Origin of the sequence: Sphingopyxis sp. (genome assembly GCF_051861155.1) — a bacterium.
Taxonomy (GTDB): domain Bacteria; phylum Pseudomonadota; class Alphaproteobacteria; order Sphingomonadales; family Sphingomonadaceae; genus Sphingopyxis.
The window spans coordinates 284,975-340,613 of sequence record NZ_JBHYDE010000004.1 but is presented as its reverse complement, the minus strand read 5'-3'; the positions used below and the strand labels follow the sequence as shown (position 1 = coordinate 340,613).

Annotated in this window: 60 protein-coding genes (2 of these 60 cut by a window edge); 34 read left to right on the top strand and 26 right to left on the bottom strand. The window is 65.3% G+C overall.

Annotated elements, in window-relative coordinates; all coding sequences use genetic code 11:
• Positions 1-86 carry the final stretch of a YnfA family protein gene (locus ACTIFP_RS09795; RefSeq protein ID WP_439568527.1) on the top strand. Its footprint begins 238 nt before the window's first position, so 86 of the gene's 324 nt are visible here — the last part of the coding sequence; its start codon lies beyond the left edge, outside the window; the stop codon is at positions 84-86.
• Between the two features lie 125 nt (positions 87-211).
• Here the strand turns inward: ACTIFP_RS09795 and ACTIFP_RS09790 are convergent, their stop codons facing one another.
• Complete coding sequence (locus ACTIFP_RS09790; RefSeq protein WP_439568526.1) at positions 212-931, bottom strand: arylesterase; 720 nt, start codon at positions 929-931, stop codon at positions 212-214.
• Positions 932-982: 51 nt separating this feature from the next.
• Between ACTIFP_RS09790 and ACTIFP_RS09785 the strand changes: the two genes are divergently transcribed.
• Positions 983-1,654, top strand: coding sequence for an ABC transporter ATP-binding protein (locus ACTIFP_RS09785; RefSeq protein WP_439568525.1), 672 nt, complete (start codon positions 983-985; stop codon positions 1,652-1,654).
• 118 nt (positions 1,655-1,772) lie between these two features.
• Positions 1,773-4,274 (top strand): ABC transporter permease, encoded by a 2,502-nt coding sequence (locus ACTIFP_RS09780; protein WP_439568524.1) that lies wholly within the window; start codon positions 1,773-1,775, stop codon positions 4,272-4,274.
• Between the two features lie 240 nt (positions 4,275-4,514).
• Here ACTIFP_RS09780 and ACTIFP_RS09775 read toward each other — a convergent pair whose 3' ends face one another.
• From ACTIFP_RS09775 to thrS, 3 genes are read right to left on the bottom strand one after another with little or no spacing between them, the layout of a single operon-like run.
• Positions 4,515-5,276 carry a TSUP family transporter gene (locus tag ACTIFP_RS09775; protein WP_439568523.1) on the bottom strand — a complete coding sequence of 254 codons (762 nt, stop codon included), beginning with the start codon at positions 5,274-5,276 and terminating at the stop codon, positions 4,515-4,517.
• The gene (locus ACTIFP_RS09770) at positions 5,273-6,139 is read right to left on the bottom strand and encodes a metallophosphoesterase (protein WP_439568522.1); all 867 of its coding nucleotides are present in this window, start codon (positions 6,137-6,139) and stop codon (positions 5,273-5,275) included. The genes ACTIFP_RS09775 and ACTIFP_RS09770 overlap by 4 nt, the downstream gene beginning before the upstream one ends.
• Positions 6,136-8,136, bottom strand: coding sequence for a threonine--tRNA ligase (gene thrS, locus ACTIFP_RS09765; RefSeq protein WP_439568521.1), 2,001 nt, complete (start codon positions 8,134-8,136; stop codon positions 6,136-6,138). The genes ACTIFP_RS09770 and thrS overlap by 4 nt, the downstream gene beginning before the upstream one ends.
• 148 nt (positions 8,137-8,284) lie before the next feature.
• Between thrS and ACTIFP_RS09760 the strand changes: the two genes are divergently transcribed.
• The 10 genes from ACTIFP_RS09760 to ACTIFP_RS09715 all read left to right on the top strand — a co-directional run bounded on the left by ACTIFP_RS09760 (position 8,285) and on the right by ACTIFP_RS09715 (position 13,665).
• Positions 8,285-8,713: a MerC domain-containing protein gene (locus tag ACTIFP_RS09760; RefSeq protein WP_439568520.1), complete on the top strand. Its 429-nt coding sequence runs from the start codon at positions 8,285-8,287 to the stop codon at positions 8,711-8,713.
• A 91-nt stretch (positions 8,714-8,804) separates the two neighbouring features.
• The gene (locus ACTIFP_RS09755) at positions 8,805-9,221 is read left to right on the top strand and encodes a hypothetical protein (RefSeq protein ID WP_439568519.1); all 417 of its coding nucleotides are present in this window, start codon (positions 8,805-8,807) and stop codon (positions 9,219-9,221) included.
• Positions 9,218-9,409 carry a helix-turn-helix transcriptional regulator gene (locus ACTIFP_RS09750; protein ID WP_439568518.1) on the top strand — a complete coding sequence of 64 codons (192 nt, stop codon included), beginning with the start codon at positions 9,218-9,220 and terminating at the stop codon, positions 9,407-9,409. The genes ACTIFP_RS09755 and ACTIFP_RS09750 overlap by 4 nt, the downstream gene beginning before the upstream one ends.
• Before the next feature lie 5 nt (positions 9,410-9,414).
• Positions 9,415-10,341: an alpha/beta fold hydrolase gene (locus ACTIFP_RS09745; RefSeq protein WP_439568517.1), complete on the top strand. Its 927-nt coding sequence runs from the start codon at positions 9,415-9,417 to the stop codon at positions 10,339-10,341.
• 76 nt (positions 10,342-10,417) lie between these two features.
• A complete protein-coding gene (locus tag ACTIFP_RS09740) occupies positions 10,418-10,672 on the top strand; it encodes a DUF6356 family protein (RefSeq protein WP_439568516.1) in 255 nt (84 codons plus the stop codon).
• Positions 10,669-11,436: an alpha/beta fold hydrolase gene (locus ACTIFP_RS09735; RefSeq protein ID WP_439568572.1), complete on the top strand. Its 768-nt coding sequence runs from the start codon at positions 10,669-10,671 to the stop codon at positions 11,434-11,436. The genes ACTIFP_RS09740 and ACTIFP_RS09735 overlap by 4 nt, the downstream gene beginning before the upstream one ends.
• A gap of 9 nt (positions 11,437-11,445) precedes the next feature.
• Positions 11,446-11,883: an acyl-CoA thioesterase gene (locus ACTIFP_RS09730; RefSeq protein ID WP_439568515.1), complete on the top strand. Its 438-nt coding sequence runs from the start codon at positions 11,446-11,448 to the stop codon at positions 11,881-11,883.
• A 9-nt stretch (positions 11,884-11,892) separates the two neighbouring features.
• A complete protein-coding gene (locus tag ACTIFP_RS09725; protein ID WP_439568514.1) occupies positions 11,893-12,330 on the top strand; it encodes a VOC family protein in 438 nt (145 codons plus the stop codon).
• 83 nt (positions 12,331-12,413) lie between these two features.
• Positions 12,414-13,154 carry a hydroxyacylglutathione hydrolase gene (gene gloB / locus ACTIFP_RS09720; RefSeq protein ID WP_439568513.1) on the top strand — a complete coding sequence of 247 codons (741 nt, stop codon included), beginning with the start codon at positions 12,414-12,416 and terminating at the stop codon, positions 13,152-13,154.
• A 64-nt stretch (positions 13,155-13,218) separates the two neighbouring features.
• Positions 13,219-13,665, top strand: a complete 447-nt coding sequence (locus tag ACTIFP_RS09715) for a hypothetical protein (RefSeq protein WP_439568512.1) — start codon at positions 13,219-13,221, stop codon at positions 13,663-13,665.
• A 247-nt stretch (positions 13,666-13,912) separates the two neighbouring features.
• Here the strand turns inward: ACTIFP_RS09715 and ACTIFP_RS09710 are convergent, their stop codons facing one another.
• From ACTIFP_RS09710 to ACTIFP_RS09700, 3 genes are read right to left on the bottom strand one after another with little or no spacing between them, the layout of a single operon-like run.
• The gene (locus ACTIFP_RS09710) at positions 13,913-15,742 is read right to left on the bottom strand and encodes an AMP-dependent synthetase/ligase (protein WP_439568511.1); all 1,830 of its coding nucleotides are present in this window, start codon (positions 15,740-15,742) and stop codon (positions 13,913-13,915) included.
• Between the two features lie 49 nt (positions 15,743-15,791).
• Positions 15,792-17,483 carry a gamma-glutamyltransferase gene (ggt, locus tag ACTIFP_RS09705; protein WP_439568510.1) on the bottom strand — a complete coding sequence of 564 codons (1,692 nt, stop codon included), beginning with the start codon at positions 17,481-17,483 and terminating at the stop codon, positions 15,792-15,794.
• A 41-nt stretch (positions 17,484-17,524) separates the two neighbouring features.
• The gene (locus ACTIFP_RS09700) at positions 17,525-18,595 is read right to left on the bottom strand and encodes a quinone-dependent dihydroorotate dehydrogenase (RefSeq protein WP_439568509.1); all 1,071 of its coding nucleotides are present in this window, start codon (positions 18,593-18,595) and stop codon (positions 17,525-17,527) included.
• Between the two features lie 94 nt (positions 18,596-18,689).
• On the opposite strand from ACTIFP_RS09700, the gene ACTIFP_RS09695 reads away from it, so the two are divergent.
• From ACTIFP_RS09695 to mddA, 13 genes are all read left to right on the top strand, one after another.
• Positions 18,690-20,510 carry a DUF885 domain-containing protein gene (locus tag ACTIFP_RS09695; protein WP_439568508.1) on the top strand — a complete coding sequence of 607 codons (1,821 nt, stop codon included), beginning with the start codon at positions 18,690-18,692 and terminating at the stop codon, positions 20,508-20,510.
• Positions 20,511-20,613: 103 nt separating this feature from the next.
• Entirely contained in the window at positions 20,614-21,501 is an 888-nt protein-coding gene (locus ACTIFP_RS09690; RefSeq protein WP_439568507.1) for a helix-turn-helix domain-containing protein, read from the top strand.
• 465 nt (positions 21,502-21,966) lie between these two features.
• A complete protein-coding gene (locus ACTIFP_RS09685; RefSeq protein WP_439568506.1) occupies positions 21,967-22,458 on the top strand; it encodes an SUF system Fe-S cluster assembly regulator in 492 nt (163 codons plus the stop codon).
• Between the two features lie 4 nt (positions 22,459-22,462).
• A complete protein-coding gene (sufB, locus tag ACTIFP_RS09680; RefSeq protein WP_439568505.1) occupies positions 22,463-23,950 on the top strand; it encodes a Fe-S cluster assembly protein SufB in 1,488 nt (495 codons plus the stop codon).
• Positions 23,951-23,994: 44 nt separating this feature from the next.
• The gene (locus ACTIFP_RS09675) at positions 23,995-24,732 is read left to right on the top strand and encodes a hypothetical protein (RefSeq protein WP_439568504.1); all 738 of its coding nucleotides are present in this window, start codon (positions 23,995-23,997) and stop codon (positions 24,730-24,732) included.
• Between the two features lie 244 nt (positions 24,733-24,976).
• Positions 24,977-25,240, top strand: a complete 264-nt coding sequence (locus ACTIFP_RS09670; protein WP_137752467.1) for a hypothetical protein — start codon at positions 24,977-24,979, stop codon at positions 25,238-25,240.
• A gap of 107 nt (positions 25,241-25,347) precedes the next feature.
• Positions 25,348-26,091, top strand: coding sequence for a Fe-S cluster assembly ATPase SufC (gene sufC, locus ACTIFP_RS09665; protein WP_439568503.1), 744 nt, complete (start codon positions 25,348-25,350; stop codon positions 26,089-26,091).
• Positions 26,088-26,426, top strand: a complete 339-nt coding sequence (locus ACTIFP_RS09660) for a hypothetical protein (RefSeq protein ID WP_439568502.1) — start codon at positions 26,088-26,090, stop codon at positions 26,424-26,426. The genes sufC and ACTIFP_RS09660 overlap by 4 nt, the downstream gene beginning before the upstream one ends.
• A complete protein-coding gene (locus tag ACTIFP_RS09655; RefSeq protein WP_439568501.1) occupies positions 26,423-27,151 on the top strand; it encodes a SufD family Fe-S cluster assembly protein in 729 nt (242 codons plus the stop codon). Before ACTIFP_RS09660 ends, ACTIFP_RS09655 begins: the two co-directional genes overlap by 4 nt.
• An 89-nt stretch (positions 27,152-27,240) precedes the next feature.
• Positions 27,241-28,386 carry an aminotransferase class V-fold PLP-dependent enzyme gene (locus tag ACTIFP_RS09650; protein WP_439568571.1) on the top strand — a complete coding sequence of 382 codons (1,146 nt, stop codon included), beginning with the start codon at positions 27,241-27,243 and terminating at the stop codon, positions 28,384-28,386.
• Positions 28,383-28,865 (top strand): SUF system Fe-S cluster assembly protein, encoded by a 483-nt coding sequence (locus ACTIFP_RS09645; protein WP_439568500.1) that lies wholly within the window; start codon positions 28,383-28,385, stop codon positions 28,863-28,865. The genes ACTIFP_RS09650 and ACTIFP_RS09645 overlap by 4 nt, the downstream gene beginning before the upstream one ends.
• Complete coding sequence (locus tag ACTIFP_RS09640) at positions 28,865-29,236, top strand: HesB/IscA family protein (protein WP_439568499.1); 372 nt, start codon at positions 28,865-28,867, stop codon at positions 29,234-29,236. The genes ACTIFP_RS09645 and ACTIFP_RS09640 overlap by 1 nt, the downstream gene beginning before the upstream one ends.
• A gap of 53 nt (positions 29,237-29,289) precedes the next feature.
• Entirely contained in the window at positions 29,290-30,039 is a 750-nt protein-coding gene (gene mddA, locus ACTIFP_RS09635) for a methanethiol S-methyltransferase (RefSeq protein WP_439568498.1), read from the top strand.
• On the opposite strand, the gene ACTIFP_RS09630 is transcribed toward mddA, so the two are convergent.
• From ACTIFP_RS09630 to ACTIFP_RS09620, 3 genes are all read right to left on the bottom strand, one after another.
• Positions 30,036-30,752, bottom strand: coding sequence for an extensin-like domain-containing protein (locus ACTIFP_RS09630; protein WP_439568497.1), 717 nt, complete (start codon positions 30,750-30,752; stop codon positions 30,036-30,038). The genes mddA and ACTIFP_RS09630 overlap by 4 nt on opposite strands.
• Before the next feature lie 52 nt (positions 30,753-30,804).
• Complete coding sequence (locus ACTIFP_RS09625; RefSeq protein WP_439568496.1) at positions 30,805-32,190, bottom strand: cation:proton antiporter; 1,386 nt, start codon at positions 32,188-32,190, stop codon at positions 30,805-30,807.
• 160 nt (positions 32,191-32,350) lie between these two features.
• A complete protein-coding gene (locus ACTIFP_RS09620) occupies positions 32,351-33,745 on the bottom strand; it encodes a cytochrome P450 (RefSeq protein ID WP_439568495.1) in 1,395 nt (464 codons plus the stop codon).
• 172 nt (positions 33,746-33,917) lie between these two features.
• On the opposite strand from ACTIFP_RS09620, the gene ACTIFP_RS09615 reads away from it, so the two are divergent.
• Positions 33,918-34,922: a hypothetical protein gene (locus ACTIFP_RS09615; protein ID WP_439568494.1), complete on the top strand. Its 1,005-nt coding sequence runs from the start codon at positions 33,918-33,920 to the stop codon at positions 34,920-34,922.
• On the opposite strand, the gene ACTIFP_RS09610 is transcribed toward ACTIFP_RS09615, so the two are convergent.
• The 8 genes from ACTIFP_RS09610 to ACTIFP_RS09575 all read right to left on the bottom strand — a co-directional run bounded on the left by ACTIFP_RS09610 (position 34,919) and on the right by ACTIFP_RS09575 (position 43,999).
• A complete protein-coding gene (locus tag ACTIFP_RS09610; RefSeq protein ID WP_439568493.1) occupies positions 34,919-36,256 on the bottom strand; it encodes a dicarboxylate/amino acid:cation symporter in 1,338 nt (445 codons plus the stop codon). The two genes, ACTIFP_RS09615 and ACTIFP_RS09610, sit on opposite strands and share 4 nt — an antisense overlap.
• A gap of 47 nt (positions 36,257-36,303) precedes the next feature.
• Positions 36,304-37,656 carry a dicarboxylate/amino acid:cation symporter gene (locus ACTIFP_RS09605; RefSeq protein ID WP_439568492.1) on the bottom strand — a complete coding sequence of 451 codons (1,353 nt, stop codon included), beginning with the start codon at positions 37,654-37,656 and terminating at the stop codon, positions 36,304-36,306.
• A 101-nt stretch (positions 37,657-37,757) separates the two neighbouring features.
• Positions 37,758-39,536 (bottom strand): SLC13 family permease, encoded by a 1,779-nt coding sequence (locus ACTIFP_RS09600; protein WP_439568491.1) that lies wholly within the window; start codon positions 39,534-39,536, stop codon positions 37,758-37,760.
• Positions 39,537-39,546: 10 nt separating this feature from the next.
• Positions 39,547-40,623, bottom strand: coding sequence for a chorismate synthase (aroC, locus tag ACTIFP_RS09595; protein WP_439568490.1), 1,077 nt, complete (start codon positions 40,621-40,623; stop codon positions 39,547-39,549).
• Positions 40,624-40,627: 4 nt separating this feature from the next.
• Positions 40,628-41,158, bottom strand: a complete 531-nt coding sequence (locus tag ACTIFP_RS09590) for a GNAT family N-acetyltransferase (protein ID WP_439568489.1) — start codon at positions 41,156-41,158, stop codon at positions 40,628-40,630.
• Positions 41,151-41,978 carry an enoyl-ACP reductase FabI gene (gene fabI, locus ACTIFP_RS09585; protein ID WP_439568488.1) on the bottom strand — a complete coding sequence of 276 codons (828 nt, stop codon included), beginning with the start codon at positions 41,976-41,978 and terminating at the stop codon, positions 41,151-41,153. Before fabI ends, ACTIFP_RS09590 begins: the two co-directional genes overlap by 8 nt.
• Complete coding sequence (locus ACTIFP_RS09580; protein ID WP_439568487.1) at positions 41,975-43,060, bottom strand: YihY/virulence factor BrkB family protein; 1,086 nt, start codon at positions 43,058-43,060, stop codon at positions 41,975-41,977. The genes fabI and ACTIFP_RS09580 overlap by 4 nt, the downstream gene beginning before the upstream one ends.
• Positions 43,061-43,063: 3 nt before the next feature.
• Positions 43,064-43,999 carry a DnaJ C-terminal domain-containing protein gene (locus ACTIFP_RS09575; RefSeq protein WP_439568486.1) on the bottom strand — a complete coding sequence of 312 codons (936 nt, stop codon included), beginning with the start codon at positions 43,997-43,999 and terminating at the stop codon, positions 43,064-43,066.
• A gap of 125 nt (positions 44,000-44,124) precedes the next feature.
• Between ACTIFP_RS09575 and pdxH the strand changes: the two genes are divergently transcribed.
• Complete coding sequence (gene pdxH / locus ACTIFP_RS09570; protein WP_439568485.1) at positions 44,125-44,703, top strand: pyridoxamine 5'-phosphate oxidase; 579 nt, start codon at positions 44,125-44,127, stop codon at positions 44,701-44,703.
• Positions 44,700-45,521, top strand: coding sequence for a PhzF family phenazine biosynthesis protein (locus tag ACTIFP_RS09565; protein ID WP_439568484.1), 822 nt, complete (start codon positions 44,700-44,702; stop codon positions 45,519-45,521). Before pdxH ends, ACTIFP_RS09565 begins: the two co-directional genes overlap by 4 nt.
• A 312-nt stretch (positions 45,522-45,833) precedes the next feature.
• Here ACTIFP_RS09565 and ACTIFP_RS09560 read toward each other — a convergent pair whose 3' ends face one another.
• On the bottom strand, positions 45,834-46,991 hold the full coding sequence (locus tag ACTIFP_RS09560; RefSeq protein WP_439568483.1) for a serine hydrolase domain-containing protein: 1,158 nt from the start codon (positions 46,989-46,991) through the stop codon (positions 45,834-45,836).
• Between ACTIFP_RS09560 and ACTIFP_RS09555 the strand changes: the two genes are divergently transcribed.
• The gene (locus tag ACTIFP_RS09555; RefSeq protein ID WP_439568482.1) at positions 46,990-47,421 is read left to right on the top strand and encodes a hypothetical protein; all 432 of its coding nucleotides are present in this window, start codon (positions 46,990-46,992) and stop codon (positions 47,419-47,421) included. The genes ACTIFP_RS09560 and ACTIFP_RS09555 overlap by 2 nt on opposite strands.
• Before the next feature lie 10 nt (positions 47,422-47,431).
• On the opposite strand, the gene ACTIFP_RS09550 is transcribed toward ACTIFP_RS09555, so the two are convergent.
• From ACTIFP_RS09550 to ACTIFP_RS09530, 5 genes are all read right to left on the bottom strand, one after another.
• Entirely contained in the window at positions 47,432-48,214 is a 783-nt protein-coding gene (locus ACTIFP_RS09550; RefSeq protein WP_439568481.1) for a helix-turn-helix domain-containing protein, read from the bottom strand.
• 227 nt (positions 48,215-48,441) lie between these two features.
• Positions 48,442-49,365, bottom strand: coding sequence for an alpha/beta fold hydrolase (locus ACTIFP_RS09545; protein WP_439568480.1), 924 nt, complete (start codon positions 49,363-49,365; stop codon positions 48,442-48,444).
• A 281-nt stretch (positions 49,366-49,646) separates the two neighbouring features.
• A complete protein-coding gene (locus tag ACTIFP_RS09540) occupies positions 49,647-50,528 on the bottom strand; it encodes a pirin family protein (RefSeq protein WP_439568479.1) in 882 nt (293 codons plus the stop codon).
• Between the two features lie 3 nt (positions 50,529-50,531).
• A complete protein-coding gene (locus tag ACTIFP_RS09535) occupies positions 50,532-50,906 on the bottom strand; it encodes a cupin domain-containing protein (RefSeq protein WP_439568478.1) in 375 nt (124 codons plus the stop codon).
• A complete protein-coding gene (locus ACTIFP_RS09530) occupies positions 50,903-51,193 on the bottom strand; it encodes a BolA family protein (protein ID WP_249340204.1) in 291 nt (96 codons plus the stop codon). Before ACTIFP_RS09530 ends, ACTIFP_RS09535 begins: the two co-directional genes overlap by 4 nt.
• Positions 51,194-51,245: 52 nt before the next feature.
• Here ACTIFP_RS09530 and ACTIFP_RS09525 point away from each other — a divergent pair, with 52 nt between their 5' ends.
• The 4 genes from ACTIFP_RS09525 to ACTIFP_RS09510 all read left to right on the top strand — a co-directional run bounded on the left by ACTIFP_RS09525 (position 51,246) and on the right by ACTIFP_RS09510 (position 54,563).
• Positions 51,246-51,839 carry a J domain-containing protein gene (locus ACTIFP_RS09525; RefSeq protein ID WP_439568477.1) on the top strand — a complete coding sequence of 198 codons (594 nt, stop codon included), beginning with the start codon at positions 51,246-51,248 and terminating at the stop codon, positions 51,837-51,839.
• A 12-nt stretch (positions 51,840-51,851) separates the two neighbouring features.
• Complete coding sequence (locus tag ACTIFP_RS09520; RefSeq protein WP_439568476.1) at positions 51,852-52,289, top strand: ester cyclase; 438 nt, start codon at positions 51,852-51,854, stop codon at positions 52,287-52,289.
• A gap of 97 nt (positions 52,290-52,386) precedes the next feature.
• Positions 52,387-53,376 carry a cobaltochelatase subunit CobS gene (gene cobS, locus ACTIFP_RS09515; protein WP_439568475.1) on the top strand — a complete coding sequence of 330 codons (990 nt, stop codon included), beginning with the start codon at positions 52,387-52,389 and terminating at the stop codon, positions 53,374-53,376.
• Positions 53,373-54,563, top strand: coding sequence for an alpha/beta hydrolase (locus tag ACTIFP_RS09510; protein ID WP_439568474.1), 1,191 nt, complete (start codon positions 53,373-53,375; stop codon positions 54,561-54,563). The genes cobS and ACTIFP_RS09510 overlap by 4 nt, the downstream gene beginning before the upstream one ends.
• Here the strand turns inward: ACTIFP_RS09510 and ACTIFP_RS09505 are convergent.
• Positions 54,560-54,691 (bottom strand): hypothetical protein, encoded by a 132-nt coding sequence (locus ACTIFP_RS09505; RefSeq protein WP_439568473.1) that lies wholly within the window; start codon positions 54,689-54,691, stop codon positions 54,560-54,562. The genes ACTIFP_RS09510 and ACTIFP_RS09505 overlap by 4 nt on opposite strands.
• A protein-coding gene (locus ACTIFP_RS09500; RefSeq protein ID WP_439568472.1) for an MFS transporter crosses the window boundary here: on the bottom strand, positions 54,688-55,639 show its 3' portion. It continues 242 nt past the right edge of the window; only the last 952 of its 1,194 coding nucleotides appear in the window; its start codon lies off the right edge, out of view — the gene reads right to left on this strand; it ends in the stop codon at positions 54,688-54,690. The genes ACTIFP_RS09505 and ACTIFP_RS09500 overlap by 4 nt, the downstream gene beginning before the upstream one ends.

Here is a 55,639-nt window from a genome sequence, read left to right as displayed (position 1 = left end):
CCAAGCCCGATCGTTGGGATCTGATCGGCGCCGCGGTGTGCCTGGGCGGCGCGGCGATCATCCTGTTTGGGCCGCGCGGGAGTTAACAAACAAGCTTTTTTGCCGTTTGTGCTGAGCTTGTCGAAGCACCGTTCTTCTGTCTTTCCGGCGAAGCAAAAGAAGGGGGCCCTTCGACAAGCTCAGGGCGAACGGGTCTGGAAAATACGACGCGCTACCCCGCGTCGGGCAGCGCCTCCTCCACCAGCGGCGCCAGCGCTTCCGCGACCACCGCCACCCCTTTCGCATTGGGGTGCATATTGTCACCGAGCATCAGCGCTTTTTCGGTGACGACATTGTCGAGGATGAAGGGATAAAAGCTCACCCCATATTTGCCCGCGAGCTCGGGATAGATCGGGTTGAATTTCTTCGCATAATCGCTGCCCAGGTTCGGCGCCGCCATCATCCCCGTCAGCAGCACCGGAATCTCACGCTTTTTCAGCTCGGCCAGCATGGCGTCGAGATTGGCACGGGTCTGGTCGGGACCGATACCGCGCAGCATATCGTTGCCGCCGAGCCCGAGGATCACCAGCGCGGGTTTGGCCTTTGCATTGTCGAGGACATAGGTCAGCCGCTGGCGCCCCGCCGCGGTCGTGTCGCCCGACACCCCGGCGTTCTGCACCCGCGCCACCACGCCATCGGCGGTCAGTGCCGCCTGCAATTGCGGCGACAGCCCTTCCTTTGGCCCCAGCTGATACCCCGCATAGAGGCTGTCGCCGAATGCGATGACGAGCGGCGCGTCGGCGGGAATCACGGGGGCGGTTTTCACCGCGACCTTGTCGTTGGTCGAAGCCGACGGGTTTTCCGCCGATCCGCACGCGGCGAGCGGTTGGCAAAGCGCCAGCGCGCAACCATATATGGCGTAAGCGCGCCATCCGGCCGTTCTCTTTTCCAAAAGGCTCTCTCCTTGCCCGACACTCGACCCCAACCGGTCCTGGCGCCCGATGTGGCGATCGCCGCTCATAATGTGACGCTGACGCTCGGCAGCGACAAGGCCCCCGTCGAAATTTTGCGCGGCGTCGATCTGGAGGTACCCGCGGGCGCCTCGGTCGCGCTGCTGGGGCCGTCGGGATCGGGCAAAAGCTCGCTAATGGCGGTGCTCGCCGGGCTGGAGCGCGCCAATGGCGGCAGCATCCGCGTCGCCGGGCTCGATTTCACGACGATGGACGAGGACGAGCTGGCGCGCGCGCGGCGCGGCCGCATCGGCATCGTGCTTCAGGCCTTCCACCTGCTGCCGACGATGACGGCGCTGGAGAATGTCGCAGTGCCGCTGGAGCTGGCGGGGATCGCCGATCCGTTCGGGCGCGCCGCCGCCGAACTCGAAGCCGTCGGGCTCGGCCATCGCCTGACCCATTATCCGGCGCAGCTTTCGGGCGGCGAGCAGCAGCGCGTTGCGATCGCGCGCGCGATGGCGAGCGAACCCGCGATCATCTTTGCCGACGAGCCGACCGGCAACCTCGACACCACGACCGGCCATGCGATCATCGACCTGATCTTTGCGCGGCGCGCGGCGCTGGGCGCGACGCTGCTCATCATCACCCACGACCCCGAACTGGCCGAGCATTGCGACCGGGTTGTCGTGATGCACGACGGGCGGATTGAGGAATGGGCAGCGTGATGCCGCCCCCCAAGACCGTTCGTGTCGAGCGAAGTCGAAACACGCCTCGTCGTAGCGCTCGCCTGCCGGGTGTCTCGACTGCGCTCGACACAAACGGGATAAGGGAGTCCTTGATCTGATGCTCCCCCTAGCCTCCCTCTGGCGGATCGCGCGCCGCGACTTGGCGACGCGCATCCGCGGCCTGCGCCTGCTCGCGGTCTGCCTGTTCCTCGGCGTCGCGACGCTTGCCGCGATCGGCAGCCTGACCAGCGGCATCACGTCCGAACTCGAAGTGCGCGGGCAGACGATCCTGGGCGGCGACATCGAATTCGGCATCCCGCAGCGGCAGGCGACGGCCGAAGAAATGGCCGGGTTCCGCCGCGTCGGCACACCATCAGCAACGGTGCGGATGCGCGCGATGGCCAATGCGCCGGGCGGCGATGCCTTGCTGTCCGAACTGAAGGCGGTCGACGGCGCCTATCCGCTCTACGGCACGATGCGGCTCGACAGCGGCGCGCGCCGCGGCCCGCCGCCTGCGGGCAGCATCTGGATCGGCCAGGATCTCGCCTCGCGGCTCGACCTGAAGGTCGGCGGCGGCGTCAAATTCGGCGAAACGACGTTCCGGATCGACGGTATCATCGCCGAAGAGCCCGATCGGCTGGGCGAAGGTTTCACCCTCGGTCCCGTCGCGATCATCGGGCTGTCCGACCTGCCCGCGACCCAGCTGATCCAGCCGGGCAGCCTGTACGAAAGCAAATATCGCGTCCGCCTGCCCGCCAGCGCCAACGCGCAAGCGATCGGCAAGGCGCTGACCGCCGAATTCCCCGAAGCGGGCTGGGACATCACCGACAGCAGCAACGGTGCGCCGGGGACGCGGCGCTTCATCGAACGCATGGGGCAGTTCCTGTCGCTCGTCGGCCTCGCCGCGCTGGTCATTGCGGGGATCGGCGTCGGCAATGGCGTGGCAAGTTATCTGGCGGGCAAGCGCCCCGGCCTCGCGACGCTGAAAGTGCTCGGCGCCGATAGCGCAACGGTGCTGCGCATCTATGGTTTGCAGATCCTCGCGGTCGCTGCGGTTTCGATCCTCGCCGGGCTGATCGTCGGCGCGCTGGCGCCGGTTGCGATCGGCGCGATCGCGGGCGATGTCTTGCCGGTTCGCCCCGGTTTCGCGCTCTATCCCCTGCCGCTCGCGGTCAGCGCCGCCTATGGCCTGCTCATCGCCATCGCCTTTGCGTTGCCCCCGCTCGCGGCGACCAAACATATCCCGGCAGCGGGATTGTATCGCGCCACCGTCGACAAGGGCGGACGGATTGACCGTCCCGCGTTGATCGCGGTGGCGGCGGCGCTCAGCGCCATCGTGGCGCTGGCGGTCGGCACCGCGCGCGAGCCGTTGTTCGCGCTGGGCTTTATCGGCGCGGCGATCGGCCTGCTGCTGATCCTCGTCGGGCTCGGCTGGCTGGTGCGCCGCACCGCGAGCCGCCTGCCCCGCCCGCGCCGCCCGCTGTTCCGACTGGCGCTCGCCAATCTGCACCGCCCGGGCGCCGCGACCGGCGCGCTGGTTGTGGCGCTGGGGCTGGGGCTGACGCTGTTCGTCACCCTCGCGGCGATCCAGACCAGCATCACCAACGAAATTTCGCGCACCGTGCCGCAGCGCGCGCCGAGCTTTTTCGTGCTCGATGTGCCGCGCGACGGCGCCGGGCAGTTCCGGTCGATGGTGACCAAGGCCGCACCCGACGCGCAGATCAACATGATCCCGGCGCTGCGCGGCAGCGTTACCGAATTTCGCGGCCAGCGCGTCGACGAGCTCGCCGAATTGCCCGAGGGCGCATGGGTGCTGCGCGGCGACCGCGGGCTGACGTACAGCGCGGTGCCGCCGAGCGGCAGCGAGCTGGTCGGCGGCAGTTGGTGGGCGGCCGATTACAAGGGACCGCCGCTGGTCAGCGTCGAACAGGAGGTTGCCACCTCGCTCAGCCTCAAGATCGGCGACACGTTGTCGGTCAATGTGCTGGGGGTCGAGGTGCAGGCAAAGGTCGCGTCCTTCCGCACCGTGCAATGGGACAATTTCGGGCTGAATTATGTGCTCGTGTTCTCGCCCGGCACCTTTGACGCGGCGCCGCACAATATGGTCGCGACGGTGGCGGTCGATCCGCAAGCAGAAACCGAATTGGCGCGCAGCATCCCGCGCGCCTTCCCCTCGGCATCGCTGATCGCGGTGCGCGATGTCGTGTCGCAGGTTACGACGCTGCTGACCCAGATGAGCCAGGCGATCGCCGCGGCGGCGAGCATCGCGATCCTGGCCGGCATCGCGGTGCTGATCGGCGCGATCGCCGCCAGCCGCGAGCGGCGAGTGTATGACAGCGTGATCCTGAAGCTGCTCGGCGCGTCGCGGAGCCAGATTTTGGGGGCGCAGGCGATGGAATATGCGGTGCTGGCCGCGGTGCTGGCGCTGCTGGCGCTCGGGCTGGGCCTGATCGCGGCGCGCTATGTCGTGGTCAGCCTGTTCGATTTCACCTTTGCTCCTGATCCGCTGATCGTCGGCGTAACGCTGATCGGCGGCGCTGGCCTGTCGTTCCTGATCGGCATCGCGGGCAGCTGGCCGCTGCTGTCGGCCAAACCGGCGCAGGCGCTGCGGAGTTTGTAGGTTTGTCGATCAACCGGGTGCGGCGAGGAGCCCGCTCGGGAATAGCGAGTTCGCACGAAGACACCAAGACACGAAGATGACGCTGGGGCCGACAGGCCTATTTCGGCGTGACCGGCGCAGCCCGTCGCAACATTGGAAAGTGACAGCCGCTTCGCGACAAACACGATCTCTTCGTGTCTTTGTGCCTTTGTGCCTTTGTGCGAACCGCTCTCTTTCGGACCTTGCGCCAAAAAGCCGCCGTCAGTTCAGGATCCGTACCACCGCCGACACCGCGGCCAGCCCCAGCACGACCGCGACCATCGCCTGCCACACATGCGGCGCGACGCGGCCGAAGTGGCGACCGCCGATCCGGTTGCCGACCCACATCGGCGCAAAGAGCAGCAGCGAGAGGATCAGCAACCGCGAGGTGGCGATCCCCACCCACAGCGCCGCGAGCGTGCCCGCTATCGCGGTCGCGAAGAAAATCAGCATCATCGACGCGCGCGCGACGCTGGGCGGGAGCGAGCGGCGCAGATAAAAGGGCACGACCGGCGGGCCAGGCATCGCGGCAAAGCCGGTGAGGACGCCCGACGCGATCCCGGTGCCGCCGATCGCGGCGCGGCCGGGCCGGTGCCCCTCGGGCTGTTTGGGCAGCAGCACCGCGACGAAGGCGCCGACCGCGATCAGGGTGATCAGCAACCGCGCCACGTCTGGCGTCGCCAGATCGAGCGCGATCATGCCGATCGGGGTTGTCGCCATCGCGATCAGCGCGATCGGCACCGCGGTCGACCGGTCGGCATCGGCCACAATGACCTTCAGCCCGACCGGCCCGATCAGCAGTTGCAGCAGGATACCTAGCACCACCGCCTCGCCGGGGGTGATGATCAGGCCGAGCAAGGGCACGAGGATGATCGCCATGCCGAACCCGGTGAGCCCGCGCACATAAGCCGCGCCAAAGGTCATCGCCGCGGCCCCCGCGAGCGTCAGCGGCGCGATGCCGACCAGGCTTTGCAGGTCGGTCATTTGGCCGGTGCCCGTGGTCCCAGCGTCACCAGCCACGCATCGGGCGGGGTGTTGTAACGCAAGGGCAGCAGGCTGGTCCCCAACCCCGCCCCGACGAACACACGCTGACCCTTGTCGGTCATGTCGCCGCACGCGAAGCGGTCGCCGTAGCGCGAGACATAGGTGAGCGCGCCGACGAAGGGGAAGCGGATCTGGCCGCAATGGGTGTGGCCGGCAAAGATCGCGGCGACGGGGCGCTGCACAGCGGGGACGATGTCGGGGCTGTGCGACAGGATCAGCGGGACGCCGGGGCCGAGACGGTCCATGGCCGCCAGCGTCGCCGAAACATCGTCGTGCCCCGAATAATCGTCATCGACCCCGCCGACCACTAGCGGGCCGAGCTTGACCGCCTCATTCTGCAGCACGCGGAGGCCGCGCTTTTCCAGTTCGCTGCGCAGCGCGTCGGCTTTGAACCAATGATCGTGATTGCCCGGCGCGACCACCACCCCCAACGGCGCGCGCAGCTTGCCCAGCGGCGCGACGACCTCGGCGGCGGTGTAGATATGCGTCGCGCTGCGCTTTTCGCTGACCAGATCGCCCGCGATCAGGACCAGGTCGGGGCGCAATCGATTGAGCTGCGCGACAATGCGCGTCAGCCGTCCGGGCGGCATGTCGGGGCCGGCAACATGGATGTCCGACAGCAACAGCAATTTCAGCGGCGGCTGCCCCGCCGGCCAGTCGGCGACCGCGACCGTCGCGGTGCGGACCACCGGATCGCGCGTCGCGTTCCAATAGCCTTTGGCGAGTAGCGCCGCGCCGAGCAGCGCCAGCAGCAACAGCCAGCGCAGCCACCGGCGCGGGCGACGTTCGGACGCGGCGATCAACGGCGCAGGTCGGGGGGCGTCGCTTCACCCTGAAGCAGCGCGATCGCCTCGGCGAGCGGCATGATGCGCTGGCCTTCCTGCCCGAGGGTGCGGATCGCGACCGTGCCTTCGTCGGCCTCGCGCTTGCCGACGACGAGCAGGTGCGGAACCTTGGCGAGGCTGTGTTCGCGGACCTTGTAGTTGATCTTTTCGTTGCGCAGGTCGCTTTCGACGCGCACCCCCACAGCCGCCAGCTGCGCCGTGACGTCCTTCGCATAGTCATCGGCGTCGGACACGATCGTCGCGACCACCGCCTGCACCGGCGCCAGCCACACCGGCAATTTGCCCGCGAAATGCTCGATCAAAATGCCGATGAAGCGTTCGTAGCTGCCAAAGATCGCGCGGTGCAGCATCACCGGGCGGTGGCGCTCGCCATCCTCGGCAATATACGACGCGTCGAGGCGATCGGGCAGCACGCGGTCGGACTGGATGGTCCCGACCTGCCACGTCCGGCCGATCGCGTCGGTCAGATGCCATTCGAGCTTGGGCGCATAAAAAGCACCCTCGCCCGGCAGTTCTTCCCAGCCATAGTCGGGGGTGTTCAGCCCTGCGGCGGCGACCGCGGCGCGCAACTCGGTTTCGGCCATGTCCCACATCGCTTCGGTCCCGAACCGCTTTTCGGGGCGGAGCGCGAGCTTGATCGAATAGGTGAAGCCGAATTCCTTGTAGATGCGGTCGGCAAGCGCGCAGAAAGCCTGCACTTCGCTGACGATCTGGTCTTCGCGGCAGAAAATATGCGCGTCGTCCTGGGTAAACTGGCGCACCCGCATCAGCCCGTGCAGCGCGCCATGCGGTTCGTTGCGGTGACAACAGCCATTTTCATAAAGTCGGAGCGGCAGGTCGCGGTACGACTTCATCCCCTGGCGGAAAATCAGCACATGCGCCGGGCAGTTCATCGGCTTGAGCGCCATCCACTCGGCGTCATCCGACACGATCGGGCCTTCATCCTCGACGTTCGGCACCTCGTCGGGGATCACGAACATATTCTCGCGATATTTGCCCCAATGGCCCGACTGCTCCCACTGGCGCGCGTCCATCACCTGCGGCGTCTTGACCTCGCGGTACCCCGCGCCGTCGATCGCGCGGCGCATATAGGCCTCGAGCTCGCGCCAGATCATATAGCCCTTGGGGTGCCAGAACACCGAACCATGCGCCTCGGACTGAAGGTGGAACAGGTCCATCTCCTGCCCCAGCTTGCGGTGGTCGCGCTTTGCGGCTTCCTCGAGCCGCACCAGATGTTCGGCGAGCTGCTTCTTGTTGAGCCAGCCGGTGCCGTAGATGCGGCTGAGCTGGGCATTTTTCTGATCGCCGCGCCAATAGGCGCCCGACACGCGCGTCAGCTTGAACGCAGCGGGGTCGAGCTTGCCCGTCGAGGCGAGGTGCGGGCCGCGGCACATATCCATCCAGCCGTCACCGCTGCGATAGACAGTCAGTTCCTCGTTCGCCGACAGCTCGGCGGCCCACTCGGCCTTGAACGTCTCGCCATCGGCCTGCCATTTGGCGATCAGCCGATCGCGCTCCCACACTTCGCGCGTCAGCGGCAGGTCGGCAGCTATAATCCGCCGCATCTCTTCCTCGATCAGCGGCAGTTCCTCGTCGCGAAACGGGCCATGTTCCGCGGTCGGCGCAAAGTCGTAATAGAAGCCGTCGCCGGTCGACGGGCCGAAGGTGATCTGCGTTCCCGGGAACAGGTTTTGCACCGCTTCGGCGAGGACGTGCGCATAATCGTGGCGCGCCAGCTCAAGCGCATCGGCCTCGTCGCGGCTCGTCACCAGCGCCAGGTTGGTGTCTTCCTCCAGCGGGCGCATGATGTCGCGCAGCTCGCCGTCGATTTTCGCGGCGAGCGCGGCCTTGGCGAGGCCGGGTCCGATGTCGGCGGCGATCTGCGCCGGGGTAGTCCCGCGTACGACGTCCCGGGCAGAGCCATCGGGAAGGGTGACGCGGATCATCTGGGACATCGAAACTATAGCCTTTCTGGGCAAAATTGCCGGGTTCCTTTGCCAGCATGAACCCCCAGCGGCAAGGGGCGGATTCACAATCGGACTTGCAATGATACATTGTATCACTATCTCGCCGCACAACCCCTCCCGCGAAAGTTTCCTGATCATGTGCATCCCCGCCGCGCGCCCGCGCCTTGCCGACCTGATGGGTATCGGCCTGTCGCTGACGTGCCTCGTCCATTGCCTGGCGCTGCCGCTGCTGATCCTGTTCGCGCCCGCGCTCAGCCGCTGGGTCGCTGCGCCGGAATGGATGCACACCGCTATCTTGTTGCTGGCGCTGCCCGCAGCGGTGGCGGCGATGCTGGCCGGATGGCGGCGTCATACACGGGTCGTACCAGCCGCGGCCGCAGCGGCGGGGCTTGGTCTGCTTGCGGCGGCCTTGGCGGCACATGAGGGATGGATTGCCGTCGCCGACCGCGAGATCGCGGACCGGCTGCTGACCTCGGTCGGCGCGCTCACCCTGGCGCTGGCGCATCTGCTGAACTGGCGCTGGGGCCATCGCGCCATGACAGGGGCGAAAGGGCAAACTGACTAGCGACATTGTCACTATGCAAAGCGTCCTTGACACTATCATATCCCGCAAGTAAAGTGTCCTTGTCAATTTATGGAGGCTCCTTGACATGGCGATGTACAAAAGTCCTGCGACCCGTCGCTACATGATCCGCATGGCGGTGCTGATGAGCGTCTATCTGATCGCATTGTTCGCCGCGGTGCGGATTTTTCGCCATACCGACATTGCCGGTGTCCCTGCCTATGCGCTGGCGATCGCGCCCGCGCTGCCGATCATCGGCGTGTTCTGGGCGGTGATGCGGTTTCTGATCGAGGAGCCCGACGAATTCATCCGCATGTTGCTCGTCCGCCAATGTCTGGTTGCGACGGGGTTTTGCCTGACCGTGATGACGATCTGGGAGTTTTTACAGAATTTCGATCTCTTGCCGCCGGGCAACGGTGGGTTCGGGGCCGCATTTTTCTGGTTCGCCGGGCTGGGCATCGGCGCGATCTATAACAAGGTTACGATGGGGACGATCGGCAACTGTGCATGAAGAACCGCCTGAAAGTCCTGCGCGCCGAGCGTGACTGGAGCCAGGGCGACCTGGCCGAACGATTGCAGGTATCGCGCCAGTCGGTCAACGCCATCGAGACGGGCAAATACGACCCCTCGCTCCCCCTCGCCTTTCGCATCGCCGACTTGTTCGGCCTGTCGATCGAAGAAATATTCCACCGAGATTGAACGCCATGAAACGACGCACTTCCTTTGCCGCCTTCTTCATTCTGTTGGTCGGCCTGATCGTGAGCCGCGCCGACGCCGCCGAGCCCTGCCCAGCCGGGCTGGCCGAGGGCAAACGCATCACCGTGCTGGTCGAGGGCGATGGCCCTGACGTCGTGCTGATCCCCGGCCTGTCGACTTCGCGCGCGGTGTGGGACGCCACCGCCAAGCGGCTGCAAGCCAGCTATCGGCTGCACCGCGTCCAGATCCGCGGCTTTGGCGACGCTGCCGGGGTCAATGCCGAAGGGCCGGTGCTCGAACCGATAATGCGCGAAGTTGCCGATTATATCGACGATTGCATCACCGATCGGGGCCGCGCGGCGCCCGCGATCATCGGCCATTCGATGGGCGGGCTGACCGGATTGATGATCGCGGCGCGCGCGCCGGGCGAGGTCGGCCGGCTGATGATCGTCGATGCGCTGCCCTTTATCGGCACCCTGTTCAATACCGCGGCGAGCGTGGAGAGCATGCGGCCGCAAGCCGAGCAAATGGCGGCGATGATGCGCGCGCAACATGGCCAGCCCGCACCGACCGCGCCGGTGAGCGATCCCGGCCCGGTCAGCATGGTCGGCGGCATGTCCAACCAGCCCGCCGGGCGCACCGCGATCCTTGGCTGGATGCGAACCGCCGATGCGCGGGTGACGGCGCAGGTGTTGCACGACGTGATGACCACCGACATGCGCGGCGAACTGGCCGCGGTGACCGCGCCGGTAACTTTGCTCTATGCACAGGACGACAGCCTGATGACGGGCGAGCGCGCCAAGGCCGCGTTCGAGCCGCAATATGTCGGGGTGCCGAAATTCAGCGCGCAGATGGTGGCTGGCAGCCGCCACTTCATCATGCTCGACCAGCCCGAAACCTTTGCCAAGGCGGTCGACGACTTCCTTGCCGATTGAGCGTCCAACCGCCCCCTGCCCTTGCGAGCCGATCGATCGCTCGCTAGGGCAGCGGCAGCCGGAAGGGAGCCACCTCATGTTCAAGCGCCTGTTCGTCGACCATCCCAAGGCCGTCGATGAAAATTACATCGAGCATTTCGGGGTCGCGTCGAAATTCGGGGTGACGATGATCTATGGCGGTCTGTGCGCGCTGGTCCATGCCGTCGTTCCGGGCTGGTGCATCACCACCGGCAGCGACACGATCAAGCGGCTCAACCATATCATGGTCGAGCAGCGGCGCGCAAAGGGGCAGGCCGTGATGCAGATGAGCACGATCGACTGGGTCATCTGACCCCGGTGGACACTGGTCCCGACTATCTCGACCGATCCGGCCGGCCGCGCCTGGCCTATCGCCATACGCCGGGCGCAGGGCCGACGATCGTCTTCCTGCCCGGCTATATGTCCGACATGGCGGGCGGCAAGGCGACCGCATTGTTCGACTGGGCGGCGGCCGAGGGCCATGCCTGCCTGCTGCTCGACTATGCCGGTTGCGGACTGTCGGACGGGCTGTTCGCTGAGCAGGATTTGCTCGACTGGCGCGGCGATGTGCTCGACCTGATCGACGCGAAGGCCGACGGACCGGTCGTCATCGTCGGTTCGTCGCTGGGCGGCTGGCTGATGCTGCTGACCGCGCTGGCGCTGGTTCAGCGTGACGGGCCCGGCCGCGTCGCGGGGCTGGTCGGCATCGCCGCGGCACCCGATTTCACCGACTGGGGGTTCAGCGACGCCGAAAAGGCGATCATCCTGGCCGAGGGCGAGCTGCGCGAGGAAACCCCGTACAGCGACCAGCCTTATGTGACGACGCGCGGCTTTTTCCAGTCGGGCGAGGCGAACCGGTTGCTCGGCGGACCTATCCCGCTCGCCTGCCCCGTGCGATTGCTGCACGGCGAGCAGGATGGCGATGTGCCGCCCGACATCAGCCTGCGCCTGTCCGCCGCGCTCGTCAGCGAGGATGTGCAGGTCACGCTGGTCAAGGGCGGCGATCACCGCCTGTCGCGCGATACCGACATCGCGCTGCTCATCGATACCGTCGCGCGGCTCGCGACAGCAAATTAAAGGATCATCATGGCCCGCAGCGACTTTCGTTTCCACCTCGTCAAGCGCGTCCGCTATGCCGAAATCGACGCCCAGGCGGTGGTGTTCAACAGCCGATACCTCGAATATTTCGACATCGGGATCACCGAATATTGGCGTGCCGCGGGGGTCTATGACCGCTGGCCCGGCCACACGAGCCCCGAATTTCACGTCGCGCGCGCCGAGGTCGATTACAAGGTACCGATCCTGCTCGACGAGGAGGTCGACATTTGCGTGCGCTGCTCGCGCGTCGGGCGCAGTTCGATGACTTTTTTGTTCGAACTGCACGGTGCGGGCAAAGACGATCTGCGTGCAACCGGGCTGGAGGTCAGCGTCCATGTCGCCGAATCGCAGGGCGCGCCGACGCCGGTGCCCGATGAATTCGTAAATCTGTTCGAAGCGTTTGAAGGACGCAGCCTTCGCGCGTAGAACCGCTTCATGGCCAAATATCTCCACACCATGATCCGCGTCACCGATCCCGACGCGACCGTCGCCTTTTTCCAGCTGATCGGGCTGGAAGAAACCCGCCGTTTCGACAGCGAGCAAGGGCGCTTTACGCTGATCTTCCTAGCCTGTCCGGGCCAGGATGGCGTGGCCGAGGTCGAGCTGACCTATAATTGGCCGCCCGCCGACGGCAGCGCGCCCGAGCAATATGCGGGCGGCCGCAATTTCGGCCATCTCGCGTACCGCGTCGATGATATTTACGCGACGTGCCAGCGGCTGATGGACGCCGGGGTGACGATCAACCGCCCGCCGCGCGACGGCCATATGGCGTTTGTCCGCTCGCCCGACGGCATTTCGGTCGAATTGTTGCAGGAAGGCCATTTGCCGCCACAGGAACCCTGGGCATCGATGCCCAATGTCGGCAGCTGGTGACGCAGCCGCGCTAGCGTGCCATCAAGGCCCCGGCTCGCCTTCTCCGTCATAAGGGCGACAGACGGGCGAGAAAGGAGATCATCGTGGCCGCACTCGACATCGTCCGCATCCCGGTCCTGAGCGACAATTATGTCTGGCTGGTCCATGACCCCGCGAGCAAAGCGACGATGGTCGTCGATCCCGCGGTCGCCGATCCCGTCCTCGCCGCCGCCGCGGAACGCGGCTGGACCATCACCGACATCTGGAACACGCACTGGCACCCCGATCATACAGGCGGCAATGCGGCGATCAAGGAGGCTGCCAAAGCGTGGGGGGGCTGCACGATTACCGGCCCCGCCGCCGAATATGCGCGCATCCCGACGCTGGATGTTCAGGTCGCGGGTGGCGACACCGTGCGCCTCGGCGACCATGTCGCCAGCGTGTGGGACGTCCCCGCGCACACCGCGGGCCATATCGCCTATCATTTCGCCGATGACGCCGCGATCTTCGTCGGCGACACGATGTTCGCGATGGGCTGCGGCCGCCTGTTCGAAGGGACCGCCGAACAGATGTTCGCCAACATGCAGAAACTTGGCACGCTCGACGATGCCACGCGCGTCTATTGCGCGCACGAATATACGCTGTCGAACGCGCGCTTTGCGGTGACGGTCGACCCCGACAATCAGGCGCTCGCGGCGCGGCTCGCCGCGGTCGAGGCGGCACGCGCCGCGGGCGAGGCGACGGTACCGACAAGCATCGGCGAGGAGCGCGCGACCAATCCCTTTTTGCGCGCCCCAAGCGCCGCCGAACTTGGGCGCATCCGTGCACTGAAGGATGCGGTCTGATGCCGCCGCTTCAGCGCGCGTTCATGTCCCAGCAATATAGTCAGCAATCTCAAGGAGCAATGTCATGGCGAAGCTGAACCTGACGGGCGCCGCGCTGCTGATGGCAGCGGCGCCGCTGTTCGCCAGTTGCGCCCCCGCGGGCACTGCCGAACCGGGGGCCGCGGCGCTGACCCCGAAGCAGGCCGAGCGGCTCGACAAACAGCTGGCCGGCAAGGTTCCGGGCGCGCCCATCCGCTGCCTGCCCAATTACCGCAGCAACGACACGATCCGCGTGTCGGACAATATCCTGCTGTACCGGTCGGGCGGCAATCTGGTGTATCGCAACGACCTGAAAAACAGTTGCCCCGGCCTCGCCCGCGACAGCGACATCATGGTCGTCCGCCAGTTCGGATCGTCGACGTGCAGCGGCGACTTTTTCCATCTAGTCGATCGGTCGAGCGGCATCCGCGGCCCGACCTGTGTTTTTGGTGAATTCGTCCCCTATCGCAAACCGGCGGGGGATGCTGGCTGAACCAGCGGTTCAGTCGCAGGCGGGGACCGGTTTGCGCCGAGCTCTTCGGGTCGCACCCCCGCCTGCTTTTAAGACCTTCCCCCTTGATGGGGGAAGGATACGCAGCCTTATCGCGGGCGATTAGGCGGAGTTGGATTGGGGTGATGGTGCGTCCTTGCACCGTTATCGAAGGCCGAGAGCGCACCCCCACCGCTGCGCCCCGGACTTGATCCGGGGCTCGCTGCCTCCCCCATCAAGGGGGAGGCTCTCAGCCCTTGTAAAGCGCCGCAATCTTGTCGGCATATACCTCGCGCAGCACATGGCGGCGGATCTTCATCGACGGCGTCATCTGTTCATTCTCGATCGTAAAGGCTTCGTCGGCGAAGTCGAATTTGCGCACCTTTTCGATCACCGACAGCTGGCCGTTGACGCGGTCGACCGCGGCGCGCAGCGCGGCGCGGAATTTTTCATGTTCGCGTAGCCGGCACAGATCTTTGGGCAGCCCCTCTGCCTCGGCCCATTCGGCCATCCATTCGGGGTCGGGGACCAGCAGGCCGACGAGGTGCGGGCGCTTGTCGCCATAGACCATCGCCTGCAAAATCTCGGGCTGGAGCGTCAGCATCCCTTCGACGCGCTGCGGCGAGACATTGTCGCCCTTGTCGTTGACGATCAGATCCTTCTTGCGGTCGGTGATGACGATCCGCCCCTTGTCGTCGATATGGCCGATGTCGCCGGTGTGCAGCCAGGCGCCTTTTTCCGGCTCCGCCGGATCTGGGACCAGCACCCGTTCGGTCTCGGCAGGGTTTCGCCAATAGCCCTTCATCACCAGCTCGCCGCGCACCAATATCTCGCCGTCGTCGGCGATGCGAACTTCGGTGTTCATCAGCGGCGGGCCGACGGTGTCCATCTTGATGCCCGCAGCGGGGCGGTTGCAGCTGATCACCGGCCCCGCCTCGGTCTGGCCATAGCCCTGCAGCAGGGTCAGCCCGATCGAGTGGAAAAACACCCCGATTTCGGGATTGAGCGGCGCGCCGCCCGACACCAGCGCCTTCATCCGGCCGCCAAAGCGTTTCTGGATTTTGGGCCGGAACAATTTGTCGAGGATCAGGTCGACCGGGCGATCGAGCACGCCCATCCGCCGCTCATAATCCTTTTCACCGACGCGCAGCGCCTGACCCAGCATCCAGTTCGCCAGCTTGCCCTGTTTTTCGACCGACTTGATCATCCGAGCGCGAATCACCTCGAACAGCCGCGGCACCACGACCATGATCGTCGGGCGCGTCTCCTCGATGTTCGAGACGAGTTTTTCCAGCCCTTCGCTATAATAGATCTGCGCGCCGACCATGATCGGCAGGAACTGGCCGCCCGAATGTTCATAGGCGTGACTGAGCGGCAGGAACGACAGGAAAACCTCCTCATCGCCGATGCCGAAATCATTGACGAGCACCTCCGCCGCGCCGGCGGCATTGTGCAGGATCGCGCCATGATGCTGCATCACCCCGCGCGGCGCGCCGCCGGTGCCGCTGGTGTAGATCAGGCACGCGGTGTCCTCGCGCGTCATCGCGGCGGCGCGCGCCTTGGTTTCGTCCAGCCAGGCCTCGCCGCCGGTGACCAGCGGCGCCCAGTCGTGGATTGCGACGTCGCCCTGTTGCCCGACGCGCAGGCTTTCCATGCTGATGACGATATGCGCGTCCGAGCGCGTCACCGCGGGCATCAGCGTGCGCGCCAGCTTGGCGGTCGATACGATCACTGCCTTGGCGCCGCTGTTGTCGAGGATGTGCTGGTGATCGCGTTCGGTGTTGGTGGTGTAGGTGGGCACGGTGATGCAGCCCGCGGCCATGATCGCCAGGTCGGCGATGCACCATTCGGGGCGGTTTTCGCTGACCAACACGACGCGGTCGCCGTCCTTCAGCCCCATACCGCGCAAATTGTGCGCAAGCGCCGCCACCTGGTTCGCGACCTGACGCCAGCTTAAGGGGTGCCAGGCGCGATCGGCCTTGCGCCATAGGAACGGATCTTCGCCGCCGCGCGCGGCGCGGTCGAAGAACATCGCGACCAGGCTGGGGAAATGGTCGAGATGGGGATTGTCGAGCTTCATTCTATCTCTCTCTCCAGGGAGACTGTTTTTCTGTTCTTATCGTTGTAGCTTAGCCCTGCGGCGGCGCGCCATCCACCGATGATGTCCCCGGACCGCGCGGATCCGCCGCACCGCGCCAGCCGCCCTCGACACGTTCGACCGCGTTGAGCTTTGAGCCGAGGTCGGTGGGCGTGAAATTATAGCCAAAGGGTTTCATCTTCGCGGCGACCGCTTCGCCCGCCTCGGTGTTTTCGATCAGCACGCCGCCGTCGCCGAAATAGAGATTGGGGAGCTCCATCGCCGTTTTGGCATCGAGCCCCCAGTCGAGCACGCCGACGAGCACTTTCGTAACGTGCATGATGATCCGCTTGCCGCCCGCCGAGCCGACCGCGAGCACGACCTTGCCATCGGGACCGTAAACGATCGTCGGCGACATCGACGACAAGGGGCGCTTGCCTGCCTGGACGCGGTTGGCGGTCGGCACACCGTCCTTGGTCGGCGCGAGGTCGAAGTCGGTGAGCTCGTTGTTGAGGAAATAGCCGTTGGCGATGAGGTGGCTGCCGAAAATGCTCTCGATGGTCGAGGTCATCGACACAACATTGCCTGCCTGGTCGGCCACCGCGAAATGCGTCGTTCCCTGCTCCGGGACCGGCGGCGCCGCCGCGCGCGGCTTGGCGCCCGGCGGGGTGCCCGGTTCGTAACGACCCGCGGCGCCGAAGGGCGAGATCAGCTGGCGGCGCTCGGCGAGATATTTTTTGTCGAGCAACCCCGCCACCGGGACATCGACGAAATCACTATCGCCCAGATAGGCGGCGCGGTCGGCATAGGAGAGCTGCATCGCCTCGGCGAGCAGGTGCCAGCTCATCGGGTTGTCCTTGCCCATCGCCTTCATGTCCCAGCCCTCGACCATGCCGAGAATGCCGAAGACGGTGGTCGCGCCCGACGAGGGCGGCCCCATGCCGCACACTTTGTAGATACGATAGCTGGTGCAGACCGCCGGGCGTTCCTTTGCCTTATAGGCCGCGACGTCCTTGACGGTGAGCTGCGCCGCGTTGCGCGGCGCCTTCGCCACCGCATCGCTGATCGCCCTGGCATTGGCGCCGCTGTAAAACGCATCGGGACCGCGCGCCGCGACGTCGCGCAGCAGTGCGGCATAGGCCGGGTTGCGGATGCGGGTGCCGACCGGCGCGGGCTTGCCATCGACATAATAGATCGCACGCGCCGCCGGGAAATCCTTCCACAACGGTTCGAACTGGACCAGCCAGTTGTGCAGCACCGGGGTCACGTCGAAACCGTCCTCGGCCAGCTTGATCGCAGGCTGGAGGAGCGCTTTCCATTCGAGCTTGCCCCATTTCTTGTGCGCCATTTCCATCAGACGCATATTGCCGGGCACGCCCACCGACAGCCCGCCGGGGATCGCGTCGCGGAACGACCGCGGCTTGCCGTCCGCGCCGAGAAAGCGATCGGGTTTCGCGGCCGCAGGCGCCATTTCGCGGCCGTCGATCGTCGAAAGGCTGCCGTCCTTGGCATCGTGATGGAGCATGAAGCCGCCGCCGCCGATACCGCTCGATTGCGGTTCGACCAGAGTCAGCACCGCGACCATCGCGACCGCGGCGTCAGCAGCGGTGCCGCCCTGATGCAATATCTCGCGCCCCGCCTCGGTCGCGCGCGGGTCGGCGGACGAGGTTACGCCCTGCGCGAAGGCCAAGGACGGGAGGGTCAGGGTGACGAGCGCGACAAGCGGCAAATATCGTTTCAACATGGCGGCGACTTTGGCGCGCGCATCGGACCAACGCAACCCTGTCAGTGCGCGCTTCCCACCGCGTCGCCCACGCGCGCGAACCCATCGCGCACAGCGAGCCTTTCAAGCCCGTGCGCGATGCGTGCCGCGAGGCCCGGCCCGGCATAGACCATCGCCGAATAGATCTGCACCAGGCTGGCACCGGCGCAGATGCGCTCCCACGCCTGGTCGGCCGAGGCGATGCCGCCCGCAGCAACCAGCGGCACCTTGCCACCGCTGGCGACATGAAAATCGCGGACCCGCTGCAACGCCAGATCGGCGAGCGGCGCACCCGACAGCCCGCCGGCTTCGGCGGCATGGCGCGACGCCAGCGCCGGGCGCGTGATGGTGGTGTTCGACACGATCACTGCGGCGAGTCCCTTGTCGATCGCCACCGCGACGATGTTATCGATGTCGGCAGGTTCCAGGTCGGGCGCGACCTTCAGGAACACCGGTTTGGCCGCACCCACGGGTTGCGCCGCAGCGACACCATCGAGCAGTGCTTCGAGCGCCCCCTTGTCCTGCAAGGCGCGCAGCCCCGGGGTGTTCGGCGAGCTGATGTTGACGGTCAGATAGTCGGCGAGCGGCGCCATCGCCGCGGTCCCCTTGGCATAATCGGCGATGCGGTCGGCGCTGTCCTTGTTGGCGCCGATATTGATCCCGAGCGGCACCGGCAGGCCGTGGCGGCGCAGGCACGCGATCCGCTCGGCCGCCTTGGCCTGCCCGCCGTTGTTGAAGCCCATGCGATTGATCACCGCGCCATCCTCGACCAGTCGGAACAGCCGCGGGCGCGGGTTGCCGTCCTGTGGCAGCGGGGTCAGCGTGCCGACCTCGACAAAGCCGAAGCCGAAATGCGGCATCGCATGCGCGACGCGCGCGTCCTTGTCGAACCCCGGCGCGAGGCCGACCGGATTGGGGAAATGCAGCCCCGCGAATTCGGTCGCCAAGACCGGGCTGGTCAGAGCCGCCCGCGCGCGCGGCAATGGCTGAAGCGCATTGAGCGTCAGATTGTGCGCCGCCTCGCCATCGGTGGCGTGGACGATCGGGCGGACCAGCGCATAGGCGGCGTCGGCGGCAGAGGTGAAGAGCGACATGGCCCGCCATTGCGCGTCCCGCGCGGCTATGGCAAGCCCCGCCTCAACCAATTAGGCATCACCGAAAAACCATCGGAAAAACCGGGAGAAAATCGTGTCGCAGCTTCGCCTCATCGCCCGCCTGTCCACCGGCCTTGCGCTGCTCGCCGCGGCGGGCTGCGCGCCGACTGCGGTGCAGGATGCACCCGCCACTGCCGCATCGGCCCCAACGCCCGACGTCGCGCCGGCCGGCGCGAACCTCGCACAATTCTTCGACAATTATGACGCCGCCCAACTGTCGCTGAGCCCGCAGGGCAAGGCGTATCGCGGCATTCGCGATGGCGATTATGGCCGCTGGAACGATGTCAGCGACGAGGCCGCGGTCGCCAACCATAAGTTGCAGCAGGCAACCGCCGAAGCGATGCGCGGCAGTTTCGACCCCAAGGCGATGTCGGTCGACGAGGCGCTGTCGTTCGAACTGTTCAACGCGCAGGCAGCGCGCGCCGAGCGATTATTCCCCTTTCGCGATCGCGGCTATGTCTTCGACCAGATGAATGGCCCGCAAAGCCAGCTGCCCGCCTTTCTGATCAACATCCACCGCGTCGCGAACACCGCCGAGGCCGAAGCCTATATCGAGCGTATCCGCGGACTTGGCCCGATCCTCGACGCGCTGTCGGCGCAGTCGAAGGCGCGTGCGGCCAAGGGGGTCCAGCCGCCGAAATGGGTCTATGCCTATCTGATTTCGGACATCGGCAATCTGCAGGGGCCGAACAATGCGGTCGTCGAGGATCTGGCCGCCAAGGTCGCCAAGCTCGACATCGACGCCGCCGAAAAGGCGCGGCTGACCACCGCAGCGAAGGCGGCGTGGGCCGAGAGCGCCGGCCCCGCCTATGGCCGCCTGCTCGCCGAGATGAAGCGCCAGCAGGCGAGCGCGCCGACGCAGGACGGGGTGTGGCGCCTGCCCGACGGCAAGGCCTATTATGAGGCGCTGCTCGCCAATTACACGACGACCGACATGACCGCGACGCAGATCCACGACCTCGGCCTGTCCGAAGTCGCGCGCATCCACGGCGAGATGAAGGCGATCATGGCCAGGGTCGGTTTCAAGGGGACGCTGCAACAGTTTTTCGAGCATCTGCGCACCAGCCCGCAATATTATCACACGACGCGCGAAGCCTATCTGGCCGAAGTCGACGCGCGAACGCGGGCGATGGAGGCGCGGCTTCCCGCCTTTTTCAACACGCTGCCCAAGGCTGCGTTGCAGGTGAAGGCGGTCGAGGCGTTCCGCGAGAAATCGGCGGGCAAGGCCTTTTACCAATCGCCCTCGCCCGACGGGTCGCGGCCCGGCACCTATTATGTGAACCTGTATGACCTGCGCGACATGCCCAAGACCGAGCTGGAGGCGCTCGCCTATCATGAGGGCGTTCCGGGACATCACCTCCAGCGCGCGGTGCAGACCGAGCTCACCGGCCTGCCGCCCTTCCGCCGCTTTGGCGGTTTCACCGCTTATACCGAAGGCTGGGGCCTCTATACCGAGGAACTCGCCAAGGACATGGGCTTCTATACCGATCCCTACAGCGATTTCGGGCGGCTGGGCATGGAGCTGTGGCGCGCGTGCCGCCTCGTCGTCGACACCGGCATCCACGACAAGCGCTGGAGCCGCGAGCAGGCGATCAAATACCTCAAGGACAACACCCCCAATCCCGACGGCGACATCGAAAAGGCGATCGAGCGCTATATCGTCTATCCGGGGCAGGCGACCGCCTATCTGATCGGCAAGCTGAAAATCATGGAATTGCGCGGCCGCGCGCAGGCGGCGATGGGCGCCAAATTCGACTATCGCGCCTTTCACGACGTCGTCCTCGAATCGGGACCGGTACCGCTCGACATCCTCGAACGCCGCGTCGATGTCTGGATCGCCGCCCAAAAAGGCTAATAAAAAAACAAAGTTCGCGCTTGACGCGCAGGGATGAAACGCAAATGATCTGTTCCAGATAACAAGGTGGCCTGGGGAAAGGCTGCCACGGTCTGGGTTCGTCATGTCAGAAGCTTCATCCTCGCGCGAAGGCGTGGACGGCAGCGCGCCGTTCGAGTTGCACTATTTTCCGCCCGATCCCGATCTGGCGGACATGGTGTCGAGCTTTTATTTCGCGCGGCTCAACATGCCGAAATTCGACGAATATGAACGCGCCGACCGGCCGCAGTTCCGCTTCGTCACGAATGCCGACGGCGAATATGTCTTTGCCGACGGCCATCGCACCACCGTGACGCGCGCGATCATCATCGGCCCGACGAGCGGGCGAGTGCGCGCGATCAGCAATTGCCCGGCGCAATTGTTCGGATTCGGCCTGCTGCCGGCGGGATGGGCGGCGCTGATGGGCGACGACGCCGAAAAGCTGACCGACCGGGCGATCGACGCCACCGGCCGGTTCGGGCCGTGGATCGAGGAGGTGGCGACGGCGCTGGAACAGGCGGCAGACGTCGAGGCGCGGCTGGTCATCGGCAATAATTTCGCGCGCGAAGTGCTGACCCGCGGCGAGGCACCGCCTTTGTGGTTCATCCGCACCGTCGACGAGTGGCTGACCGCATCCCCCTCGCCGCAGGTGCCCGACCTGGTGGATGCCACCGGCATGTCGATCCGCTCGGTCGAGCGGATGACCAAACATTATTACGGGCTGTCGCCGCGGATGCTGGCGCGCAAATATCGCGCGGTGCGCGCCGCATCGGCGCTGGCGCGCGGCGAAGGGCTCGATTCGGCGCAGCTGGGCGATGCCTTTTACGATCAGTCGCATCTGATCCGCGAGATCAAGCGCTTCGCCGGCGCAACGCCCGGGCAACTGAGCAAGCCGACCTCCTATACCCAGGCGACGACCAAGGGCCGCAAGCAGCTCGCCGGCAAGGTCAGCCCGCTGGTGTCGGAAACCTAGGCGCCCACATCCCGCCATTCGTCATTGCGAGCGCAGCGAAGCAATCCAGAACGGTTTACGCGCACTCTGGATTGCTTCGCTTCCGCAAAGCGGAAGTTTATCCTGAGCGCCTGCAAGGCAGTCGAAGGGCTCGCAATGACGAATGTTCATGGAGACGATGCTGCCTCAACCCCTATTAACCCTCTAAATACGAACGGCGGCGCTTTTGGCGTTTCCGTCCAATCGCGAATCATCGCGCAGGCATAATCCAGCCTTGCGACCCAGAAGAGCTCATCCTCTGACGAGGACTGAGACCTTCATCTCGGCACTCATTTGGCCCCGGCCAGATGGGTGCCTTTTTTTTGGCGCAGCTTTTCTATCACCGCGCCCAAACGGGCTTGCTTGCGCCCTGCGGACGCCTCGCCTATATAAGTGGAGTAATTTACTCCAGTTAAGAATCGTTCGCAATTTGCGAACGGAGAATCGATGCGCCTGTCCAACCTTGCCGATTATGCCGTGGTGCTGATGAGCGCCGCCGCCCGCCAATGCGGGTCGGTGCCGCTTCACGCCGCGCTGTTGGCCGAGCAGACGGGGATTCCGGGGCCGACCGCGCAGAAACTGGTCAGCGGGCTTGCCCGCGCGGGCCTGCTCGTCGCGTCGCGCGGCAGTGGCGGTGGCGTGCGGCTGGCGCGTCCGGCCGCGGCGATCAGCGTCGCCGACATCATCGAAGCCGTCGAAGGGCCGATCGCGCTGACCAGCTGCGTTGCCGAAGGACGCCATGATTGCTCGCTCGAGGGCAGCTGCAAGGTGCAGCCGCATTGGGGCGTGGTAAACGGCGCGGTGCGCGGGGCGCTGGCGGGGATCAGTTTGGCCTCCCTTTCCGTCACCCCAGCGAAAGCTGGGGCCGCTGGAGGCCTTGTTCCAGCATCGCCGAGTAAACCGAAAGCGGCCCCAGCTTTCGCTGGGGCGACGAGTTAAACCTATGACCGACAACACCGAACTCCCCGTGAAAGACCAGGCCGCGCACGATGCCGCAGCGAAGGTCGCCGATTATGAGCATGGCTGGTCCTCGACCATCGAGACCGACTTCGCGCCCAAGGGGCTGACCGAAGATACGGTTCGCTTTATCTCGGCAAAGAAGAACGAGCCTGAATGGATGCTCGACTGGCGGCTGAAGGCGTTTCGCCACTGGCTGACGATGGAGACCCCCGACTGGGCGAAGCTCAACGTGCCACCGATCGATTATCAGGACGCCTATTATTACGCGGCGCCCAAGCCGAAGCCCAAGCTCGGCAGCCTCGACGAGGTCGATCCCGAAATCCTTGAGGTCTATAAGAAACTGGGCATCCCGATCGAGGAGCAAAAGGTTCTCGCGGGGATCGAGGGCGCGCGCAAGGTCGCGGTCGACGCGGTGTTCGATAGCGTCAGCGTCGCGACTACCTTTCGCGAGGAATTGAAGCGCGCGGGCGTGATTTTCCTGTCGATTTCGGAAGCGATCCGTGAATATCCCGAGCTGGTGAAGAAGTGGCTCGGCAAGGTCGTGCCGATGCACGACAATTATTTCGCGACGCTCAATTGCGCGGTCTTTTCGGACGGCACCTTCGTTTACGTGCCCGAGGGCGTGCGCTGCCCGATGGAGCTCAGCACCTATTTCCGCATCAATGCCGAAAATACGGGGCAGTTCGAACGCACGCTGATCGTTGCCGACAAGGGCGCATACGTCTCCTACCTCGAAGGCTGCACCGCGCCGATGCGCGACGAGAACCAGCTCCACGCGGCGGTGGTCGAACTGGTGACGCTCGACGATGCCGAGATCAAATATTCAACGGTGCAAAACTGGTACCCCGGCAATGCCGAGGGGCTGGGCGGCATCTATAATTTCGTGACCAAGCGCGCGCTGTGCTTGGGACACCGCAGCAAGGTATCGTGGACGCAGGTCGAAACCGGCTCTGCGATCACGTGGAAATATCCGAGCTGCGTGCTGAACGGCGACGACAGCGTCGGCGAATTTTACTCGGTCGCGGTGACGAACAATTACCAGCAGGCCGACACCGGCACCAAGATGATCCACAACGGCAAGCGCACAAGGTCGACCATCGTGTCGAAGGGGATCAGCGCGGGCAAGTCGAACAACACCTATCGCGGCATCGTCCGCGTCGCGCCGAATGCCGAGGGGGTGCGCAACTTCACCCAGTGCGACAGCCTGCTTTTGGGCTCGCTCAGCGGCGCGCACACCGTGCCGTACATCGAAATCCGCAATCCCTCGGCGCAGGTGGAGCATGAAGCGACGACGAGCAAGATCAGCGACGATCAGCTCTTCTACGCGATGCAGCGCGGGCTGGGGCAGGAAGAGGCGGTGGCGCTGATCGTCAATGGCTTTGCCAAGGAAGTGCTGCAACAGCTGCCGATGGAGTTCGCGGTTGAGGCGCAGAAGCTGCTGGGGATCAGCCTTGAGGGGAGCGTGGGGTGATTGGCACGTTGTTGACTATATTGCTGCAAGCCCCCGCACCCACGATGCAATCCATCATGCCCGTCGGGCGGATGCAGTGGCCCGCGAAAATCAATCCCGCGATGCAGCCCTACCTCCATTGCATGCAGAACGAATTCGACGGCGCTCAGGTTGAGATCGAAAAGCGCAATGGTGCCAAAGGGCTCGATCTAGCGGGCATGGCGGAAGCCGACGCGACGGCTTTGGTCTCGTGCGCTGACGAGCGTACGACGGCGAAAACGGAAGCGCTTCTTCTCGCTGGTCGCATGCCCGCTATTTCGCAGGCGAGGCGAGTAGAAGTCGTTGATGCTGCGCTGCGGTCTGTGGACCAGATGCGCACTCCGTTGATCGCCATGTTATCATCCGAACCAAGCGCACCTCTCAGCGATACCGGCGCGGCGGTGCGGCGCGCAAATTTGCCGGTCAGCGGATCGGTACCGGCCCGAATACCAAAAGGCGTCGTGGTGCCGAACGCGATGGCGCCGACGTTCGATAAATATGTCGCTTGCTTTGAAGGCAATATGAATGTGGCCGGCGTGCAGAAGCAGTCCGATCTGAAGCATGCGGTCGATAGGGCGCTTGCATCGTGCAGAGCCAGACGCGCCGAATTAGTCAGCGAAGCTCAAATCGCGATGGCCGTTGATCCAGCATATCCCGATACCAAATCGCGCGCGCGCGTCGTTGCCGAAGCCTTTGACACCGAGGACGCCATCCGGCGCGCCATGGGCGAGGGCCGTGTCCTCTTTGAAGACGAGCAAAATTGAGTGCTCCAAGTCCTTAGCCTCCGCGCCACCGTCGCCAACAGGCCGATCCTGATGGGTCGTCCGGTCCCTATCGCGTGGGCACGGATGGCCCAAATTGAGACAATTCTCGCTGGAATCAGAAGCAGCATCACCACAAACCGCGCCGAATTAACTATAATTTCCGCCAGTCCGCATCCGGGGACATGGGGCGTCACGCCTTTGTCATATGCTCGCCCCCTGTCCGATTCGATCTGGAGACGGGGCCATGGCACGCGGTATGGAATTCAACTGGTCGGACGCCGATCTGGTCGTGCATCCCGTGCAGGCAGTGACCGCCTATCCGACGCATCAGGGCGTGGTCATCCGGCAGCAGCGGAAATCGGAACGCGATCGCGACGAGGTGATCATGGTCCCGCATCATGCGGTGAATATGCTGATCCGGCGGTTGCAGCATCTGCAGAACACCAGCGTGATCAGCGTCGAAGAAGTCGCCAATTCGGAACTGGCGGAAATTTTCGCCGCCGAATAGCCGCGCTGCGGCCCCTGCCCTTCGCGGGCTTTCTTCCATCATCTGCCTCAACTCCGGTGCGCGCATTGGCGCGTGCCGCGCGGCGCCATTCTGCCTGAAAGTCCGACATGCTGAGAATCGAAAACCTGCACGCCACCGTTGCCGACAAACCGATCCTGAAAGGCCTGTCGCTCGCCATCAATGCGGGCGAAATCCATGCGATCATGGGGCCGAACGGGGCGGGCAAATCGACGCTGTCTTATGTTCTCGGCGGACGCCCCGGTTATGAAGTCACCGACGGATCGGCGACCTTTGAAGGCGCCGACCTGCTCGATATGGAGCCGCACGAGCGCGCCGCGGCGGGGCTGTTCCTGGGGTTCCAATATCCGGTCGAAATTCCCGGCGTGTCGAATGTCCAGTTCCTGCGCGAGGCGCTGAACGCGCAGCGCAAGGCGCGCGGTGAAGAGCCGCTGTCGGGCGGCGATTTCCTGAAGGTGGCGCGCGAGAAAGCCGCGCTGCTGGGGATGGACATGGACATGCTCAAGCGCCCGGTGAACGTCGGATTTTCGGGCGGCGAGAAGAAACGCAACGAAATGGTCCAGATGGGGATCATCGACCCCAAGCTCGCGATCCTCGACGAGACCGACAGCGGCCTCGACATCGACGCGCTGCGCACCGTGGGCGACGGGATCAACGCGATCATGCGCCGCCCCGACAAGGCGGTGCTGCTGATCACCCATTACCAGCGCCTGCTCGACTATGTGCAGCCCGATTTTGTGCATGTCCTTGCCGCCGGGCGGATCGTGAAGTCGGGCGGCCCGGAGTTGGCCCGCGAGCTGGAAGCGCATGGCTATGCGGAGATTGCGGCGTGATCGCAGCCGTCATCCTTACGGCGATGCAGACCGCTGCCCCGCCCCCGCCCGTGACCGAGGAAGAAATCCTGGTTGTTGCGGGGAAAATGCGCTCGATCGAAGTCGATATAAAAGCGCCGAAGCGCAGCGGTATCGTCACGCTCGAACGGTGCCGTGTGACAAAACCCAGCGGCTACGCCGAACTCGACGCCATTCCGTGCGGTGTGGCACAGCAATGCGTCGCGGAAAAGCTGACGAGTCGGAAAGCGCTGACGGCCTGTGTCGAGCAACGCTCGAACGACCGGCTCGATGCGGTTTTGACGGCGTGGCGCGCAGCCTCGGGGGTGGCGAGATGACCGCATCCCTCCCTTCGCGGCGCGATGAAGCCTGGCGCTACTCCGACATCGACGCCGTCGCCGCGGCGTGGCCGCTGCCTGCGCCGGAGAGCGTCCTCGTGCCCGCAGGCGGGCGCTTCGCGCGGGCGATCGTGCAGGATACCGGCGGCGTGCAGCAGATCGAGATGAGCATCGGCAAGGGCGCGGTTGTGGCGCTGCACGTTCTCAACATCGGCGGCGCCTATGGGCGCATCGAACTGGCGGTGACGCTGCACGAAGGCGCTGACTTCACGCTCGGCGCGGCGCAGATCGGCGGAGGTGAACAGAATCTGGAGATCGTCACCACGATCACCCATGCCGAGCCCGGCGCGACGTCGCGGCAGGTGGTGCGCTCGGTCCTCGGCGGCACCGCGACCGGCACCTATCTGGGCAAGGTCGCGGTCGCGCGCGATGCGCAGCAGACCGACAGCGCGCAGGATGTGAAGGCGATGCTGCTGAACCGCAGCGCGACCGCCAACGCCAAGCCCGAGCTGGAGATTTACGCCGACGATGTGAAATGCGCACACGGCTGCGCGATCGGCGAGCTGGACCCGATGGCGCTTTATTACCTCCAGTCGCGCGGGCTGCCGCCGGGCGAAGCGAAGAAGCTGATGCTGCAGGCCTTCGTCGCAGGGGTGTTCGACGGCGCCGAGGATGAGGCGCGGTTGCAGGCGCTCGCGCTCGCCAAGTTGGGGGAGCTGGTGTGAGCATCGTCTCCTCCCCGTTCGTCCCGAGCGAAGTCGAGGGACGTGAAGTCGGGCGCCAACGTGTCTCGACTACGCTCGACACAAACGGGATCAGGGATCAGTTCCCCGGCCTGACCCCCGCCTGGCACTATCTCGACACCGCCGCCACTGCGCAAAAACCACAGACCGTCATCGACGCAACCATCAACGCGATGGGCCGCGACTATGCGACCGTCCACCGCGGCGTCTATGCGCGATCGGCCGACATGACGCTGGCCTATGAAGCCGCACGGCGGCGGATCGCGGCGTTTATCGGCGCGCGCGAGGAGCAATGCGTGTTCGTGCGCGGCGCGACCGAGGCGATCAACCTGGTCGCATACTCGCATCCCCGCAAAGGCCGCGTGCTGCTGTCGGTGCTCGAGCATCACAGCAATATCGTGCCGTGGCAGCTTGCGGGCTGGCAGGTCGATGTCTGCCCGCTGACCGCCGACGGCTGCATCGACCTCGACGCCGCCGAAAAGCTGCTGACCCCCGACCATGATATGGTCGCCTTCGCGCATGTCTCGAACGTGCTGGGCAGCCCCCTCGACGTGACGCGAGCGGCGGAACTGGCGCACCGCGTCGGCGCCGAACTGCTGATCGACGGCTGCCAGGCGGTGCCGCGTCTGCCGGTCGATGTAACCGCGCTGGGCTGCGATTATTATGTCTTCTCGGGGCACAAGCTTTACGGCCCCACCGGCGTCGGGGTGCTGTGGAGCGACAAGCTCGATGCGCTGCCGCCTTGGCAGGGCGGCGGATCGATGATCGATCGCGTGACTTTTGCGCAGACCACCTATGCCCCCGCCCCGACGCGGTTCGAGGCGGGGACGCCTGCCATCATCGAGGCGATCGGGCTTGCCGCCGCCGTTGATTATGTCGAAGCGATCGGGATCGATGCGATCCACGCGCATGAATGCGCGCTGGTCGGCACGCTGCGCGACGCGCTGGCGCGCAAGAACAGCATCACCTTGTTCGGCCCCGAAAACAGCGCCGGAATCGTCAGCTTTTCGATGGCGGGGGTTCATCCGCACGACATCGGCACTATCTTGGACGAAAGCGGGGTCGCGATCCGCGCCGGGCACCATTGCGCACAGCCGCTGATGGAAGATCTGGGCGTAACTGCGACCGCGCGCGCGAGTTTTGGCGTTTACAGCAATGACGACGATGTGGCGGCGCTGATCGACGGCCTGTCGCGCGTCGAGAGGATTTTCGGATGAGCGAGGACCGGATGATCAAGGTTGAAGAAGTCACGAGCGTCGAGGCGCCGCCGAAAGCGCGCGTCGAGGATGTCGAGACCGCACCGGAAACGATGGGCGAAAAGCTGGAGCGCAAGCGCGACTATCTGGAAGGTTTTCTGGCGGCCAAGCCCGTGGCGGTCGATCCGCATGGCGTTGGCGGCGATCTGTACGAGGCCGTCGTCAGTGCGCTCAAGGATATCTACGACCCCGAAATCCCGGTGAACATCTATGACCTAGGCCTGATCTACAATGTCGAGATCGACGAGGGCCACGCGGTCGTGACGATGACGCTGACGACGCCGCATTGCCCGGTCGCCGAATCGATGCCCGCCGAAGTCGAACTGCGCGTCGGCGCGGTTCCCGGGGTCGGCGATGCCGAGGTCAATCTGGTCTGGGATCCGCCCTGGTCGCCCGCGAATATGAGCGACGAAGCGCGATTAGAGCTGGGAATGTTGTGATGACCGAAACCAAAACACCCGACAAACCGAGAGCGGCCCGCCCAGCCGCGGTCACGCTGACCACCAACGCCGAAGCGCGCGTCGCCGCACTCATGGCGGCCGCGCCCGAGGGGGCGATCGGGGTCAAGCTGTCGACCCCGCGCCGCGGCTGCTCCGGGCTCGCTTACTCGGTCGACTATGTCACCGAAGAGCAAAGGTTCGACGAAAAAATCGAAACCCCCGGCGGCGTGTTCTACATCGACGGCGCGTCGGTGCTCTACCTGATCGGCAGCGTCATGGACTGGGTCGAGGATGACTTCGCCGCGGGCTTCGTGTTCGAGAATCCGAATGCCAAGGGCGCGTGCGGCTGCGGCGAGAGCTTCACCGTCTAACGCGCTTTTCCGGGCCGAATATGCTATACCTCCCGCTTCAGGGGAGGTTTGCCATGACGCGCATTTTCTACCTGCTGTACGCCGCAATCGCTTATGCGATTTTCCTTGCGGTATTTCTGTATCTTGTCGCCTTTGTCGGCAATCTGCCGGGCGCGCCGCTGACTGTCGATCGCGGCCCCGTGGCGCTGGTTGCCAACGCGCTGCCGGTCAATGTCGCGCTGATCGCATTGTTCGGATTGCAACATAGCGTGATGGCGCGGCCCGCGTTCAAGGCGGTGTGGAAACGCTACGTGCCGCCACCGATCGAGCGCAGCACCTATGTGATGATGACGAACCTGGTGCTCGTCATCCTGTTCCTCGGCTGGCATCCGATGACCGCGCCGGTGTGGACCGTCGAGCATCCGGTCGGCGCGGCGATCCTGTGGGGGCTGTTCGGTCTCGGCTGGGCGATCGTGCTCGTCAGCACCTTCCTGATCAACCATTTCGAACTGTTCGGGCTGCAACAGGCCTGGTTCGCGTGGCGCGCCCGAACCGCCGCGATACCCGCGCTGCACCAGCCGCTGTTCTACAAGCTGGTTCGCCATCCGCTCTACGCCGGATTTTTTCTCGCTTTCTGGGGAACCCCCGCGATGACCGCGGGTCACCTGCTGCTCGCGGCCGGCCTGTCGATCTATATGCTGATCGCGATCCGGCTGGAGGAGCGCAATCTGATCGACACCTTCGGCCCCGATTACGTCGCCTATCGTGAAACCACCCCGATGCTGGTGCCGGGTTTGGGCGGCAGCGACCCGCGCACGGACTAGCGGCACACCGACCAGCCGGCCGTTCGATCCGCCATGTCGAAATGGAAATGGTCGGCGTGCGCCTGATTATAATCGGGTGACAACACCGTGCTGAACAGGTCGCATGATCCGTCGCGGACCTCGTGCAGAAATTCGCGCCGGACGTCGGCATCGTCCCAGTCGTTGATCAGCGCAATGCGCGTCCCGTCGGCCAGGATGAAAGCCGAGATGTCGATCGCATTGGCGGTCGAATGCTGGCTCTGCGCCTGCTGCCCCGCGATCTTGCGGCAGTTGTAGCTGCCCAGATTTTCGAGCGCGACGACCCGTTGCCCGAAATGCTTCTGCGCCAGCGGCTGCACGACATCGCGATTCCACAGCGCCATCGCGACGGTCACCGCGCAGCCCGGCGCGGCGTTGGCCGGGCGCGTCGTCGGTACGAATTTGTCGCCGGTCAGCACCATCCGCTGACTCGCGCGGCAAGCACCGGTGCCGACCACCGGGCGCCGTTCATACCCCGCCCCGGCGCGGTTGAGCGCCGCGAAGCACGCCGCATCATCGTCCGCCAGCGCCACCAGTTTGCGATGCGTCGCCCATCCCTGCGGATGCGCGATCTCGAACGGCGCGGTCGGGATATGCTCGGGATGGTCGCGCACCCACTGCATCCCCCGGATCGCGCCAAGGGTCAGCAGCACCGCGATACCCAGCCAGATCAGATAGGGTCGGACGCTTTTCATGCGCCCCTATTGGAGCGCCGCGCCGCGCAGCACAATGACAGAGGTCGGCCGGTCAGGCGGGCCGGACTTTGAGCGCCTCGCCGTGTTGATCTTCGCTGCCAAGCGCGCCCAGCGCGCCTGCCGCGCGCGCCTTGCGGCCATAGACGATTTCGAACAGCGGCCCCGCCATCACCGTGGTGACAATCGCCATCAGCACCATGATCGCAAACAAGGTCGGCCCGATGATCCCCTTTTGCAGCCCGATGTTGATGATGATCAGCTCCATCAGCCCGCGCGCGTTCATCAGCGCGCCGATGCCCAGCGCGGTGCGATTATCCTCGCCCGCCAGCCGCGCCGCCAGCCAGCATGCGCCAAACTTCGCCGCGATCGATACCAGCAGGATGCCGAGCGCGATCGCCAGCAGCGACAGGCTGTTCACCGTGCTGAGCTGGGTGTTCAATCCCGAGTAAGTGAAAAATACCGGAACCAGCAGGATCGTGATCGGCCCGACCTTGCGCTTGATCTCTTCGGTCAGCTTGCCGCGCGGCATGCAGACGCCCAGAATGAAGCCACCGAACACTGCGTGAATGCCCGCAGCGTCCATCACAAAAGCGCAGAGGGCAAAGAGCATAAGCACGATCGACAGCATCGTGTCGCTCATCTCGCCCCGCGCCTCGACCGCGCGGCCCAGCGGGATCAGCAGCCGACGCCCGAAAAAATACATGAACGCTGCAAAACCCAGCCCGCCGACGATCGCCAGCAAGGCAATGCCGGGACCGCCGCCAAAGGTCGCGAGCACGATCGCCAGCACGCACCACGACACCGCGTCGTCGAAGGCACCGGCGGTCAGCGTCAGCGTTCCCAGCGACGTGTTCGCGAGCCCGCGTTCATTGATGATCCGTGCCAGCATCGGAAAGGCGGTGAGCGCGATGCACGCGCCCATGAACAAAGTCGCGCTGCCCTGCCCCAGTCCGTCGGCAAACAGGCCGGGGATGTCGAGCAGGAAGGGCGTAATCAGCGCGGCAAACAGGAAGGGCGCGACGATGCCCGCCACCGACACGCCGACCGCGCTTTTCGCCTTCGACTGGAAATGGTCGAGCCGCAGCGTCGTGCCGACCAGGAACATGTAGAGCCCGACCCCGACCTGCGCGCAAACATACAGGATGTTGCGCGTTTCCTTGGGAAAGAGTGCCGCCTGAAGGTCCGGGAAGAACAGCCCGAACAGCGATGGTCCGAGCAGCACGCCGGCGATCATTTCGCCGACGACTTGCGGCTGGCCCAGGAATTTTTTCGCGGCCCAGCCGACGACGCGGCAGACCAGCAGGATGACCGCAATCTGCAGGAAGAAGTGGATGCTATAGTCGGTCGGGGTATAGCTTTGCGCGGCGTTCACCGCGGGACCGTGCGCGCCCAGCACGTCGCCGATCGTGCGCCACGGTTCGTCCAGCATGTCGATCATCGCTCACCCTCCCGCAGCGCCGAGTCGTTGCCCGCCTGCTGCCCTTCACTTGTCCCAGCACCATCGATGCGGAGCAATCGGGCATACGTATAACGAAATGTGAACGCTCACAATATCGGAAACGGGCTGCGGAACAGAAAATGGGCAGGAAAGGGGCCGGTCAGGCGAGTGGGACGAAGCTGACCATCAGCCCGTCCTTCGGGCGCGGGATCGGCAGTACCTGCCATTTGGGTTCGTAGCCGGGCGCCACGACGATGCGGTGCGTGGTGATGACATGGTGGAAAAAGATCTTCGCCTGCATATACGCAAAATGCAGGCCCAGGCACATATGCGCGCCGCCGCCGAACGGTACCCAAGCATATTTGTGCCGCTCGCGCGCGACTTCGGGCGAAAAGCGCATCGGGTCGAACTTGTCGGGTTCTGGCCAATGCTCCTCCATCATGTGCGTGAAGGCGGGGCTGACCCCGACCGACGTACCCGCGGGGATGCGATAGCCGCCATATTCGAAATCCTTGAGCGCGCGGCGCGGGAAACTGGGCACGGGGGGCACCAGCCGCAGCGATTCCTTGAACGCCCATTCGGTCATTTCCAGCTCGCCCAGGCTGTTGTGTCCGACACCTTCGCCCGCCGGCGACACGGCCAACATTTCCTCGCGTAGCTTGTTCTGCCATTCGGGATGCTTGGCGAGCATCCACACCATCGAGGTGATCGAGCTGGTGATCGTGTCGTGCGCCGCCATCATCAGGAAGTTCATGTGATCGACGATCGCCTCGGCGCTCAGATAGTCGCCATTGTCATCGCGGGCGCGGCAGATCTGGCTGAAAATATCCTCGCCCGTCCCCTCGCGCCGCTCGGCCACCATGCGGCCGAAATAATCGACCAGATAGGCGCGGCCCTTGGCGCCGCGTCCCATCGCGGTGAACGGCATCGGCACCCGGACGACGCCGATCGACGCCTGCACCATATCGACAAAGGCCTTGTTCACCTTGTCGGCTTCGGGACCGAAAGGAATGCCAAGAAAGCTGGTCGCGGCCAGATCGAGCGTCAGTTTCTTGATCGCTGCATAAAATTGGAACGTCTTGCCGCTCCACGACGCGACGCGATCCTTGATCCCGTCGTTCAGCGCATCGGCATAATGGCGCATCGGTTCGGGCTTGAACGCAATCGACAGCACCTTGCGGTCGGCGCGATGCTTTTCGAAATCCATCAGCATCAGCCCGCGCGGGAACAGCAGGTTGAGCACCGGGCCCCAGCCCTGTTCGGACGAGAAGATTTTCTCGCGATCGAACATCACCAATTCATTCGCTTCGGGACCATGCAGCGCGACGCTGCGCCCGCCAAAACTGTTGTTGCGATAGACGCGGCCGTATTTGGCGACCATCCGCTTCGTGAAACCGCGATAATCGCCCAGCTGTTCGAGCGTGTTGCCGATCACCGGATAGCCATCCTCACCGGGAATATGGTCGAGCACATGGTCGGGATTGCGCGGCAGCCAGTGCTGCGTTTCGGGGCCAAAACGGGCTTCGGGCCATTTGATATTGGTCGGCGCGTTCATCGGGTCAGATCCTCGTCCGTGCTGCTGTGTTGGCGAACGTAACGGACTACTGACACTGATGCAAGTAAGCCTTGCGGATCGGCAGGACACTATTCACCGCAAATTCAACTCGACTCGTACAGCTTTGCGGCCAGGATGACCGGTCCGCGCGGACCCGACGAAGGAATGGCTCATGCCCTCACTTGTGAAACGCCCGCTGTCCATCGCACTCGGCGCGATCGCGACGACGACGCTCGGTGGCTGCTATTATGGCGACGTCTATGGCACCAGCTACGCATCGGGCGGCGATTGCGCCGCGCGCTATGGCAGCGCCTATTACGACTATGACGGCTATGCCTATGACGACGGCTATGGTTACGACTGTTACGACGCGTCGGATTACGGCGGCGGCTTCGTCAACATCGGCTTTGGCGGCGGCTGGTACGATGATTATTATTACCCGGGCTACGGCCTGTGGATGTTCGACAATTATCGCAACCGCTACCCGCTGCGCGACCGCTATCTGAACTATTGGGGCGGTCGCCGCGCCTGGTGGAAACATCATGGCGGGCGCGGCGACGGCCAGCCGGGCCGCCCCGGCGGCTGGGACCGCGACCGCGACGGTCGTCCCGGCGACGGTCGTCCGGGCCGCCCGGGCGGCTGGAATCGCGGCGACCGCGACAATGACGGGCCGCGCGGGACGCGGCCGGGACGCGGCGACGGCAACCCGGCTACCCCGCCCGCGGCAGGCTCGCCCGGACGCCCCGATGGCGGCGACGGCCGACCGGGTCGCCCCGGTGGCTGGAATCGCGGCGATGGCAATCCCGACGGTTCGCGCGGCGCGCGGCCGGGTCGCCCCGACTGGCGAGCCGATCGGCCGCGCCCGGTCCCGCAGGGCGACGGCGACGCACGCCCGATCCGCAACCGTCCCGCGCCGGGCGAGATGAACGCGCCGCCGCGAACCGGTTCGGAAATCCGGCGCACCCCGCGTTTCGAGCGCCCCGCCCCGTCGGTGACACCCGATCGCGCGCCGCGCTTCGAGCGCCCCGCTCCTTCGGCGGCGCCCGATCGCGCCCCACGCGCCGAGCAGCCCGCCCCGTCGTTTCGCCCGCCGCCCGCCGCGGCGCCCGAACCCCGTCCGGCGCCGGTCGAACGGATCGGCCGCCCCGAAACCCCGATCGGCGCGCGCGAAGACTAAGGACCGGCGGGCGCCGCCGGATCAACCGTCCGCTCGTCCGCCACCCCCGCCGACACCACCGTCGCGGCGACCAGATCGCCGATGACGTTCAGCGTCGTGCGGCACATGTCGAGAAAACGGTCGACGCCCAGAATCAACCCGATGCCTTCGGGCGGGATGCCGACCGACGCCAGGATCAGCGCGATCACCGGCAATGATCCCGCCGGCACCCCGGCGGTGCCGACGCCGCCCAGAATGCAGATCAGCATCACGAAAATCTGCTGCGTCAGCGTCAGGTCGATGCCGAAAAACTGGGCGAGGAAGATCACCGTCACGCCCTCGAACATCGCGGTGCCGTTCTGGTTCGCGGTCGCGCCGATGGTCAGCACGAACCGCGCGACGCGGTCGGGCAGATGCAGCCGGTCGTGCGCGACGCGCAGCGCGGTCGGCAAGGTCGCGTTCGACGATGCGGTGGCAAAGGCCATGACAAAGGCCTCCTGCGTCTCGCGGAAAAAGGCGACCGGCGATTTTCGCGCCAGCGTCTTGAGCAGGATCGGGAACACCACGAACATCTGAAGCGCGAGCGCGAGCAGCACGACCCCGACAAAGGCCGACAACCGGATGATCAGATCCCAGCCGAACTGCGCCGCCAGGTTGAACATGAAACAAAAGATCGCGATCGGCGCGAGCTGGATGACGAGCCCGATCAGCTTCATCGCCACCGCGAACACGCCCTCGACCACCGACTTCAGCGCCGCGGCCTGCGGCGTTCTGACCAGCATCAGCCCGGCGCCAAAGAACAGCGCGAAGAACATCACCGCCAACACATCGTTGGCGCTCATCGCGGCAAAGAAATTGTCGGGAACGATCGCGACAACGGCGTCCATCCCGGTCTTCGCTTCGCCCGCGCGCTCGGTGATCGCCCTCGCGCCCTCAGCACCTTCGGCGATCAGGCCGCGCGCCAGCGCCGGATCGACCCCCGCCCCCGGTTGCAGCAGGTTGACGACGAGCAGGCTGACCGCGACCGAAATCGCCGAAACGATCACGGTATAGACAAGCGTGCGCACGCCGATCGACTTCAGCGCGCGCATCTCGCCCATGTCGGCGACCCCGACGATCAGCGCCGACACCAGCAGCGGGATGACCAGCATGAACAGCAGGCGCAGGAAAATCTGGCCGAGCGGCCCGGTGACATAGGTGGTAACCGCCACGACCCAAGGCGCGTCGGGGGCGCCATAATGGGCCGCCAGCCCGATAATCAGCCCGGCGAGAAAACCCAGCAGCATGCGCCATCGCAGCCGCCGCGCGCGCAATGCGTCCCGGTCTGCTTCGTCAATCGCGGCGGCTTCGGCCATGGCTCAGCTCCTTGCTCGCCCCCATGGGAACGGCGCGAAGCTGCGGTTTACGCCTTGTCGGCCGCGGGCTTGTTTTCGCCGTCTCCGTTATCATCACGAAGATCGAGCCCGCGGGTTCCATGATGCGGCGTATGCGCCGGGGCATGCGGCCGTTCGGCATCGGCGGGTTCGGGCACTTCGAGCATGCCTTCCCACTTGGTGATGACGCTGGTCGCCACCGCATTGCCGACCACATTGGTCGCGGTGCGGCCCATGTCGAGGAACTGGTCGATCGCCAGGATGATCGCGACACCCTCGACCGGCAGGCCGAACTGCGCCAGCGTGCCGGTGATCACGACCAGGCTGGCGCGCGGCACCGCGGCGATGCCTTTCGAACTGATCATCAGCGTCAGCAGGATCAGGATCTGGGTGCTGATCGACAGATCGATTCCATAGGCCTGCGCGATAAAGATCGTCGCAAAGCTCATATACATCATCGAACCGTCGAGGTTGAAGCTGTATCCCAAGGGCAGCATGAAGCCCGAAATGCGGCGCGGCACGCCGAAACGGTCGAGCTGTTCGAACATCTTGGGCAGCGCCGCTTCCGACGAGGCGGTCGAAAAGGCGATGAGCAGCGGCTCGCGGATATAGCGGATCAGCATCCAGATGCGCTGGCGCAGGAACGCCCAGCCCATCGTCAGCAGGATCGCCCACAGCAGCACCAGCGAGATGTAAAATTCGACAAGCAGTTCGAAATAGGTCGCGAGGATCCCGAGGCCGCTTTTCGCAACGACATTGGCGATCGCGCCGAACACCGCAAACGGCGCGAAACGCATCACATAGCCGGTAATCTGCAACATCATTTCGGCGAGCGCGTCGGCGCCGCGCACCAGCGCGGAACCCTTTTCGCCGATCGCCGACAGGGCGACCCCGGCAAAGATCGAAAAGACCAGGATTTGCAGGATGTTGTTCGCCGCCAGCGCCTCCAGCGCATTTTTGGGGAAGATCGACAGGGTGAATTCCCACGCGTCGAGCTTCTTGACCTCGCCCACCAGCTTCGCCGCTTCCGCGGCGTCGGGGATCGGCGCGCCGATACCCGGCTGGAACAGATTGACCATCAGCAGGCCCAGCGCGATCGAGATGAAGCTGGCGGTGATGAACCAGATAATCGCGCGCGTCCCGATACGCCCGAGCGCGGTGCTGTCGCCCATATTGGCGATGCCGACGACGATCGTCGACAGCACCAGCGGCGCGACGAGCAGCTTGATGAGGTTGAGGAAGATGTCGGACAGCAGCTTGAACGTCTTGGTCAGATATTCGAACCACGGATTGTCCGCGGGCAGGCCGATGTGCACGGCGTAGCCGACGACCACCCCGAGCGCCATGCCCGCCAATATATACCAAGTCAGCTTGCGGTCCATGCGGCCGTCCCCCGTTGAATTTTCAATGTTCGGCCCGCTTTGACCAGGCCAATTTGCCGTCCCTTTGAGCCGCCGCAGCGCGCAGCGTCAAGGGCGCTGGATCAGCTACTCCACAATGCCAGCGCCGCGCAGCCCGCAATCCCGGTCAGGATGTTGAGCGGCACGCCGATGCGGACGAAATCGACGAAGCGATAATGGCCCGCGGCATGGACCAGCGCGTTGGTCTGATACCCCACCGGGGTCGCGAAACACGCCGATGCCCCCAGCATCAGCGCGATCAGCAGCGGGTGCGGGTCCATCCCCGCGACCGGCGCGATGGCGATCACCAGCGGCGCCATCAGCGCCGCCACCGCGTTGTTGCTGAGCAGTTCCGACAGGATCAGCGCGGTGAAATAGACGATTCCGATCACCACCCATGGCGCCGAAATGGCGAGCAGCGGTTCGACCGCGCCGACCATCAGCGCCACCGACCCCGCCTGATCGAGCGCCGAGCCGACCGCGAGCATGGCAAAGATCAGGATCAGCACATCGCCGTCGATGCTGCCCCACGCTTCGGCCGCGTCGATGCAGCGGGTGAGCAGGATGACCGCGACCGCGATGAACGCGGCGGCGCCGATCGAAATCACGTCGGCGGCCGAAAACAGCACGACCGCCGCCATTGCCGCGATCGCGATCCACGCGCGGCGACGGCGAAAGGCGGTGGCGGTCGCCGACGCCAGCCCGATCAGCGCGCTGTTGCTGCGCAATTGTTCGATATTGGCGGCATCGGCCTCGACCAGCAGGCGGTCGGCGGCGCGGATGCGCGTCTCGCCCAGCGTCGGCCCGGGCAAATGGCGCAGCCGCGATACCCCCATCAACGCGACGCGCTGGCGCTGCAGAAACGGAATTTCGCTGAACGGACGCCCGATCGCGCGGTGGCTTGGCGCAATCGCGACCTCCACCACCGCGGTCGCCTCGCCCGCCGGTTCGCCGATGCCGATCGCGAACCGGCCTTCTTCGCGCAAGGTCATCAACGCGGTCGCATCGAGCCGCGCGACGATCCGGTGCCCCGCTTCGAGCCGCGCGCCGCGCGCGTCGCGCCCGGTCAACGTACGGCCGTTGGCGATCAGCCCGATCCGCGATGCCGCCGGGATGCCCAGCGCCGCGTCGCCATAGGCTTGCCCGATCGCCGGATCGTCCCACGCCAGCAGCAGCTCGGTCAGATATTGCTCGCCGGTCTCGTCGATCCCCGGCTGGCTCGGCGGATAGTCCGACGGCAACAGGCGGGACATCACCAGCAGACCGGCGATCCCCGCCGCCGCCACCGCAAGGCCGTAAGGGGTGATCGAAAACAGCCCGAACGGTTCGAGCCCGGCCTTTTCGGCAAAGCCCGCGACGACCAGATTGGTCGAGGTGCCGATCAGCGTCAGGCACCCGCCCAGCACCGCGACCACCGACAACGGCATCAGCAATTTCTTCGGCGACACCCCCAGCGCTTCGGCCAGCCGGAAACACACCGGGATCAGCACCACGACGACCGGGGTGTTGTTGAGGAAGGCCGAGGCGACGAGCGCACCACCGAACACTTCGATCACCGCCAGCCGCGGATAGCGCGCCGCGCGTTCGACGACATATTGCCCGACACGGTCGATCACGCCGGTGCGGATCAGCGCCCCCGACAGGATGAACATCGCCCCGACGGTCAGCGGCGCGCTGTTCGAAAACACTGCGAACGCAGCCTTTTCATCGAGCATGCCGAGCGCGATCATCGTGGCGGCCCCGGCGACCGCGACGACCGACGGCGGAAAGCGTTCGGTCAGAAAGGCCGCAAACATCGCGGCAAGCACGATCAGGCCAAGGATCGCCTGATGCGCGGCGACAAAATCGGCCAGCATTGTCACCGCGAAAATCTCACCCGCATTGCGCGCGGTGGAGCAATTTGTGGTCGGCGAGCACCAGCGCCATCATCGCCTCGACCACCGGGGCGCCGCGGATGCCGACGCACGGATCGTGGCGGCCCTTGGTGACGATGTCGGCGGCCTCGCCCGCCTTGTTGATCGTCGGCACCGGCGTGAGGATCGAGCTGGTCGGTTTGAACGCGACGCGGACGACGACCGGCTGGCCGATCGAAATGCCGCCTGCAATTCCGCCTGCGTTGTTCGAGAGGAAATCGGGGCGGTTGCTGCCGTCGGTTGCCGGGCGCATCGGATCGGCATTTTCCTCGCCGCGCAGCCGCGCCGCGTGGAAACCGGCGCCGATCTCGACGCCCTTGACGGCGTTGATCCCCATCATCGCGGCGGCCAGGTCGCTGTCGAGCTTGGCATAGATCGGCGCGCCCCAACCCGCGGGCACCCCACTCGCGGCGCATTCGATCACCGCGCCAAGCGAGCTTCCCGCCTTGCGCGCGGCATCCATCAGCCCTTCCCAGCGCTGCGCCGCGGCGGGATCGGGACAGAAAAAGGGATTGCGATCAATTTCTTCGAGGTCGAAGTTCGCAGGATCGATCGCATCGCCGCCGATTTCGGCCACCCACGCATGGATCTGCACCTCGGGGATGACCAGCCGCGCGACGCCGCCCGCCGCAACGCGCGCCGCGGTCTCGCGCGCGCTCGACCGTCCCCCTCCCCGGTAATCGCGGATGCCATATTTGGCGTCATAGGCGTAGTCGGCGTGGCCGGGGCGATAGGCCTGCGCGATCTCGCCATAATCCTTCGAACGCTGGTCGACATTGTCGATCATCAGGCTGATCGGGGTGCCGGTGGTTTTACCCTCGAACACCCCCGACAGGATACGCACCTGATCGGGTTCCTGCCGCTGCGTCGTGTGGCGCGACTGGCCCGGGCGGCGTTTGTCGAGATAGGGCTGGATGTCGGCTTCGGACAGCGACAGGCGCGGCGGACAGCCATCGACGACGGCGCCGAGCGCGGGGCCGTGGCTTTCCCCCCAAGTGGTGAAGCGAAGGACGCGTCCGAAGCTGTTGAAACTCATTGCCCTATCCCATCCGGCCGAATGCGGGTGCGTAATCCGCCCGTCCGCCTAGCGGCCAAGGCGCGCCCGAGTCCAGCATCATCGCCATGAAATGCGGCCCGGCAAAGGGCGAAGCAAAGCGCGCGGCGAGTTCGGGCGAATAGCCGAAACGCGGGTAATATGCCGCGTGGCCGAGGACGAAACTGATCGCGCAGCCCTGTTCCCGCAGTGCAGCGAGACCGGCACGGATCAGCGCGTCACCGATGCCTTGCCCCTGTCGCTCCGGAACGACCGACACCGGCGCCAGGCCGGCGGCGGGAATCGCGGCGCCATCGGCCGCGACGTCCATCCGGCTGAACAGCATATGCCCGGCGATTTCGTCGCCTTGCGTCGCCACCAGCGACACCAGCGTGTCGCCGTCCGCCTCGATCATCCGCACCAGCTCGGCTTCGCCCTGATAGCCATATTCGGTCGCAGCAAAGGCGGCGCGAATGACCGCGTCGATGGCATCGGCATCCGCCGCCGTCGCGGCGCGGATGCCGAAAGCCTCAGACAAGCGCGATGTCCGGCGCGTCTTCCTGTTTCATGCCGACGGTGTGGTAACCCGCATCGACATGATGCGTTTCGCCGGTAACCCCCGACGCCAGATCGCTGAGCAGGTACAGCGCCGAGCCGCCGACGTCGTCGATCGTGACGTTGCGGCGCAGCGGCGCATTATGCTCGTTCCATTTCAGGATCAGGCGGAAATCGCCGATCCCCGATGCGGCGAGTGTCTTGATCGGCCCCGCCGAAATCGCGTTCACGCGCACCCCCTGCGGGCCGTAATCATTGGCGAGATATTTGACGCTGGTTTCGAGCGCCGACTTGGCGACACCCATGACGTTGTAGTGCGGGATCACCTTTTCGGCGCCATAATAGCTGAGCGTCAGCAGCGAGCCGCCGCCGTTGCCGGTTTCCGGGTCGAACGGCGTCATCATCGACGCGGCGCGCTTTGCCACTGCGGTAAAGCTGTACACGCTGATGTTCATCGTCATCAGGAAATCGTCGAGCGTCACATCGGCATAATGGCCGCGCAGCGCTTCCTTGTTGGTATAGCCGATTGCGTGGACGACAAAATCGATCGTCGGCCAGCGCGCCGACAGCGTCGCGAACGCCGCATCCAGATTGTCCATGTCGGCAACATCGCAATCGATCAGGAAATCGCAGCCGAGCTCGTCGGCGAGCGGCTTCACCCGCTTGAGCATCACATCGCCCTGATACGAAATCGCCAGCTCCGCACCATGCGCGTGCAGTGCCTTGGCGATGCCCCACGCCAGCGACTTGTCGTTGGCAAGCCCCATGATCAACCCGCGCTTGCCCGTCATCAGACCCGTCATTTTATTTCTCCGGCCTTTTTGGCTTCAAACATTACATCGTCGATGCGCCCAATAGCGTCATGGCCCAAATCCTCAACCTCGACGAGCGCGGCGTTCAGTTCGGCGCCCATCACCATACCCAATCCGACGAGGTAGAAAAAGAACAGCGCGACCATCACCCCCGCCAGGCTGCCATAGGTCGCATCATAGCTGAGCAGGCTGGCGAGCAGCGGCGGCAACGCGAGCGTCACGCCGATCCACCATAGGGTGGTGAACAGCGCACCCGGCCATTTCGGGCATTGCTTCAGCCGCCGGTATTTCGACGGCGTCAGGCTGTAGAACAGCATATAGATGGCAAGGAACAGCCCGAGCCCCGACACCCCGCGCGAAATCGCGACGACGCCGACCGCCTGATATTGTTCGGGCAGCACGCGGCTGACAAATTGTTCGACCCCGACGATCAGCACCTGCATGCTGAACGACAACAGCATCAGCACCACGGCCCCGGTGATGATGCCGATCGACAGCAGCCGATAATGGAAGAACCCCTTGCTGAAATGCGTGCCATAGGCGCGGCGCAGAATGTCGCGCACCGTTTCGATCAGGCTGCCGACGGTCCACAGCGCGACGAGCGCGCCGAGCCACAGGAAAATGCCGGTGCGCGCGGTCATCACTTCGCGGATCGGCCCCGCCAGCGCGCTCGCGACCGACGGCGGCATGGTCGAAAACACCGCCTCGATCGCCGCCTCACCCCCGACACTGCCGCCGATCAGCGAAAAGGCGGCGGCGAGCAGGATGAAGAAGGGAAAGAGCGCGATCAGCGCCAGATAGGCGAGATTGCCGGCGTGGATGAAGCCGTCAGTATAGGTGCCGACGACGACGCGGCGGACGATATGAAACGCCCGCGTCCCGGGACCAAGCCGTTCGCGGCCGCGATCGATGATCCCCTGCGCCCGCGCGCGCAGCTTGATCCGCTTGGCGCGTTCGGCGCGCGCTTCGGGCGAATGCGGCGAATGACCCTCGGCCAGAAACTCTTTGCCGACCTCTTCGGCGACCTGTTTGGCCAGGGCATCCGCCGCCTTTTGATCGCTCGCTTCGGTCACGCCTTACACGCCAAGATCGGCCCGCACCGCGCGCGGATCGGTCCATCCGGCGAGCAGCGCGACCAGCGCATCGTCGTCGGCGGGCAGGTCGATCATCAACCGCACGAGCTGATCGCCGCGTTCGCCGCCCTTCTGGCTGAACCCCCTGCCCTTCAGCCGCATGACCTTGCCCGACGTCGATCCCGCCGGGATCGACAGCATCACCGGGCCGTCGACGGTCGGCACCTTGACCTTGGCGCCCTTGACCGCCTCGTTCAGCGTCACCGGCAGGTCGAGACGGATATTGGCACCTTCGCGCACGAAGAACGGATGATCCTTCACCGTGATCGTCACGATGCCGTCGCCGGTGCCGCCCGGCCCCGCCTGCCCCTTGCCGGCGAGGCGCATTTGGGTGCCGGTTTCGACCCCGGCGGGCAATTTCAGATCTATCGTGCCGCCATCGGCGAGCGAAATGCGCTGCGGCGCCTGCGTCGCGGCATCGACGAACGACACCGCGAGGCGATAGGCGACGTTGGCGCCCTTTTGCGGCGGCGCGCTGCGCCCGCCGAAGCCGCCGAACCCGCCGCCCGCCGCGGCGCCACCGCCGCGCCCGAACAGGCCTTCGAAAATGTCGCCGAAATCGGCGCCCTCGTTGCCGAAACCGCTGAAGCCGCCCGGCCCGGTCCGCTGATCGCCGCGAAAACCGCCGCCCCCGCCATAGCCGAACGGCATCGCCGGATTGCCGTCGCCGTCGATCTCGCCGCGATCGAACTGCGCGCGCTTGGTCTTGTCGGACAGGATGTCATACGCCCGCGTGACCTCGGAGAATTTCTCCGACGCCTTGGGATTGTCCTTGTTCTTGTCGGGGTGCAATTCCTTGGCGAGCTTGCGATAGGCGGACTTCACCTCCGCTTCGCTCGCGCCCTTTGCGACGCCCAGGATGGAATAGGGATCTGCCATGTTGTTCCTGTAGCCCGATAAATGATGGGCCGGGAAGGCCCGATTGCGCGTCGATGTGGTAATGTGTCGCCAAACGGTCAAGTTCCGCCTTTCGCGTCATCGCGCGCCGCATTATGACCGGGCGGATGAGCGATGACCCCTTTGCCCTGTTTGACGACTGGTTCGCCGACGCACGCGCCAGCGAGCCCAACGACGCCAACGCGATGGCGCTTGCGACGACGACCACCAATGGTCACCCGTCGCTCCGCATGGTGTTGCTGAAGGGGCACGGCCCCGACGGCTTCGTCTTCTACACCAATCTCGACAGCCGCAAGGGCGGCGAGCTGGCGGCGAACCCGCATGTCGCGCTGCTGTTTCACTGGAAATCGCTGCGGCGACAGATCCGCATCGAAGGGCCGGTGAGCCCGGTCGACGACGCGACCGCCGACGCCTATTTCGCGACCCGCGGCCGCGACAGCCAGCTCGGCGCCTGGGCGAGCGACCAGTCGCGCCCGCTGGCCGATCGTGCGACGTTCGAGGCGCGTTTTGCCGACATGCAGGCGCGGTTCGACCGACAGGACGTGCCACGTCCGCCGCGCTGGTCGGGGTGGCGGGTGACCCCCGCCGCGATCGAATTCTGGCAGGACCGCGCGCACCGGCTGCACGAACGCATCCTGTTCACCCGCACCGGCGATAGCTGGTCGAGCGGGATGCTCTACCCATGAGCGCGGCGCGGCGGCTACCGATCAGCCAGGTCGATGCCTTTGCCGATCGCGCCTTCACCGGCAACCCCGCCGCGGTGATGCCGCTCGAGGAATGGCTGGGCGATGGCGTGCTGCAGGCGATCGCTGCCGAAAACAACCTCGCCGAAACCGCCTTCCTGATCCCCGATGAAAGCGGCGAGGCCGATTATGAGCTGCGCTGGTTCACCCCGACGGTCGAGGTCGCGCTGTGCGGCCATGCGACGCTGGCGAGCGGGCATGTGCTGCTGTCGGCGGCGCCCTGGCGGCAGGAGATGCGCTTTCGCACCCGCAAGGCCGGAATCTTGCAGGTCGCGCGAAATGGCGATGACGAGGGCTATCGGATGGCGCTGCCCGCTTATCCGCCCGCGCCAAAGGAAATGCCCGACATCGTCCGCGCGCTAGGCGGCGATCCCGTCGAAACGCAGTGGCATCCGGGCGGCTATGCGATCATCGCCTATTGCGATGCGGCGAGCGTCCGCGCGCTGACCCCCGATTTCCGCGCGCTCAAGGACGGCGGCGATGTGCTTTATATCGCGACCGCGCCCGGCGACGGCGACCCGTCGGGCGCCGATGTCGTCAGCCGTTGCTTCGCGCCGGGCGCCGGGATCGACGAGGATCCGGTGACCGGATCGGCGCATAGCGTGCTCACCCCCTATTGGGCGGCACGGCTGGGGCGCGATGCTTTCGCGGCGTATCAGGCAAGCGCGCGCGGCGGCCATGTCGGTTGCCGCCTCGACGGCGACATGGTCGAACTGACCGGTCGCTGCGTCACGACGCTGGTCGGCGACTTCCTGCTGTAAGGCGAAACTTCGGTCGGCTTTCGACCGGTTACCGTCATTCCCGCGAAGGCGGGGATGACAAAGTTAGGTAAAAACGGCAGCTCCCTACCCCAAAACCGACGCCCCCTAAAATAGGCCTTTCCTACTATTTTCCGCTATGCCAGCATCCACCCATGCTCTTTCATTGGGTGGATAAAGCGGTCACTGCCCGGCTGGCGCCAGATCGGGTGCACAGCGCGCGCGTCCAGCGCCTCGCGAGACCCAAATCGGCGGCGCATAGGGCTGAACTTTCCTGAACTTTGGGCGATCGGCGCCCGGCGTGGCCCCAGCCGTTCAAAGCGCTGCGGTCAAATCCGCGAGATGGCGGCGCAGTGCCGGAAACTGGTCGTCCTTGGTGACCCCCAGCCGGACGATCGTTACCCGCTGCGATGGCGACACGATGATATATTGCCCCTGATGGCCGATGCACGCGAACAGGTCGTTGGGGCCGCGGTCGGGCCACAACGCCGGCTGCGCTCCCGCCGGGCGGGCGCGGTTGAGCCAGATATGCCCGCCATAGCCGCGGTCGTTCGCCGACGGGCTGAGCATGAAGTCCATCCAGCTTTCGGGCAGCAGCCGCTGGCCGTTCACCACCCCGTGATTGCGCAGGAATTCGCCGAACTTGGCATAATCGCGCGCGGTCGCGTGCATGATCGAGCCCCCGATCATCGTGCCGCTCGCATCGAATTCGGGCGTCAGGCTGCGCATCCCAAGCGGCTCGACGAGGCGTCCCGCGATGAATTCGCGCATCGCATCGCGCCGCGCCGCGGGGCTTTGCGACGGGGTCAGCGTGTCGGCCAAAATGTCCGACAGGATGACGCTGGTCGCCGAGCTGTAGTTGAAGATCTCGCCGGGCTGCGCCGCCGCGGGTTTCGCTTCTGCGAACCCCGCCATGTCGGGGGCGCCGCCGCCGAACAGCATCGCGACGGTGTCGCCCTGCCACACCGGATCGCCATTTTCGATATGTTCGAGCCCCGCCGACATATGGAGCAGGTTCTTGAGCGTGATCGCGCCGCGCGGGTCGCCGCTGCGCTGCCATGCCGCCACCGGCGCCGGCCCGTCGAGCGCCAATTGCCCGTCGGCGACCAGAAAGCCGGTCAGCACCGCGGTGATGCTTTTCGCCATCGACCAGCTGATCAGCTTGGTTTCGGGGCCAAAACCCGCGGCATAGCGTTCGTAGATCAGCTCGCCGTCGCGCAGCACGAGCAGCGCGCGCGTTTGCCCGACATCCTCCGCATCGACGAACAGCGCGTCGGCGCGCGTCTTGATCGCGGCCGGCAGCATGGGCAGCGCTTGCGGCGTCTCCGTCGGCCTTATGCCGTCAAGCGACGCCCCGAACTTCGGCGCGGGCGACGCGGGCGCCAGATTGCCCTGCCCCGCCGCGTGCGCCAGCGACCAGGCCCCGAGCATCGCGAGAGCGGCACTTGCCAGCAGCCGTTTTTTCGTGATCATGGCACCAGTGACTAGCACCAACCCGACCGGTCCTTCAACGGGCGAGACGCCGACCGCGGCACCGCCACCCGGGACACCCGCCGCACCCCCGCCGACACCGCGCAAGAAACCCAGCCGCTGGGGCGGCTGCCTGCCCTGGGCGCTGGTAATCGCGGTCCTGTTCGTCCTCTTTGCGATCTGGAAATTCCCGTCGTTCAAGGCGCAGGCCGAACTTGGCTCGGCCTATGCGGCGCGCGTCGGCTGCTCGTGTCGCTATGTTCAGGGGCGCAGCCTCGACAGCTGCCAGAGCGATTTCGAGCCGGGGATGGAGATGGTGTCGCTGAGCGAAGACCCGGCGACCAAGACCGTGACCGGCAGCGTCCCGCTGCTCGCGTCGCGCAGCGCGCGCTATGCGGGCACCAGCGGCTGTCTGCTGCGGCCCGAAAACTGAAGCCGAAGGGCTATTCCTCCCAGGCCGGCGGCAGGATCGCCGATATGTGACGCCGCCGCCACTCGCCGGGCGACATGCCGAGCTTGCGGCGAAAGATCGCGCACAGATGCGCATGGCTGGAAAAGCCGGTGGCAAAGGCGATTTCGGCGACCGACAGCGGGCGATTCATCAGGAACCAGCAGGCGCGGCGCAGCCGCTGGCGCAGCATATATTGCGCCGGGGTATAGCCCGTCGCGCGGGCGAAATGGACGATCAGACTGTTGACCGACATCCCCGCCTCTGCCGCCATCTCCTCGACCGTCAGCGACAGTTCGAGCTGGGTCTGGATATGCACCATCAGGTCGTTGATCCGCGGAATGACCGCCGCCGATTCGGCGCGCACCGTCATCCCTTCGAGCGTCTTGGCGAGGATCGCGATCAACGGATCGGCGACCGCGGCATCGCCCGCGGCCAACGCACGCACCAGCGCCGCAAGCGTCAGGTCATAATGCGCCGCCAGCGCGCGCGTGTCCGGCGCCACGACCAGCCGGGTGGCGGGAATTTCGACCTCGATATAGCGGACCCCGCCGCCCTTTGCCTCGCCATGATAGCGGCGCCCGGCGGGCGCGAGCCACATCTCGCCGGGCAGCGGGTCGCCGAGCGACGTCCGCCGGTCGTCGAGCCAGGTTTCCAGCCAGTGATAGCTTCCCGCCTCATACAGGTACAGCACATGGACGTCGCGCTCGAGCGTCCAGTTCACTGGCCCATCAACCCGGTCCACGATCGAGGCGACCTTGAGTCCTCCGACTTCCATGACACGAGTATGGCAAGTTGGGGAGAATGTGAAAGCCTGCCATTTGCACCAAACCTATGGTTAACTCGCCCCTCCAAAATCTTCGGATGACGGCAGAAAATGGGGGAAAACTGCCGTTGGACAGACCCTTTGGCGTGTCACCAACACACCCCACGAGACCCCCCCCAGGCGGGCGGCGAACACGCCGCCCGCCACCCTTTTTCAGATGGGCAACCGGGTCGCTGTCATCAGCCCTTTGTCAGGAAATCGTCCATCGCGGCATTGACTGCATCCGGCGCCTCCCACGGCACGAAATGGCCGCAGTCGGCGACATGGACGATCTGCACATCGGGGACGAGATCCGCCATACCCTCAAGGTTGCACGGCGGCAGCGCGACGTCGTCGAGCGCCCAGATAACGAGCGTCGGGATAGCGAGCTTGGGAAACGGCGTCGCGGGCGGCGCGGCATAGGGTGCGTCCATCGCCGGGACGATCGACGGCGATCCGCGATACCAGTTGATCATCGCGCGGCACGCGTCGCGATCCTCCCAATCCTTGAGCAATCGCGCGATCTCGTCGGGCGGCTGGATACCGCCGCTCGGCACCCGCCCGGCAAAGGCGTGGGCCAGGATGCCCGCGATGCCGTGATCTTCGATGATCGCGTCGTTCGCCGGGTCGCGAAAGATGCTGATATATTGGCTCGCCGCGCGCTGCTGTTCATTGGTGAACAGCAGCCGCTGAAAGATCGCCGGATGCGGCGCGTTGGCGATGACGGCGCGCCTCACGCGCCCCGACCATGCCGGATGGAGCCCGTTCAGCTGGCCGCCCAGCGCCACTCCCCAAGCAATCGCGCCGCCCCAGTCGTGGCCGACGATGGTAAATTCGCCCACGCCGCGCGCATCGGCGAGCGCGAAAATGTCGGCGATCAGCTTGTCGGGGGTATAGGATTCGGCGTCCTGCGGCTTCGACGACCCGCGATAGCCACGCTGGTCGGGTGCGATGCAGCGAAAGCGACCCGAAAAATAGGGCAGTTGATAGCGCCAGGTGCGGTGCGATTCGGGGAAGCCGTGGAGAAAGATCAGCACCGGCGCTTCGCGCGGGCCGATGTCGACGATGTCGAGTTCGATGCCGGTCGCGAGCTCAACGCGGATCTGCTCAAAATCGTCGGTCATCGACATCGCTCCTTTGGTTTTATTTCGAAACCAATCTGGCGGGGATCGTCGCGGCTGGCAAGTAGGCACAACCGTCCGTCACACAGGCCATCCGGCGAGGATTGTCCGTTTTGGGGCGGGGAGCTGGCGTTCTCACCTAACTTCGTCATTCCCGCGAAGGCGGGAATCCCGCTCTTTTCTTTCGCCGTCGCAACGCGGGATTCCCCGCCTTCGCGGGGATGACAGGAAATGGTCGAAACCCGCCACTCCCCTTCTCGCCACACCCCAAGTTTGATGTCGCTCTAGGGATAACTCACCGTCTTTGCCACTTCGGGAAGCGGAATGAACTCCGCGCTGTCGCCGGGGACGAGCGGGAATTTGCCGTCTTTCCAGTCGTGCTTCGCCTGATTGATGCGGTCGCGGCTGGAGCTGACGAAATTCCACCACACATGGCGCGGCGTCGCGAACGCTTCGCCGCCGAGCAGCATCACCCGCGCATCGCTGGTCGCGCGCAGCGTCATCGCCTGCCCGGGTTTCAGGATATAGAGGCTGTAACGGTCGAGCCGTTCGCCATCGAGGCTCGCGTCGCCCAGCGCGACGAGCACCGCCCGCTCGTCGGCCTCGGCTTCGATCGGGATCGCCGCGCCCGCGTTCATCAGGATGTCGGCATAGATCGTCGCGGCATGCTGGGTGATCGGCGACGCCTTGCCCCACAGGCTGCCCATGATCACCCGCGCCGAGACGCTGCCATCCTCGATCAGCGGCAGATCGTCCTTTGCAACATGTTCGAACGCCGGGTCGATCTCTTCCTTGCCGTCGGGCAAAGCGAGCCAGGTCTGCATCCCCGAAATGCCCGATCCGGTGGCGCGTTCGGCCGCCGGGGTGCGCTCCGAATGAACGATGCCGCGGCCCGCGGTCATCAGGTTGCAGGCACCGGGGCGGATCGTCGCGCGCGTGCCCAGGCTGTCGCGATGCTCGATCGCGCCCTCGAACAAATAGGTGACGGTCGCCAGGTTGATGTGCGGATGCGGGCGCACATCCATGCCGGTGCCGATGTCGAAATGCGCCGGGCCGAATTGATCGACGAAGATGAACGGCCCGACCATCGTGCGCGATTTGCTGGGCAATGTCCGCCGCACTTCAAAGGCGCCAAGGTCGTGGGTCGAGGGGGTGATGATGTCCATCGGTCAGTCCAGCCTTTCCAGCGTCCGCCGTGTCTTTTCGGTTTCGACATTGCCGGTGTTCAGCGTCGATCGCGGTTCGAGCAACACGACATGGCATTCCCCGTCCAGCGCCTCGGGACAATGTTCGACACCGCGCGGCACGATGATGAACTCGCCCGGTTCGACAATCACATCGCCGCTACGTAGGCCCATCTTCATTCGTCCGGCGACGACGAGGAATAATTCATCCTCTATATCATGGTGATGCCAGTCGAACTTGCCGTCGAGCTTGACCAGCTTGATCTGGAAATTGTTGATGTCGCCCGCGATGTGCGGGCTCCAGGCCGTCGGGATTTTTGCAAAAGCGGCGGCGAGATTGACCTTGGCGACCATCGTCATTCCCCCGGCGCGCGCGCCTTGATCGCCAGCGCGTGGACGCGCTGCCCGGGCAGGTCGCCGAGCGCCTTGTTCACTGTGCGTTGGCGGGCGACGCGGTTCATCCCGGCAAAGCCCGCCCATTCGATCGTCAGGCTGAAATGCGATTCGCCGCTGCCGTCGTCGCCGGCATGGCCATGATGGCTCGCGCTATCGTTGCTCAGGATGAAATTGGCGTCGGGAAAAGCTGCGCTGAGCAGGCTTTCCATCTCTTGTTGCACGGGGCCGTTGCTGCTCATGGGGTTGACCATAAGCGCTCCGTCGCCAAATTATAAGGCCTCTCCAGCACCTCGAAAGCGCATTTTGTCCACGTCCCCCCGCCCCAACCGCTTCCATGGCCGCGTTCCGCGCGACGAGCCCTGCGCCGCACCCGGATGCCGCGAAGCGGGCGAGTTTCGCGCCCCGCTATCGTGGACCCGCTCGCCCGATGGGCCGCCGCAATATCGCTGGCTGTGCCTCGACCATGTCCGCGAATTCAACGCGGGTTATAATTTCTTTGAAGGCATGAGCGCCGACCAGATCATGGCGGCGCAGTCGCCGACTGCAGGATGGGAAACCGAAAGCCGCACCTTTCGCGCCGCGGGCAGCGCCGACCTGCCGCCGCGCTGGGCCGATTTCAAGGATCCGATCGACGCGCTGGGCGCGCGCTTTCGTCAGCGGATGGACGAAGCGCGGCGCGAGGCGGCCAACCCAGGGCTGACGCGCGAGGAACATGCAGCGATGCAATTGCTCGGCCTGCCCGCCGATGCCGACCGCGCGACATTACGGCGGCGTTACAGCGAGCTCGTCCGGCGCTATCATCCCGACCGCAACGGCGGCGACCGCAGTTACGAGTCGCGGCTGGGCGAGGTCGTCGCGGCGTATCAGCTGCTCCGCAAGACCAAGGCCTTTGCCTGAGGGAGAGCCAGGATGAGCGAACTCGACGAAGCCCGCATCGAAGTGGTCCGCCGCCATATGGCGCTCGAGATCACCCATGATTGGGACGGCGTCATCGCGACGTTCGATCATCCGCGTTACGAATTGCTGGGGCCGGGCACGATCTTTGACGGAGAAACAGCGGTGCGGTCCTATTTCGCGGCGTCGCGCGAACCGTTTCCCGATCAGGCGAACGAGGTGATCGCGATTGCCGCCGATGGCGCGACCGATACCGTGCTCGTCGAATTCTGGCTGACGGGCACCCATCTCGGCCCGCTGAAACTTGGCCCGCGCACGATCGCGCCGACGGGCAAGGCGTTCCGGATCCGGATGGCGGCGAGCTTTGTCTTTGCCGCGGACAGCGACAAGATCGTCTGCGAGCGCCCCTATTATGACCAGTCGGCGGTGATGAAGGCGCTCGGCCTGCTTTGAAAAGGCGTTGCAAGCTGAAACCGACGCCTATACCGCGCTAGCCGAAGCGCCGAGCGACCGGCGACTCTCTCCCGACCGCCCTCGCTGGATCTTTGACATGACCGATATTCCGAACAGCCTTCCCGATCACCACGGCTCGACGCTGCTTGCGGCGCCCGATGTCGAGGTCGATGCGCGCGAACTGTTCGGGGTCGACATCGACATGAAGGTGCCGGCGTTCAGCGAAGCCGACGCACGCGTTCCCGACCTCGACCCCGCCTATGTCTTCGACGGCGACACCACGCTCGCGATCCTGGCAGGCTTCAAATACAACCGCCGCGTGATGGTGCAGGGCTATCACGGCACCGGCAAGTCGACGCATATCGAACAGGTCGCAGCACGCCTCAAATGGCCGTGCATCCGCGTCAATCTCGACGCGCATATCAGCCGCATCGACCTCGTCGGGCGCGACGCGATCGTGCTGCGCGACGGTCAGCAGGTCACCGAGTTCCGCGAAGGCCTGCTCCCCTGGGCGCTGCAGACGCCAACCGCGCTGGTGTTCGACGAATATGATGCGGGGCGCCCCGACGTCATGTTCGTGATCCAGCGCGTGCTGGAGACCGAGGGCAAGCTGACGCTGCTCGACCAGAACCGCGTCATCCGCCCGAACCCCCATTTCCGCCTCTTCTCGACCGCGAACACCGTCGGGCTCGGCGACACGAGCGGGCTCTATCATGGCACGCAGCAGATCAACCAGGGCCAGATGGACCGCTGGAACATCGTCGTCACGCTGAACTATCTGCCCGCCGCGACCGAAAGCGCGATCATCCTGGCCAAGGTGCCGAACACCGACGACACGACGGTCGCCAATATGGTCAAGGTCGCCGACCTGACGCGCCAGGGCTTCATCAACGGCGACATCTCGACCGTCATGTCGCCGCGTACCGTGATCAGCTGGGCGCAGAACGCTGCGATCTTCAACAATCTCGGCTTCGCCTTCCGCCTCTCGTTCCTCAACAAATGCGACGAGGCCGAGCGGATGATCGTCGCCGAATATTATCAGCGCGTGTTCGGCGAAGACCTTCCCGAAAGCGTCATCGGCAAGTGACGCTGCTGCGCCACCTGATGGTGGCGACCGCCGCCCTGACCCTGTCCGGCTGCATCGCGGCGGTCGATTATGGCAAGGTTCGCCACGCCGATTATGTCGCCGACCCGCGCTGCACCGCCCAGCCGGGCGCGGTGATCGATGGAGACGCGCTGCCGTTGTTCTTTGCAACCAGCCGCCTTCCCGACTGCCGCTCCTCCGACATCAGCCTGCTCCGCCACCGCGGCGACAAGATCCGCTATGGCCGCTTTGCTGTGCCGCGCGAGACCGAGGTGGGCGGCAAGACAAGGTTGCGCACCCCGATCGCGTTCCAGGATTCCGCCGACTGGTGGACCGCCTTGCAGGCCGAAACCGACCGGCGTCAGGGACGCGTCCTGCTCTATGTCCATGGCTATCGCGAGACGTTCGAATCGACGTCGAAGGACGCCGCGCAGATTGCGCGGATGACCGGGTTCGACGGGCCGGTGATCGAATATAGCTGGCCGTCGCAAGGCGAGGTGCTGAGCTATGCGGTCGACGAAACCAACATGTATCACGACGTCCGCAATTTCCGCGATTTCCTGAAGACGCTGGCCGAGCGGCCGTGGGTCAAGGAAATCGTCGTCGTGTCGCACTCGCTGGGCGCGCGGCTGGTCATTCCCGCCATCGCCTACGTCGATCGCGCGTCGAGCAGCGCCGACAGCAGCAATATCTCGAACGTCATTCTGGCATCGCCCGACATCGACCGCGAAACATTCGAACGCGACATCGAGGAAGAGGTGCTGTCGCCGCGCCGCGTCGCCAACGACCGGCGGATCACCGTTTATGTCTCGCACGCCGACAAGGCGCTGGCCGCATCGCGCGCGCTGCACGGCTATCCGCGGCTTGGCTCACCCTATTGCTTCGACCCGTTCGAGGCGGCCGACCTGAAGGCGAAGGGGCTTCCGGTGCGCTGTTATCCGGTGGCGCGCGCCGGACTGACCATCGTCGACACCACCGACGTGTCGCGCAGCGCCACTGGCCACAGCAATTTCCTGCGCAGCGCGGCGGCGTGCCGCGATTTCGTCGATGTCGTAGCGGGCAAGCGGGCGCGGCCCGAGCGCAACCCGACCCACCTCGCGCATGCGTTTCGCCTGACGCCCGACCCGGCCGATCCGAAGCCCGATGATGAAGCGATCTGCAATCGCGTCCCGGTGATCGTCGCGCCTTAAAAGCCGCACATGATCGCGAAACTGCTGAGCCAGACGACCGGCCCCGCGCCGGCCCACAGCCACAGGCCGCCCGCCGCAACGGCCGCAAACAGCGCCAGCGCAATGCAGTCCTGCCGCTGCAACCTCACGCCGGTTGCAGCCGTCTGACCGGCGCGTCGGCGATCGGCAGGTGGACGAGCCCGGCGAACAACCCGAGCGCGATCGAAATGCCCCAGGCGATATTATAGCTGCCCGTGGCGTCAAAGATCAGCCCCGCCACCCACGCGCCGAAAAAGCTGCCGACCTGATGGCTCAAAAACACGATGCCATAGAGCATCGAGAGATAGCGGATGCCAAAGATGCGCCCGACGATGCCGCTGGTCAGCGGCACGGTGCCGAGCCACAGGAACCCCATCGCCCCCGCGAACACCAGCGCGCTCGCGTGGCTGAGTGGCACGAACAGGAACAGCGCGATCACCACCGAGCGCGCGACATAGAGCGCCGAGAGGACGTATTTCTGGCGCAGCACATCACCGGCACGGCCGAACACGTAGGAACCGAGGATATTGAACAGCCCGACCAGCGCCAGCACCTGCCAGCCGATATTGGTCCCCAGCCCCTGGTCGTCGAGATAGGCGGGAAGGTGGGTCGCGATGAAGGCGATGTGAAAACCGCACACAAAAAATCCGGCGTTGAGCAGCCAGAAGCCGCGGTGCACCACCGCCTCCTGCAATGCTTCGCGGGCGGTCTGCTGCTCGACCTCCTCGGTTCCCGAACTGCCGGCTCGACCCGCAACGCCGATGGCAAGCAGGCCACACAGTCCGACCATCACCGCCATAATCAACAGCGTTTCGTGATAACCGATGTCGCGTAGCAGCCGCGACGCCAGCGGCACGACGAGGAACTGGCCGAGCGAGCCGCCCGCGGTGACGATGCCGAACGCGCTGCTGCGCTTCTCCGGGCTGACGACGCGCCCCACCGCGCCCAGCACGACGACAAAGGTCGTCGCCGACTGCGCCATGCCGATGAAGATGCCGAAACTGATGTGCAGCCCGATCGCGTCGGTCGCAAACGCGGCGCCGATCAGCCCGAGCGCG

Bases quoted from the DNA above. Each gene is read 5' to 3' on its own strand.
- ACTIFP_RS09755 (WP_439568519.1), top strand. From the start codon at position 8,805: ATGTACAAAAGTCCTGCGACCCGTCGCTACATGATCCGCATGGCGGTG.
- ACTIFP_RS09710 (WP_439568511.1), bottom strand. From the start codon at position 15,742: ATGAAGCTCGACAATCCCCATCTCGACCATTTCCCCAGCCTGGTCGCG.
- ACTIFP_RS09780 (WP_439568524.1), top strand. From the start codon at position 1,773: ATGCTCCCCCTAGCCTCCCTCTGGCGGATCGCGCGCCGCGACTTGGCG.
- ACTIFP_RS09560 (WP_439568483.1), bottom strand. From the start codon at position 46,991: ATGATCACGAAAAAACGGCTGCTGGCAAGTGCCGCTCTCGCGATGCTC.
- ACTIFP_RS09745 (WP_439568517.1), top strand. From the start codon at position 9,415: ATGAAACGACGCACTTCCTTTGCCGCCTTCTTCATTCTGTTGGTCGGC.
- ACTIFP_RS09715 (WP_439568512.1), top strand. From the start codon at position 13,219: ATGGCGAAGCTGAACCTGACGGGCGCCGCGCTGCTGATGGCAGCGGCG.
- aroC (WP_439568490.1), bottom strand. From the start codon at position 40,623: ATGAGTTTCAACAGCTTCGGACGCGTCCTTCGCTTCACCACTTGGGGG.
- mddA (WP_439568498.1), top strand. From the start codon at position 29,290: ATGACGCGCATTTTCTACCTGCTGTACGCCGCAATCGCTTATGCGATT.
- ACTIFP_RS09645 (WP_439568500.1), top strand. From the start codon at position 28,383: ATGAGCGAGGACCGGATGATCAAGGTTGAAGAAGTCACGAGCGTCGAG.
- ACTIFP_RS09640 (WP_439568499.1), top strand. From the start codon at position 28,865: ATGACCGAAACCAAAACACCCGACAAACCGAGAGCGGCCCGCCCAGCC.
- ACTIFP_RS09740 (WP_439568516.1), top strand. From the start codon at position 10,418: ATGTTCAAGCGCCTGTTCGTCGACCATCCCAAGGCCGTCGATGAAAAT.
- ACTIFP_RS09550 (WP_439568481.1), bottom strand. From the start codon at position 48,214: ATGGAAGTCGGAGGACTCAAGGTCGCCTCGATCGTGGACCGGGTTGAT.
- ACTIFP_RS09655 (WP_439568501.1), top strand. From the start codon at position 26,423: ATGACCGCATCCCTCCCTTCGCGGCGCGATGAAGCCTGGCGCTACTCC.
- ACTIFP_RS09520 (WP_439568476.1), top strand. From the start codon at position 51,852: ATGAGCGAACTCGACGAAGCCCGCATCGAAGTGGTCCGCCGCCATATG.
- cobS (WP_439568475.1), top strand. From the start codon at position 52,387: ATGACCGATATTCCGAACAGCCTTCCCGATCACCACGGCTCGACGCTG.
- ACTIFP_RS09685 (WP_439568506.1), top strand. From the start codon at position 21,967: ATGCGCCTGTCCAACCTTGCCGATTATGCCGTGGTGCTGATGAGCGCC.
- thrS (WP_439568521.1), bottom strand. From the start codon at position 8,136: ATGTCCCAGATGATCCGCGTCACCCTTCCCGATGGCTCTGCCCGGGAC.
- ACTIFP_RS09565 (WP_439568484.1), top strand. From the start codon at position 44,700: ATGAGCGCGGCGCGGCGGCTACCGATCAGCCAGGTCGATGCCTTTGCC.
- ACTIFP_RS09575 (WP_439568486.1), bottom strand. From the start codon at position 43,999: ATGGCAGATCCCTATTCCATCCTGGGCGTCGCAAAGGGCGCGAGCGAA.
- ACTIFP_RS09775 (WP_439568523.1), bottom strand. From the start codon at position 5,276: ATGACCGACCTGCAAAGCCTGGTCGGCATCGCGCCGCTGACGCTCGCG.
- ACTIFP_RS09675 (WP_439568504.1), top strand. From the start codon at position 23,995: ATGCAATCCATCATGCCCGTCGGGCGGATGCAGTGGCCCGCGAAAATC.
- ACTIFP_RS09610 (WP_439568493.1), bottom strand. From the start codon at position 36,256: ATGGCCGAAGCCGCCGCGATTGACGAAGCAGACCGGGACGCATTGCGC.
- ACTIFP_RS09530 (WP_249340204.1), bottom strand. From the start codon at position 51,193: ATGGTCAACCCCATGAGCAGCAACGGCCCCGTGCAACAAGAGATGGAA.
- ACTIFP_RS09760 (WP_439568520.1), top strand. From the start codon at position 8,285: ATGTGCATCCCCGCCGCGCGCCCGCGCCTTGCCGACCTGATGGGTATC.
- ACTIFP_RS09605 (WP_439568492.1), bottom strand. From the start codon at position 37,656: ATGGACCGCAAGCTGACTTGGTATATATTGGCGGGCATGGCGCTCGGG.
- sufC (WP_439568503.1), top strand. From the start codon at position 25,348: ATGCTGAGAATCGAAAACCTGCACGCCACCGTTGCCGACAAACCGATC.
- ACTIFP_RS09620 (WP_439568495.1), bottom strand. From the start codon at position 33,745: ATGAACGCGCCGACCAATATCAAATGGCCCGAAGCCCGTTTTGGCCCC.
- ACTIFP_RS09540 (WP_439568479.1), bottom strand. From the start codon at position 50,528: ATGGACATCATCACCCCCTCGACCCACGACCTTGGCGCCTTTGAAGTG.
- fabI (WP_439568488.1), bottom strand. From the start codon at position 41,978: ATGACGGGTCTGATGACGGGCAAGCGCGGGTTGATCATGGGGCTTGCC.
- pdxH (WP_439568485.1), top strand. From the start codon at position 44,125: ATGAGCGATGACCCCTTTGCCCTGTTTGACGACTGGTTCGCCGACGCA.
- ACTIFP_RS09630 (WP_439568497.1), bottom strand. From the start codon at position 30,752: ATGAAAAGCGTCCGACCCTATCTGATCTGGCTGGGTATCGCGGTGCTG.
- ACTIFP_RS09690 (WP_439568507.1), top strand. From the start codon at position 20,614: ATGTCAGAAGCTTCATCCTCGCGCGAAGGCGTGGACGGCAGCGCGCCG.
- ACTIFP_RS09555 (WP_439568482.1), top strand. From the start codon at position 46,990: ATGGCACCAGTGACTAGCACCAACCCGACCGGTCCTTCAACGGGCGAG.
- ACTIFP_RS09700 (WP_439568509.1), bottom strand. From the start codon at position 18,595: ATGTCGCTCTTCACCTCTGCCGCCGACGCCGCCTATGCGCTGGTCCGC.
- ACTIFP_RS09730 (WP_439568515.1), top strand. From the start codon at position 11,446: ATGGCCCGCAGCGACTTTCGTTTCCACCTCGTCAAGCGCGTCCGCTAT.
- ACTIFP_RS09625 (WP_439568496.1), bottom strand. From the start codon at position 32,190: ATGATCGACATGCTGGACGAACCGTGGCGCACGATCGGCGACGTGCTG.
- ACTIFP_RS09615 (WP_439568494.1), top strand. From the start codon at position 33,918: ATGCCCTCACTTGTGAAACGCCCGCTGTCCATCGCACTCGGCGCGATC.
- ACTIFP_RS09535 (WP_439568478.1), bottom strand. From the start codon at position 50,906: ATGACGATGGTCGCCAAGGTCAATCTCGCCGCCGCTTTTGCAAAAATC.
- ACTIFP_RS09750 (WP_439568518.1), top strand. From the start codon at position 9,218: ATGAAGAACCGCCTGAAAGTCCTGCGCGCCGAGCGTGACTGGAGCCAG.
- ggt (WP_439568510.1), bottom strand. From the start codon at position 17,483: ATGTTGAAACGATATTTGCCGCTTGTCGCGCTCGTCACCCTGACCCTC.
- sufB (WP_439568505.1), top strand. From the start codon at position 22,463: ATGACCGACAACACCGAACTCCCCGTGAAAGACCAGGCCGCGCACGAT.
- ACTIFP_RS09725 (WP_439568514.1), top strand. From the start codon at position 11,893: ATGGCCAAATATCTCCACACCATGATCCGCGTCACCGATCCCGACGCG.
- ACTIFP_RS09545 (WP_439568480.1), bottom strand. From the start codon at position 49,365: ATGACCGACGATTTTGAGCAGATCCGCGTTGAGCTCGCGACCGGCATC.
- ACTIFP_RS09670 (WP_137752467.1), top strand. From the start codon at position 24,977: ATGGCACGCGGTATGGAATTCAACTGGTCGGACGCCGATCTGGTCGTG.